This is a genomic window from Slackia sp. (assembly GCF_977041755.1).
On sequence record NZ_CDRRGL010000001.1, the window covers coordinates 1 to 57,671 of the forward strand.

Annotated in this window: 48 protein-coding genes (1 of these 48 running past the window's edge); 40 read left to right on the plus strand and 8 right to left on the minus strand. The window is 57.8% G+C overall.

The features are described 5' to 3' along the window. The 8 genes from ACWI8T_RS00005 to efp form a co-directional block, all read left to right on the plus strand. On the plus strand, window positions 1-1,178 hold a 1,178-nt coding region (locus ACWI8T_RS00005; protein ID WP_449137476.1), incomplete at its 5' end, for an alanine--tRNA ligase-related protein. Window positions 1,179-1,571: 393 nt separating this feature from the next. Further along, on the plus strand, window positions 1,572-1,982 hold the full coding sequence (gene ruvX, locus ACWI8T_RS00010) for a Holliday junction resolvase RuvX (RefSeq protein ID WP_123219837.1): 411 nt from the start codon (window positions 1,572-1,574) through the stop codon (window positions 1,980-1,982). Between the two features lie 43 nt (window positions 1,983-2,025). After that, window positions 2,026-3,204, plus strand: a complete 1,179-nt coding sequence (gene mltG, locus ACWI8T_RS00015) for an endolytic transglycosylase MltG (protein ID WP_449137477.1) — start codon at window positions 2,026-2,028, stop codon at window positions 3,202-3,204. Window positions 3,205-3,428: 224 nt separating this feature from the next. Next, entirely contained in the window at window positions 3,429-3,923 is a 495-nt protein-coding gene (locus ACWI8T_RS00020; protein WP_449137478.1) for a YqeG family HAD IIIA-type phosphatase, read from the plus strand. Window positions 3,924-4,065: 142 nt separating this feature from the next. Beyond that, entirely contained in the window at window positions 4,066-5,202 is a 1,137-nt protein-coding gene (gene aroC, locus ACWI8T_RS00025; RefSeq protein ID WP_449137479.1) for a chorismate synthase, read from the plus strand. A 5-nt stretch (window positions 5,203-5,207) separates the two neighbouring features. Next, entirely contained in the window at window positions 5,208-6,074 is an 867-nt protein-coding gene (locus tag ACWI8T_RS00030) for a shikimate kinase (RefSeq protein WP_449137480.1), read from the plus strand. A 25-nt stretch (window positions 6,075-6,099) separates the two neighbouring features. Continuing rightward, entirely contained in the window at window positions 6,100-7,230 is a 1,131-nt protein-coding gene (locus ACWI8T_RS00035) for a M24 family metallopeptidase (RefSeq protein ID WP_302853564.1), read from the plus strand. Window positions 7,231-7,258: 28 nt separating this feature from the next. Then, on the plus strand, window positions 7,259-7,822 hold the full coding sequence (gene efp / locus ACWI8T_RS00040; protein WP_114614796.1) for an elongation factor P: 564 nt from the start codon (window positions 7,259-7,261) through the stop codon (window positions 7,820-7,822). 242 nt (window positions 7,823-8,064) lie between these two features. On the opposite strand, the gene ACWI8T_RS00045 is transcribed toward efp, so the two are convergent. Continuing rightward, the gene (locus tag ACWI8T_RS00045; RefSeq protein WP_418860728.1) at window positions 8,065-9,378 is read right to left on the minus strand and encodes an SPFH domain-containing protein; all 1,314 of its coding nucleotides are present in this window, start codon (window positions 9,376-9,378) and stop codon (window positions 8,065-8,067) included. A gap of 211 nt (window positions 9,379-9,589) precedes the next feature. Here ACWI8T_RS00045 and ACWI8T_RS00050 point away from each other — a divergent pair, with 211 nt between their 5' ends. The 12 genes from ACWI8T_RS00050 (at window position 9,590) to ACWI8T_RS00105 (ending at window position 26,491) form a co-directional block, all read left to right on the plus strand. Next, complete coding sequence (locus ACWI8T_RS00050) at window positions 9,590-11,344, plus strand: hypothetical protein (RefSeq protein ID WP_449137481.1); 1,755 nt, start codon at window positions 9,590-9,592, stop codon at window positions 11,342-11,344. After that, window positions 11,344-12,825, plus strand: coding sequence for a sensor histidine kinase (locus tag ACWI8T_RS00055; protein WP_449137482.1), 1,482 nt, complete (start codon window positions 11,344-11,346; stop codon window positions 12,823-12,825). The genes ACWI8T_RS00050 and ACWI8T_RS00055 overlap by 1 nt, the downstream gene beginning before the upstream one ends. Continuing rightward, window positions 12,822-13,457, plus strand: coding sequence for a response regulator transcription factor (locus ACWI8T_RS00060; RefSeq protein ID WP_114614800.1), 636 nt, complete (start codon window positions 12,822-12,824; stop codon window positions 13,455-13,457). Before ACWI8T_RS00055 ends, ACWI8T_RS00060 begins: the two co-directional genes overlap by 4 nt. Window positions 13,458-13,692: 235 nt before the next feature. Further along, window positions 13,693-14,427: a DUF4428 domain-containing protein gene (locus tag ACWI8T_RS00065; protein ID WP_449137483.1), complete on the plus strand. Its 735-nt coding sequence runs from the start codon at window positions 13,693-13,695 to the stop codon at window positions 14,425-14,427. 37 nt (window positions 14,428-14,464) lie between these two features. Continuing rightward, window positions 14,465-14,875 carry a hypothetical protein gene (locus tag ACWI8T_RS00070; protein WP_303051096.1) on the plus strand — a complete coding sequence of 137 codons (411 nt, stop codon included), beginning with the start codon at window positions 14,465-14,467 and terminating at the stop codon, window positions 14,873-14,875. A 246-nt stretch (window positions 14,876-15,121) separates the two neighbouring features. After that, window positions 15,122-16,570, plus strand: a complete 1,449-nt coding sequence (locus tag ACWI8T_RS00075) for a hypothetical protein (protein WP_449137484.1) — start codon at window positions 15,122-15,124, stop codon at window positions 16,568-16,570. Window positions 16,571-17,440: 870 nt separating this feature from the next. Next, complete coding sequence (gene accB / locus ACWI8T_RS00080; protein ID WP_449137485.1) at window positions 17,441-19,327, plus strand: acetyl-CoA carboxylase biotin carboxyl carrier protein; 1,887 nt, start codon at window positions 17,441-17,443, stop codon at window positions 19,325-19,327. A gap of 3 nt (window positions 19,328-19,330) precedes the next feature. Then, complete coding sequence (gene accC / locus ACWI8T_RS00085; protein ID WP_294375873.1) at window positions 19,331-20,674, plus strand: acetyl-CoA carboxylase biotin carboxylase subunit; 1,344 nt, start codon at window positions 19,331-19,333, stop codon at window positions 20,672-20,674. Between the two features lie 400 nt (window positions 20,675-21,074). Then, complete coding sequence (locus ACWI8T_RS00090) at window positions 21,075-22,106, plus strand: 3-deoxy-7-phosphoheptulonate synthase (protein WP_123218628.1); 1,032 nt, start codon at window positions 21,075-21,077, stop codon at window positions 22,104-22,106. 70 nt (window positions 22,107-22,176) lie between these two features. Further along, window positions 22,177-22,770: a dephospho-CoA kinase gene (coaE, locus tag ACWI8T_RS00095; protein ID WP_449137486.1), complete on the plus strand. Its 594-nt coding sequence runs from the start codon at window positions 22,177-22,179 to the stop codon at window positions 22,768-22,770. Window positions 22,771-22,900: 130 nt separating this feature from the next. Beyond that, on the plus strand, window positions 22,901-25,060 hold the full coding sequence (gene uvrB / locus ACWI8T_RS00100) for an excinuclease ABC subunit UvrB (protein WP_329935023.1): 2,160 nt from the start codon (window positions 22,901-22,903) through the stop codon (window positions 25,058-25,060). Between the two features lie 207 nt (window positions 25,061-25,267). After that, window positions 25,268-26,491: an MFS transporter gene (locus ACWI8T_RS00105; protein ID WP_123218630.1), complete on the plus strand. Its 1,224-nt coding sequence runs from the start codon at window positions 25,268-25,270 to the stop codon at window positions 26,489-26,491. 277 nt (window positions 26,492-26,768) lie between these two features. Here the strand turns inward: ACWI8T_RS00105 and ACWI8T_RS00110 are convergent, their stop codons facing one another. Then, window positions 26,769-28,100: a coproporphyrinogen III oxidase family protein gene (locus ACWI8T_RS00110; protein ID WP_302853552.1), complete on the minus strand. Its 1,332-nt coding sequence runs from the start codon at window positions 28,098-28,100 to the stop codon at window positions 26,769-26,771. 819 nt (window positions 28,101-28,919) lie between these two features. Here ACWI8T_RS00110 and ACWI8T_RS00115 point away from each other — a divergent pair. The 4 genes from ACWI8T_RS00115 (at window position 28,920) to ACWI8T_RS00130 (ending at window position 33,651) form a co-directional block, all read left to right on the plus strand. Continuing rightward, window positions 28,920-29,639, plus strand: coding sequence for a response regulator transcription factor (locus tag ACWI8T_RS00115; protein WP_123218633.1), 720 nt, complete (start codon window positions 28,920-28,922; stop codon window positions 29,637-29,639). A 3-nt stretch (window positions 29,640-29,642) separates the two neighbouring features. Continuing rightward, on the plus strand, window positions 29,643-31,394 hold the full coding sequence (locus ACWI8T_RS00120) for a sensor histidine kinase (protein WP_449137487.1): 1,752 nt from the start codon (window positions 29,643-29,645) through the stop codon (window positions 31,392-31,394). 150 nt (window positions 31,395-31,544) lie between these two features. Next, entirely contained in the window at window positions 31,545-32,864 is a 1,320-nt protein-coding gene (locus ACWI8T_RS00125; RefSeq protein WP_449137488.1) for an MFS transporter, read from the plus strand. Between the two features lie 79 nt (window positions 32,865-32,943). Next, window positions 32,944-33,651, plus strand: coding sequence for a DUF554 domain-containing protein (locus ACWI8T_RS00130; RefSeq protein ID WP_123218636.1), 708 nt, complete (start codon window positions 32,944-32,946; stop codon window positions 33,649-33,651). 121 nt (window positions 33,652-33,772) lie between these two features. Here the strand turns inward: ACWI8T_RS00130 and ACWI8T_RS00135 are convergent, their stop codons facing one another. Next, window positions 33,773-35,281: a zinc-ribbon domain-containing protein gene (locus ACWI8T_RS00135; RefSeq protein ID WP_449137489.1), complete on the minus strand. Its 1,509-nt coding sequence runs from the start codon at window positions 35,279-35,281 to the stop codon at window positions 33,773-33,775. Window positions 35,282-35,472: 191 nt separating this feature from the next. Beyond that, complete coding sequence (locus ACWI8T_RS00140; RefSeq protein ID WP_449137490.1) at window positions 35,473-36,900, minus strand: response regulator transcription factor; 1,428 nt, start codon at window positions 36,898-36,900, stop codon at window positions 35,473-35,475. A 315-nt stretch (window positions 36,901-37,215) separates the two neighbouring features. Here ACWI8T_RS00140 and ACWI8T_RS00145 point away from each other — a divergent pair, with 315 nt between their 5' ends. The 3 genes from ACWI8T_RS00145 to ACWI8T_RS00155 all read left to right on the plus strand — a co-directional run bounded on the left by ACWI8T_RS00145 (window position 37,216) and on the right by ACWI8T_RS00155 (window position 40,191). Beyond that, on the plus strand, window positions 37,216-38,262 hold the full coding sequence (locus ACWI8T_RS00145; protein ID WP_449137491.1) for a hypothetical protein: 1,047 nt from the start codon (window positions 37,216-37,218) through the stop codon (window positions 38,260-38,262). A gap of 103 nt (window positions 38,263-38,365) precedes the next feature. After that, window positions 38,366-38,980, plus strand: coding sequence for an iron-sulfur cluster assembly scaffold protein (locus tag ACWI8T_RS00150; RefSeq protein WP_123218638.1), 615 nt, complete (start codon window positions 38,366-38,368; stop codon window positions 38,978-38,980). Window positions 38,981-38,985: 5 nt separating this feature from the next. Continuing rightward, complete coding sequence (locus ACWI8T_RS00155) at window positions 38,986-40,191, plus strand: cysteine desulfurase family protein (RefSeq protein ID WP_449137492.1); 1,206 nt, start codon at window positions 38,986-38,988, stop codon at window positions 40,189-40,191. 391 nt (window positions 40,192-40,582) lie between these two features. On the opposite strand, the gene ACWI8T_RS00160 is transcribed toward ACWI8T_RS00155, so the two are convergent. Then, window positions 40,583-42,700 (minus strand): aldehyde ferredoxin oxidoreductase, encoded by a 2,118-nt coding sequence (locus ACWI8T_RS00160; RefSeq protein ID WP_114614818.1) that lies wholly within the window; start codon window positions 42,698-42,700, stop codon window positions 40,583-40,585. A gap of 262 nt (window positions 42,701-42,962) precedes the next feature. Here ACWI8T_RS00160 and ACWI8T_RS00165 point away from each other — a divergent pair, with 262 nt between their 5' ends. The 13 genes from ACWI8T_RS00165 (at window position 42,963) to ACWI8T_RS00225 (ending at window position 55,659) form a co-directional block, all read left to right on the plus strand. Next, the gene (locus ACWI8T_RS00165) at window positions 42,963-43,679 is read left to right on the plus strand and encodes a 4Fe-4S binding protein (RefSeq protein ID WP_114614819.1); all 717 of its coding nucleotides are present in this window, start codon (window positions 42,963-42,965) and stop codon (window positions 43,677-43,679) included. Between the two features lie 39 nt (window positions 43,680-43,718). Continuing rightward, the gene (locus ACWI8T_RS00170; RefSeq protein WP_449137493.1) at window positions 43,719-45,881 is read left to right on the plus strand and encodes a molybdopterin-containing oxidoreductase family protein; all 2,163 of its coding nucleotides are present in this window, start codon (window positions 43,719-43,721) and stop codon (window positions 45,879-45,881) included. Window positions 45,882-45,884: 3 nt separating this feature from the next. After that, window positions 45,885-46,424, plus strand: coding sequence for a 4Fe-4S dicluster domain-containing protein (locus tag ACWI8T_RS00175; protein WP_123218641.1), 540 nt, complete (start codon window positions 45,885-45,887; stop codon window positions 46,422-46,424). Window positions 46,425-46,434: 10 nt separating this feature from the next. Further along, on the plus strand, window positions 46,435-47,316 hold the full coding sequence (gene nrfD, locus ACWI8T_RS00180) for an NrfD/PsrC family molybdoenzyme membrane anchor subunit (protein WP_302885947.1): 882 nt from the start codon (window positions 46,435-46,437) through the stop codon (window positions 47,314-47,316). Window positions 47,317-47,797: 481 nt separating this feature from the next. Next, window positions 47,798-48,367 (plus strand): manganese efflux pump MntP, encoded by a 570-nt coding sequence (locus ACWI8T_RS00185; RefSeq protein ID WP_302853539.1) that lies wholly within the window; start codon window positions 47,798-47,800, stop codon window positions 48,365-48,367. Window positions 48,368-48,628: 261 nt separating this feature from the next. Beyond that, entirely contained in the window at window positions 48,629-48,979 is a 351-nt protein-coding gene (locus ACWI8T_RS00190; protein ID WP_114614824.1) for an Asp23/Gls24 family envelope stress response protein, read from the plus strand. Window positions 48,980-48,999: 20 nt separating this feature from the next. Next, window positions 49,000-49,551, plus strand: coding sequence for a transcription antitermination factor NusB (gene nusB, locus ACWI8T_RS00195; RefSeq protein WP_287537656.1), 552 nt, complete (start codon window positions 49,000-49,002; stop codon window positions 49,549-49,551). Window positions 49,552-49,559: 8 nt separating this feature from the next. Beyond that, a complete protein-coding gene (locus tag ACWI8T_RS00200; protein WP_114614826.1) occupies window positions 49,560-49,778 on the plus strand; it encodes an exodeoxyribonuclease VII small subunit in 219 nt (72 codons plus the stop codon). 56 nt (window positions 49,779-49,834) lie between these two features. Then, entirely contained in the window at window positions 49,835-51,727 is a 1,893-nt protein-coding gene (gene dxs, locus ACWI8T_RS00205; protein WP_449137494.1) for a 1-deoxy-D-xylulose-5-phosphate synthase, read from the plus strand. Window positions 51,728-51,795: 68 nt separating this feature from the next. Next, a complete protein-coding gene (locus ACWI8T_RS00210) occupies window positions 51,796-52,512 on the plus strand; it encodes a TlyA family RNA methyltransferase (RefSeq protein ID WP_329933187.1) in 717 nt (238 codons plus the stop codon). 400 nt (window positions 52,513-52,912) lie between these two features. Next, window positions 52,913-54,358, plus strand: a complete 1,446-nt coding sequence (locus ACWI8T_RS00215; RefSeq protein WP_449137495.1) for a cytochrome ubiquinol oxidase subunit I — start codon at window positions 52,913-52,915, stop codon at window positions 54,356-54,358. 2 nt (window positions 54,359-54,360) lie between these two features. Then, on the plus strand, window positions 54,361-55,383 hold the full coding sequence (gene cydB / locus ACWI8T_RS00220; protein WP_329933191.1) for a cytochrome d ubiquinol oxidase subunit II: 1,023 nt from the start codon (window positions 54,361-54,363) through the stop codon (window positions 55,381-55,383). Window positions 55,384-55,392: 9 nt separating this feature from the next. Beyond that, a complete protein-coding gene (locus tag ACWI8T_RS00225; RefSeq protein WP_329933192.1) occupies window positions 55,393-55,659 on the plus strand; it encodes a hypothetical protein in 267 nt (88 codons plus the stop codon). Between the two features lie 169 nt (window positions 55,660-55,828). On the opposite strand, the gene ACWI8T_RS00230 is transcribed toward ACWI8T_RS00225, so the two are convergent. The 3 genes in view from ACWI8T_RS00230 to ACWI8T_RS00240 are tightly spaced (at most 12 nt apart) and all read right to left on the minus strand, a layout consistent with a single transcriptional unit that may run on beyond the window. After that, the gene (locus ACWI8T_RS00230; protein ID WP_329935829.1) at window positions 55,829-56,503 is read right to left on the minus strand and encodes an ABC-2 transporter permease; all 675 of its coding nucleotides are present in this window, start codon (window positions 56,501-56,503) and stop codon (window positions 55,829-55,831) included. Beyond that, window positions 56,500-57,381 (minus strand): ABC transporter ATP-binding protein, encoded by an 882-nt coding sequence (locus ACWI8T_RS00235; protein WP_329933195.1) that lies wholly within the window; start codon window positions 57,379-57,381, stop codon window positions 56,500-56,502. The genes ACWI8T_RS00230 and ACWI8T_RS00235 overlap by 4 nt, the downstream gene beginning before the upstream one ends. 12 nt (window positions 57,382-57,393) lie before the next feature. Continuing rightward, on the minus strand, window positions 57,394-57,671 hold the 3' portion of the coding sequence (locus tag ACWI8T_RS00240) for a GntR family transcriptional regulator (protein ID WP_281668860.1). The gene runs 103 nt beyond the window's last position; only the last 278 of its 381 coding nucleotides appear in the window; its start codon lies off the right edge, out of view; the stop codon is at window positions 57,394-57,396.

Here is a 57,671-nt window from a genome sequence, read left to right on the forward strand (position 1 = left end):
CTGCGGGCGATACCGCCGAAATTGTGCTAGGCCTGACTCCGTTCTATGCCGAAATGGGCGGCGAAGTGGGCGACACCGGCGTTATCGAGGGCGAAGGCTTCAAGGCTGAAGTCGTCGATACGAAGGCCCCCGAAAAGGGCCTTACCTGCCACAACGTGAAAGTCGTCGAAGGCGAGCTTCATGTGGGCGACACCGTTCGTGCAGTTGTCGACGAGCTTCGCCGCAAGCGCATTTCGCGCAACCATACCTGCACGCATTTGCTCCATGCAGCGCTGCGCCAGGTTCTGGGCGACCATGTGAAGCAGGCTGGCAGCTACGTCGGGCCCGATCGCCTGCGTTTCGACTTCACCCACTTCGAAGGCGTAACGCCCGAGCAGTTGGCCGAGGTCGAGCGCGTCGCAAACGAGCAAATCATGAACGCCGTTCCCATGAGCACGTATGAGACTTCGCTCGATGCTGCTCGCGAGTCGGGCGTCACGGCTCTATTTGGCGAGAAATACGGCGATACCGTGCGCGTCGTTGAGGCCGGCGAGTTCTCGCGCGAGCTGTGCGGCGGCTGCCACGTTGCCAACACCGCCGAGATTGGCTTCGTGAAAATCGTGTCTGAGAGCAGTGTCGGCGCAAATCTGCGTCGTATCGAGGCTGTGACGAGCTTCGATGCTTTGGCCTACATGAACAAGGTCGAGGAAGAGCTCAAGGAAACTGCAGCTGAGCTGCGCGTCCCCTTGTTCGACGTTTCCGAGCGTACGGCGGCGAACATCGCCACCATCAAAGATTTCGAGGCCAAGCGTAAGGCCAACAAGAAGATGGCGGCCGAGGGAAGCATCGCCGAGCATCTCGAGAATATGGTGAACGTGGGCTATCCGCTCATTGTCGCCCATATCGACGGCTTGGATGCCGGCGGTCTGCGCAACGCGTGGGATATTCTGCGCGGCCGCATGCCCGAGCCTGGCGCGTGCGTTATTGGTACTATCAATAACGGCAAGCCCGTGCTCATGGCTGCCGCGACCGATGAAGCCGTTGCCGCCGGCTTTAACGCCGGCAACGTGATCAAGGCTATCGCGGGCAACATCAAGGGCGGTGGCGGCGGCAAGCCGACCATGGCTCAGGCTGGCGGCAAAGATGCAGCCGGTATTGATGCCGCGCTCGACGCCGCGCGCGAGCTTCTTGCAAAATAGTTTGAAGAAAGCCCCGTTCGCGGGGCTTTTTCGTAAGTTGGTCACGCCTGCCCGCCTTCGCCCTCGGCCGCCGAAGCCTCACGCAGCCACGGCTCGCTACCGTTCGCTTCGCTCACTACGCGCTCGCCTGGCTTCGTTTAACTTTTTAAATAAAGGGCAAATTTGAACTCAGACGGCTGCGTGCGGCTTCGGCGGCCGAGGGCGAAGGCTGCTTGCGTTCTTGCGTATTTTCAGGACGTGCCTTGACGGCACTGCCCTCGCTATGGCGGGCGCGCTTCCGATAGATTCCGCACGAGCCGAACAGCACTTAATGTGCTGTTCGTGCGAGCCAGGACTTGACCGAAGCGGAAGCGCGCCCGTCATAGCGAGGGCGGCGGCAAAGAAAGGACATATATGCGTACATTGGCGCTTGATATCGGCGAGGTCCGCGTTGGTCTCGCGGTTTCCGACTCGGCGGGCAAAATCGCCACGCCCCTTAAGGTGCTCCCTGCCGATGTGGTGCTCAACCACGGCGCTGAATTCCGTCGCATTGTTGAGGATTGGGAAATCGAACAGCTGGTGAGCGGTCTTCCTATGACCATGGCCGGCGAAGAGGGGCCGCAGGCGGCATCGATTCGCGAGAAAGCGCAAAAAATCGCGAAGGCGTGCGGCTTGCCGTTGTTTTTTTGTGATGAACGCCTGAGTTCTCGCGAGGCAAAGCGTATTTTGCGAGAAGAAGGTTTGGATGAACGCGCCATGCGCGGTAAAGTAGACATGATTGCTGCCAGCTTGTTCTTGCAGGTCTGGCTTGATTCTCAGGTGTAAAGACGCGTCTCGCGCGTTGCGCGAGTTAAGGGAGAAAAACAGTATGCCCCGTAGACAGGTTACGTACTCGAACCACCCCAACCATCGTGCGCGTATGGTGCACGCTCAGGGCGAGCGCCAATTCCGCACCTACGATACGTCGCATATTCGTCCGCGCAAGAGCAAAGGCCCCGTCATTGTCGGCATTGTGCTCGCCATTGTTGTGGTGCTTGCTCTGGTATTCGGCGTTTCCGCCGCCTTGAAAAGTTGTTCAGGCGATAACGTCGATGGGTCTGCCGTCGTGGTTCAATCGACTGTTTCCGCAACCATTCCCGACGGCTCTTCCGCAAACGATACCGCTTCTATTCTGCAGAGCGCGGGCGTGGTTCCCGACTCCAAGGCGTTTTTGTCGCGCGCCAAAACGATGGGGCTTGATAGCAAATTCCAGGCTGGTACCTACACGTTTTCGAGCGGCATGACGCTCGACGACGTGGTGAAGGCGGTTGCTTCGGGCGATTTCGGCACTGTTGCAATGGCTATCCCCGAAGGCTATAAACTCTCTGATATTGCTGCGGCGGTCGATGCGGCCACGGGCGGCAGGGTGAGTGCCGATGAATTCACCAACGCCGCTTCCGATGCGAGCGTGTACGCTTCCGACTACGATTTCTTGGCCGATGCGGGCACGAATTCGCTCGAGGGTTTCCTGTTCCCGAAGACCTATTCGGTAAGCGAGACCGATACGGCTGACTCGCTTATTCGCGCCATGCTCAACCAGTTCCGTACCGAGACCGCGGGTTTGGATTGGTCGTATGCGCAAAGCCGCGGCCTTTCGATCTACGATGCGGTGAACCTTGCGTCAATCGTCGAGAAGGAATCGAGCGGTGACGAGCAGATTCGCGCGCAGGTTGCCGCCGTGTTCTACAATCGCCTGTCTTCGAGCAACAGCGAGACGAATGGGTATCTGCAATCGGACGCCACGACTGCTTACGAGGTCGGCCATGACCCGTCTGCCCAAGAGGTGCAGGCCGCAACGCCGTATTCCACGTATTCCAATCCCGGCTTGCCCCCGACGCCCATTTGCTCACCGAGCCTTGATTGTTTGCAGGCCGTGTGCGCTCCCGCAAGCGATTACGACGGTTATTACTACTTCATTTTCTGGAACGACGATTCCGGAAAGCTGCAGTATCAATTCAGCCGCACGTATGAAGAGCATCAGCAGGCAATCGCCGAGCATCTTCAGTAAACGAAGCTTCGCCCTCTATGGGCGTTGATTCGAGAAGCGGGCCGACATCGCGTTCGATGCCGGCCCTGATTGTCTTTTTGGGCGCAGCGTGGTGCATTTTGACGATTGGGCGTTTGACTCGCTGGGCGAGCCGGCTTCTGGCGCTCGCAGCGGCCTTTTCTGGTATGGTGAACGCAAAATATGCGCCCAGTTTTTCGCCACCTATTGATTGACGAGGGGATTCAATGCCGTTTACTCCTGATAGATTCTTTACGCGCGTGACGCAAATCGATATTGAGCGCGATATCGTGTCCTGTGGCGTGAAATGCGTGCTCATCGATTTGGACAACACGCTTCTGCCGCGCGATACCCATCAGGTTCCCGACGACATTCGCGCATGGCTCAAGGCGCTTTCGGCCGCGGGCGTTCGCGTGTGCATTCTCACCAACAATTGGCACCATGGCGCGCATGAGTGGGCGCAGCGTTTGGGGCTGCCCATTGTGTCGCACGCGATTAAGCCGCTGCCGTTTGCGTATGCTCTTGCGCTGCGTAAGATGGGCGCGCGTTGCCGCGAGACCTTGTGCATTGGCGATCAGCTCATAACCGATGTGTGGGGTGGGCATTTCATGCACATGCCGGTGTATATGGTCGAGCCGCTCGTTTCGGTTGATCTGAAGCACACGTTGCTTTTGCGCCATGTGGAAGCGCTGTTCATGAAGAATATGCACCCAGAGAAATAATGCATCGATGGCCGCCGCAAGGTGGCCATTTTTACCATATGCGCGATGTTTTCGCGCCAAATTCCGCTGCGCTAAAGTGTCTCTCTGTCACGTGCTAGAATCTTTTGCGAAAGATGAGATACGTTGCACGTTGGGAGCAACCATGAAGTACATGACCGCAGGGGAGTTGCGTGGCGCAAGCTTGGTTGCCATTGTTGACGACGTTCCGGCCGGCCTGCGCCTTCAGGCTGCTTCAATCCAAGCCGATTTGGACCGATGGTCGCACGGTTGCTCATGTGGCGAGCGACGTGAGGTCGATTGCGCCGCGATTCTTTCGGGCGTTTCAGCGGATGGCCGCACAACGGGTTCGCCTTTGTCGCTCGTTGTCGACAATGCGGCATATCGAGCGTCTCTTGAAGACGAAGCGCCTGGCCAAGCCGCCGTTCCACGTCCTGGTTCGGCTGATTTGGCGGGTCTTTTGGCGACCGATGCCAATGATTGCCGATCCATCGTCGAGGGCTCTTCGGCACGTTCGCAGGCTGCGCTTATCGCCGCATCGGCGGTGGCGCGTGAATTCTTGGCCGAATTCGGCGTTGAAATCCAATCCTACGTCACGCGTATTGGCGCGGCTGCCATGCGCGAGCAGCCAATCGATTTCGAGACCCTGCGCTATACCCCTCTTGAAATCGAGTCTTCTCCCGTCCGTTGTCCATCGGCGCAAGCTTCTCGAGCCATGGAAGAAGAAATCGCTGCGGCGTGCGCGGTGGGCGACACGCTTGGCGGCGAGGTCGCCGTGGCGATACACGGCGTTGCTCCCGCCTTGGGGTCGTATCGCGGCGGCGGCATGATGGCCCGCCTGTCGAAGGCGGCTTTTTCTGCTCGCGACGTGGTAAGCGTGTCGTTCGGCTCGGCGTGCGACATGATGCGCCGCCGCGGTTCTGCCGTATACGATTCGGCTGTGCTTGGCGCGCATGGCTTTGCTCATACCACGAACATGTTGGGAGGCATCGAAGGCGGTCTTACTACGGGAGCGTCTGTTGTCATGCGCGTGGGCGTGGCTCCGAGCGCTTCTCTTCGCGCGCCCCAAAAGAGCATCGATCTTGAGACGCTTTCCGATGCTGAAAGCTCTTCCGCCGCATACTCGCCTTGTTTGGTGGGCGGCGTTGCGGTGGCGATTGAAGCGGAAATCGCGTTTGCGTTGGCGAGTGCGTATCAAGAACGCTTTGGTGGAGTGGCGATGTCCGATATCCATTCGTCATACGATGCCTATATGCGTCGTTTGAGACTCGCGGCTCGGTGACGTTTGTGGGTACGCTAAAGAAAAATGTCTTCCTGGTGGGCTTCATGGGCGTGGGCAAAACCACGGTTGCCCGCCGCATGGCGCGCGACATGGGCGTGGCCTGTGTCGATGTGGACGCCTTCCTTGAGCGAAAACACGGCAAGTCGGCGGCGGAGCTGTTTGGCGAACTTGGCGAAGATGCGCTGCGTGAACTCGAGTACGAAGCCCTTGTCGAATGCGCGAATATGGGGCCTTCTCTTATCTCGTGTGGCGAAGGCATCGTTGCTTACGATAAGAGCCGAGAGCTTCTGAAGCGCCGCGGGTTCGCCGTGATGCTCGAATCGAGCGAGGCGACTTCTTTGGGGCGCATTCATAATCTGAGCACGCGCCCGCTGCTTGCGCACGATTGCGACATTGAGGGCCTTTGGGAGCAGCGCAAGCCTCTTTACGAGGAGGTTGCGCGCGCGAAGATTAATGTGCAGGGCCGTTCTACGGGCTCGGTTGCGGGCTTTGTAGCGAAGGTGCTCGCGCGTGCGGGCGTCTATACGCCCGATTCCGAAGATGCCGTCGCGAAGAAAATCGAGGCCGACTCCCTTAAGCGCCATAAAAAACATCGGCATTCGAAGAGCGGAAGGCCACGTTCGGCGGCGGAGCGCTCAAATGCTTCGCACAAGGGCCAAAAGGCTGCAAGAGCTTCCAGGGAAAACGTAGCCTCGTCAAAGAAACACGTTGCGCATGCGCCCGCGAGCGGGCAAGGCGCGGCAGAAAAGAAGCAGAATGGTTCTGGTGCGCCTAAGCACCGTCGCCGGCGAGGAAGCCGCGGGCGAGGCAAGATGCGCGCCTCGAACAATCGGCAAAATGACCAGCGCGGCGCGACGCCGCCCGCCAATTAAATCAAGAAAGGGAGAAAGCCCCAAAATGGCGAACTCAAGGCTTGAACGCATGCGCGAGAACATGTCGGCATGCGGCATCGACGATTTTTATTGCCGCGATATTTCCAATGTGCAATGGCTCACTGAATTTGAAGGCGTCTTTGACGACGAACCGGCTCATTTGGCGTTTGTGACGCCGAAGAAGGCCTTCGTGCATACCGATTCCCGCTATGCCGATGCATGCGATCGCGCATCGCGGCATACGCCGTGGATCGTTGACGCATGCGGCGGCGCCCATGCTGCCTGGGTTGCGAGGAAATTCGCGGCATTCCATGCGGTAGCGGGCACACCCGAGGGCGAAAACGTATGCGCCATGGGCATCGAGGACTCGATTGAGCTGCGCGAATTCCGCGAGCTCGAACGGGCATTTAGCGAGGCGAAGTGGAAGCCTCGCTTTGCCGAGACCGATGGTTTCGTGAAAAAGATGCGCGCAGTGAAAGATGAGCGCGAGCTTTCGGCCATGCGCGCCGCTCAGGCCATCACCGATGCGGCGTTCGAGCACATCGTTGAGTTTATGAGCGAAGGCATGACCGAGCTTGAGGTGAAGCGCGAGCTCGAGGAAACCATGCGCCGCCTCGGCGCTGAGGGCTTGGCGTTCGATTCTATCGTCGCGAGCGGCCCGAATGGCGCCGCCCCGCATAGCATTGCGGGCGAGCGCCGTTTGCAGGCGGGCGACATGGTGGTCATGGATTTCGGCGCGCGCAAGGGTGGCTATTGCTCCGATATGACACGTACCGTGTGCGTCGGCGAGGCCACGCCGCTCGCGCGCGAGGTGTTCGCTGCCGTGCGCGAAGCGAACGAAGCCGTGGAGGCCATGATTCGTCCAGGTCGTACGGGCGCGGCCATGCATCATTTGGCCGAAGACGTGCTCGCCCATAATGGCTTCGCGGGCAAGATGGGTCACGGCCTAGGCCATGGCGTGGGCATCGATATTCATGAGCTCCCCGTGCTTTCGCCGCGCAATGAAACTCCGCTCGAGGTTGGCAATGTCGTCACGGTCGAGCCTGGCGTGTATTTGCCTGGCGAAATTGGCTGTCGCTTGGAAGATTTTGGCGTCGTCACCGAAGACGGTTTTGAAGTCTTCACTAAATCGACGCATGAACTGGTTATAATCTGATAGTTTCATTAAAAAGGAAGGATTCTCGATGGCAACTGTTTCTACTGCCGACTTCAAGAACGGCATGTGCATCGTCTATAACGGCAAAATGTGCATCATTACCGAATTCCAGCATGTTAAGCCTGGCAAGGGCGGCGCGTTCGTTCGCATGAAGATGCGCGACATCAAAACCGGTCGCGTGCTTTCCGATACCGTCAACTCCGGTGTGAAGTTCGACACCGTTCGTCTTGAGCAGCGCGAAATGCAGTATCTCTACAACGACGGTTCCGATTTCTACTTCATGGATCCCGTGAGCTTCGACCAGATTTCCCTGCCCGCCGACCACGTGGGCGACACCGCTCAGTGGCTCAAGGAAAACGACACCGCCACGCTCGAGTACGCCGATGGCGAGCTGCTTGGCGTCGAGCCCAAGATGTTCGTTGAGCTCGAAGTCACCGAAACCGAGCCCGGCTTCAAGGGCGACACCGTTCAGGGTTCCACCAAGCCCGCGACGCTCGAGACGGGCGCCGAGGTGAAGGTCCCCATGTTCGTTGAGGTTGGCGACGTGCTGCAGATCGACACGCGCGACGGTCGTTTCATCAAGCGTATGTAATCGCGAAAGCGCCGTTCTAGCGAACGGCGTTTTTTCATGTGGGGCGTCCTGACGCTGCGCGGCAATCTAACGGCCAGTTTGGCCTTCGATTGTGGCTCGCGTACCGAGCAAAGCGCTCTTCTCAATTCGTATAAAGAAGGCTCGCAACCGTGCTAGTTGCGAGCCTTTTGTTTTGTCGTTCTTGCAGGTGACATCAAATAAAAACGGCCGCGACCCCGCATGGGTCGCAGCCGTTGGGTGCGCTACGGTCGCTTGGACCCGCAGTTTCCGCAGAAGTTGCCGGTGTTCTGCATGCCGCATGAGCATGTCCAGGGGCCGGTCGGCGCGGGCTTCGGCGAGCCGCAATTGCCGCAGAACTTGCCGGTGTTCTGAACGCCGCACGAACACGTCCACGTATCTCCTGCAGGCGCGGGGGCAGGAGCAGGAGTAGGAGCGGGGGCGGCGCCAACGCCCATCGCGGCGCCGGGCGTTTGCGCTTGAGGCTGGGCGAACCCGCCGCCAGGCGCGGTTGCATACTGGTTCTGCGGAGGCACATTGCCCGCGCCCATGCCATAGAGGCCCTGCGGGTTCATGCCGCCCACGGCGTTCGCCATGCCCATGCCCATGAAGCCCATCATGGCTCCGTTTTCGTTGCTCGCAGCCATGCGCATCGCGTCGGCCTGCGATGCTGCCAGGTTCGCGGCCGCCATGCTGGGATCGCGCATAACCGCGGCCTTCTGCAGCTCTTTGATCATCGCCTCGTCTTCGGGCGACGCGGCAATGGAATTCACGCCGAACGACGCGACCTGAATGCCGCGCAAATCGGTCCATTCCTGGGAAAGCACCTCGTTGAGGGCTTTCGCCACATCGGTGGTGTGCGCGGGCACCGCAGAATAGCGAACGCCCATAGCCGAAATTTTCGCGAATGCGGGCTGAAGCGCCGTGAGTAGCTCGCTTTTCAGCTGCGAGTCGATCTTGTCGCGCGTGTAAGGCTCCTCGACGTTGCCGCACACGTTCTTGTAGAACATGAGCGGGTCGACGATCTTGTACGAGTATTCGCCGTTGCAGCGAACCGAGATGTCGACGTCTAAGCCGATGTTGTTGTCGACGACGCGGAAGGGCACGGGCGAGGCGGTGCCATATTTGTTGCCCATGATTTCCTTCGTGTTGAAGAAGTATACGCGCTGGTCTTTGCCCGTGTCGCCGCCGAACGTGAAGCGGGTGCCCACGCGCTCAAACGACGCCATGAGCCTATCGCCGAGGCTCGCTTCGCCGAAGAACAGGCTGGGTTCGGTCGACTTGTCGAAAACGAACTCGCCCGCTTCTCCGCACGCTTCGACGATCGCGCCCTGCTCGACGATTATCATGAACTGGCCTTCATTGACCGCGATGATCGAACCGTCGGAAATGATGTTGCTTTCGCCTCGCGTGTTCGAGCTGCGGCCCTTGTCGCTCGTGCGCTTCTGGCCCTTCGCCACCAACGTGTTGGCGTCAAGCGCGTCGCAGTAGAAATACTCACGCCACGAATCGGCGAGCACGCCGCCTGCGGCGCCGATGCCGGCTTTCAACAAACCCATGGTTCTTCCTTTCTCGAGGTCGGGAAATCGAAGCGTTTTGCGCGGTTGCGTGTGCGATAGGGCACCCTGCGCGCTGCGTCTCGTTATGCCTGAAGAATCTCTCAAAACGCCGCGTCACGACATGCCCAGTCGGCCCAAATCGCGAGGGCAACATGAGCCAGTCGACCCAAAACGAAAAAGCGCGAGCGTTTATACTGGAGCTATGCTGCGCATGGCCAACATATCGAAGCGGAAGGTGCTCGTTATCGCGGGCGTAGTTGCGTGCGTTTTTGCGTGTGCGATTGTCGCGCTGCTCGAGTTCGATTCGCTTGGGCGGCCGACCCCGTCGGGCCCGTCGAAGGGACCATCGGCTACCGCCGGCTACATGATCGCGCTCGGCCCCCTTTCTGCGGCATGGGGCTTCTCGATGTATATTCGATGCTCCGATGCGAAAATCCGCCGCTGGCTCGTGGGCGTGGCGGCTCTTGTCGCATTCTGGATGCTTGTCGTGTTGCTGAAATACCCAATTCGCGGCGATTTGGCTACCGCCCTGCTGTGGTATTGCTACTACATTCCCATGACGGCGATCCCAACGTTGTGCGTGCTGTGCGCGATGCGCGCCGCCTCGCTCGATGAAGTGGCTTGGGTGCGTTGCGTGCGGCGCGTTATCGTGGCGATATCGGCGTTCGCCGTGTTCGCCGTGCTTACGAACAACGTGCACCATTTCATATTCGCCTTTGATTTCGCCGACCCCGATTGGGGTGGCAACTATCGCTACGCTTTTGGCTACTACGTGCTCGTGGCCTGGTATATCGTGCTGTTCGTAATATTTTTCGCCACGCTGCTCCTTTCTGCGCGCAGAAGCCTTCGCAGTATGCTTTTCCCTATTGGCGTTATCGTGGGCGTTGGTGTTGTTTACGGTGTAATGTTTACGCTCCGCCATGTTGCGACGCTGACGTCGAACGTCGCGCTTACCTATTGCATTTTGGCCATGGTGGCCATAGAACTCACGCTCGATTTGGGCTTCTTCCCGTCGTATGCGTGGTATACCCTGGCGTTTTCCAAGCTGCCCTTCGATTTGAAGGTGCTCGAGGCAAATGGCGATACGGTTTTCCAAACCGAAATGGCGCAGCCTATGCCCCAAGCTGCGGCGGACACCCTGAAAACGGCGGATAAGGGGCTCGGCGAGTCGTGGGCGTTTCGCACGACAGGGGCGCCGCATACGTTGTTCAAGGTTTACCCCGTGAGCGGCGGCCGTGCTGTTTTGGCCGAAGACGTCGCGGCGATCGATGAGCGCCGCGAGGCGCTTGCTGCAACGCAGGAGCGCTTGCGGCGCAGCAATGCCGTGCTTGAGCGCGAGGCCGAGGTGCAGCACGAGATGTGGCGATTGCGCAGCGAGCGCGAGCTGTTCGTCGAAATCGAGAAGTCCCTCGAAAGTAAAACGCGCCGTATCCAGATGCTGCTCGATAGCCTTCCCGACTCCAATGACCCAGATTCCATTGCGCGTCGCCGCGAAATGCTTGTTGAGGTCAAGCTGCTCGTCGCCTACTGCAAGCGTAAGGGTGCGCTCGTTCTTGCCGAGAAAAGCGACCCCGAATTCAATCGCGAGCGATTGCAGCTTGTGTTCAACGAAACGGCGGCCGATTTGCGCTCGATCGGCGTTGAATGCGCGGCGCTCGTGCAAACCAATACTCCTCTGCCGGCTTCGGTAGTAAGCGTGCTCTATGATTGCCTGTACGATTTCGCGACCGTCGCGAACGCGGCCAGCGATGCCGTACTCATGCTGTTCGTCCAGCAAGATGAGCGGCGCGTCCAGCTGCGCGCAATGCTCGACTCGAGCGATGCTGAAAGCGAGCGCATGGCTGCCACGTTTGACGAACTGCGTGCCAGCCTCGAAAAGCATAGGGTTGAATATTCCATCGAGACCGATTCTTCGTCGGCGTCGCTTGTCGCGTATGTCCCCCTTTCGACGAAAGGGGGCAAATAATGGGCGTTCTTTCGCATATGCCCCTCGTTGTGCTGCTCGCGCTCCTGTCGGTGTTTTTCCTTGCCGCTTTCACGCAAGCGGTGCATGCATTGTTTATCGCTACGCGGCGTGAAGTGTCGCCTGCCAGGGTGATTTTCGCCTACGAGATGCTGATCGACGTGCATCTCGTGCTCGCCTGCTGCACGGCGAATTCGGCTTCGCGAGGGTTCGTCGTTTTGCTGGCGCAGTTTCGTCCCTATGCGTTTCCGCTCGACGCGCTTTTGTGGGTGAACCTCGCGATAGCTGCGTTCGGCTTGGCTCTCGCGATTGCGAAGCGCAGGCCTGTTATGACGTTGGAAATCGTTCTTATCGCGTTGTGCACGCCGCCCATTATTTCCCTTTTGGGCGACAATTGCGTGTACCTCTTCATTCTCGACGCCGCGTTTTTCCTCTTCCGAACGAGCGCCGGCCTCGTGCTCGATATTCGCCATGTATCCGATTCGATCACGCAGCTTTCGCTCATCGGCGCGCTCGATAATTTGCCTGAAGGCTTGGTGTGGGCGAATGGAAATGGCCGCATCCAGTACATGAACGATGCCATGCGCGCCGATTTGGCTTCGCTCGGCTTCGCTACCGATCTTTCCGAGACGAGTGGTTTATGGGCCGACCTTGGCGATATGGCGCGCGAAAAGAGTGGCAAGGTGCTGCCCGAGGGCATTCGACTCGAGGTTTCGCCGGATAAAACATGCCTGTTTATGCGCGACAAGGTGAGCTTGCGTGGTGTGAGGTGCCGCCGTTTGGTCGCTGTCGACGTGACGGGTGAGGAGGCCTTGAACAGAGAGCTTGAAGAGGCGAATGGCCTGCTTCGAATGGCGAACGATGAGCTGCGCGAATCGCTTGCGCATGTGCAAAGCGTCGCTCAGGACGAGGCCATTGTTCGCATGAAAGCACGCGTGCACGATACCATTGGCCAGAGGCTCTCTATTCTGCATCGCTTCCTTGAGGCGGAAAATCCCACGCCTGAAGCGTTGGGCGAGGTAAAGCGCCTCGCTGGCAGCATTGTCGACGATTTGTCTGAACCGGAAACGCCCGATCGCGCATCGCAGCTCGATTCCATCGTGGGCGCCTTCGCGCTCATCGGCATTGAGGTATGCGTGAAGGGCTCGTTGCCGGAAGACGATGATGCCGCGAGCGTTTTCGTGAATATCGTGCGAGAGGCTGCCACTAACGCGGCGAAGCATGCTCAGGCAAAGCATGTGGACGTGAATATTTCCCGCATTGGCAATGTGACGTTGCTGCGCGTCGTGAACGACGGCATGCCCGCGCCGGCGAATTTGCGCATGGGTTGCGGCATTCCTGGCATGCGTCGCGCGGCGGAAGCCATCGGCGGCACGTTCGACGTTTCCTCAAATGATCCGTTCACTATCGAGGTTCACCTGGAGCGCCCCGAAAGCGCGCATGCGCCAAGCGTTCGCGCCGTCTACGAGAAGGAGTTGTCATGATCAGGCTCATGATTGTCGAGGACCAAGCCATGTTGCGCGATTCGCTCGCGTGCACCATAAATACGCAAAGCGATATGGAAGTGGTTGCTTCGCTGGGCGACGCCGCCGAAGCCCTGGAGGCCCTTGAACGCAGCGGCGCGACTTGCGCGCTGCTCGATGTGTGCACCGAAAACGACTCGAGCGGCATCGTCGCGGCGCGCAAGATCAAGGAAGCGCACCCCGAGGTGAAAGTCGTGATCATGACGGGCATGCCCGAAATCACGTTCGTTGAGCAGGCGCGCACGGCGGGCGTTGACAGCTTCGTCTATAAAAATGTAGGTACCACCGAGCTTTTGGGCATCATTCGCTCAACGGTCGAGGGGTATTCCACTTTTCCCTTGGCGCAGCAAAGCATTTTCTCCGACGCGGCGCAGCTCACCGATACCGAGCTTGCGATTTTGCGTTTGGTGTGCGAAACGAAGACGCGCAAGGAAATTGCCACTGAGTTGTATTTGAGCGAGGGAACCGTGAAGCGCCATATTTCCGAGATTCTCGCCAAAACCGGATACGACAACATCTTGCGCCTTGCGGTGCATGCCGTATCGACGGGCCTCATCGTTCCGAGCATGACGAAGGGCGCCAATGGGGAATAGCCGCCACGGCACTTGAGAAATACCTGTTCAACTGCATGTTCTTCGCGTTCGGTTCCGCAATGTGCCGAAGCGGGCGCGCGTCCATCGCATAATTGACCCAACCTTAGAGACAAACGTCCATGCCCCGCCGCCTTCCTTGGGCCGCGGGGCACTTCTTTCTGCGTGCGATGCGGGGCATCATGAAATCAGAAAGAACGACATTGAATCTGCCAACACGAGTGATGGGAGGCTTCCGATGGGACTTTTCGGAAAGATGTTCGAGAAGAAGAACTGCGACATCTGCGGCGGCGAGATTGGCCTTTTGGGCAACAAGAAGCTTGAAGACGGCAACCTTTGCAAGGAATGCGCGTCGAAGCTTTCGCCGCGGTTTTCTGATCGCCGCCGCTCTACGGTCGATCAGATTCGCGAGCAGCTCGACTGGCGCGAGGCCAACCAGCAGCGCGTTGCGCAGTTCAACCCTACGCGCACGCTTGGCAACGACATGAAGGTGATTCTCGACGAGGATGCCGGCCGCTTCATCGTGACGCGCAGCTCGCGCTGGCGCGAGGCGAACCCCGACGTGCTCGATTTTTCGCAGGTCACCGGCTGCGATACCGAGATTCGTGAGTCGCGTACCGAGCTGCATTGGAAAGATTCCGACGGCGAAGAGCACGATTACGATCCGCCGCGTTACGACGTCGATTACGACATGTATCTCACCATCCACGTGAATGTGCCGTATTACGACAGCATTACGTTCAAGGTGAACGGGTCGCGTATCGAGGAGCGCAATTCGGTCGAATATCGCGAGGCCGAGCGACAGGCGAACGAAATTCGAGCCGCGCTCACCGAGCTTCGCGAGACCACGCGCGAAGCCGCCGCTGCCGCTTCGGCTCCCAAGGTTGCACGCACGTGCCCCTTCTGCGGGGCCACCACCACGCCGGATGCTTCTGGGCGCTGCGAATACTGTGGCGGCGCCATGGGTGCATAAGCTACAAGGGGAGGAACCCAAGAAAGGAAGTGGAACAATGAAACGTACCACGAAAATCGCAATCGCAATTGCCGCCGTATTCGCGCTGTGCCTGGGCCTTGTTGGCTGCGGTGGCGGTGATGGCGCCGACTACACCAAGAACTTCACGGGCGATTGGAAACTTTCCGGCATGACCGAAAATGGCGAGGCGATGAGCGAAGACGACATCGCGTTCATGGAGAGCTTCGGTATGACGGTGACCCTCACGCTCAATGAAGACGGCACCGGTTCGCTCGTCATGTTCGACGAGGCTATGGACGTTTCTTGGGAGCCGAAGAGCGCGACTGAGCTCGATGTGACCATCGACGGCGATACCACGACCGGCAAGCTTGCTGACGACACCATCACGCTGGAAGCGGGCGGTGACGCTATGTCCTTCGTACGCGTCGAGGCTGATGCGGGCAAATAGCCGATTGTGCAACGCCAATTGAATATCGAATCGAAGGAGCTTGTGGCCGAATGGCCGCAAGCTCCTTTCGTTTTGCTTGGACTCATATTGCAGCTGGCTCGTTTTTCGGTAGGCGTAGATGCGCTGCTGCTTACGGGGCGACTTTGGGTCGAGTGGGTCGTGTCGGGGGCTTATTTTGGGCCAACGGGGAGTGATGGGGTGAGGCGTTTTGCGCGACCCTGTTTTCGAGGCGAGAAAGGAGTTCTCATGGCTGTCGAATCGGTGAACTACCAATGCCCCGCATGTGGTGGACCCCTGCATTTTTCTGAGTCGAAAGGCCTCATGGTCTGCGACTACTGTGAAAGTTCTTTTGAAGTTGCGCAAATTGAGGCGCACTATGCTGCCAAGCAGTCTAAGGCCGATGCGTCGGCGGTGGCCGCAGCCGAGCGTGCGGCTTCCGGCGAGATGAGCGCGTTTGAGGCCATGGGCGCAACCGACGGCGTAGCGGTGGCCTTGACCGAGGATGTGTTGAATGCCGCTGCCGCGACAAGCGGCCACGCAAGCGAGGGCGATGAGGTCATTGCGTCGTTTCTCTCGCGCGCCTCGTGGAACGAAGGCGAGCGCGACGGTTTGCGGTCGATGACATGCTCGTCGTGCGGCGCGGAGATTACGTGCGATGCAACGACTGCGGTTTCGGAATGCCCATATTGCGGCAACCCCGCGCTGGCCCCGGGCGCGTTCGTCGACATGGCACGCCCCGATGGTGTGGTGCCGTTCAAGCTCGACAAAGACGCTGCAGTTGCTGCGTTGAATGACTATTACAAGGGTAAAAGGTTCCTGCCAAAGAAATTTATCGCCGCGAACAAAGTCGAGCATATCCAGGGCGTATATGTGCCGTTCTGGCTTTACGATGGTTCGGTTGAAGGAAGCGGCACGTTTGAGTGCCGCAATGAGCGCACCTATCGCTCGGGTGATGAGGAAGTAACGCGTACGACGGTCTACGAGGCCTATCGTGCGGGTGATTTGGATTTCGAGCGAGTTCCCGTTGACGGTTCGGCGAAAATGCCCGACGGGCACATGGATGCGATCGAGCCGTACGATTTCGACGAGATGAAACCTTTCTCGGTCGCGTATTTGCCGGGCTATGTTGCCGAGCGCTATGACGAAGATTCGAAAGTGTGTTCCAACCGCGCCGAAGAACGTATGCGTCGTTCCTTCGAGCACGATTTGCGTGCAACGATTACGGGCTACGATTACGTCGATACGGGAATCGTGCGCTCCACGACGCAGATGACGGGTTGCATGCAGGCGCTTCTTCCGGTGTGGATGCTGCATACCACGTGGGAGGGCAATGACTACCTGTTCGCCATGAATGGACAAACAGGCCGATTCGTTGGCGATTTGCCCGTTGCAAAGTTCAAGGTTGCGGCGTGGTTCTTCGGTATTTTCGTTGCGCTTGCCGCCGTGCTGTTCGGCCTCGATATGGGCGTGTTCCAATTCGATGACACCCTGGCGAGCGTATTCGTGGATGGCGTGATTCCTGCAGTGGTTGCGGCGGTTGTGTGTATCGTTTTCTACAATCAAATGAAAACCGCCGAAGTGGCGAGCGATGCCCAGGCCTATCGATCGTTTGAGGGGTTGAATCTTACCGGCGAAAGCGAGCATTTCGTGCGTGAATACGAGACGCGCCGCCGCATCGAGAAGAACGACGATTAGCCAAACCCGGCAATTAGCGAAACTCAAGGTTTCAAGTCGAACATATGTCGCGGCGGCTTTCAGTCACCGCGACATATTGCCTGTTGGGCATTTTATTGGTTTGGCGTCGTAAAGGGCTTAGCGATTGGATTCGCTCGGGTTGCGGTTCGAGCTTCGCAAGCATGGCTGCGCCTAGTTTCAAGGTATTGCTCATCATCCAGCGTAAAAGAAAAGTGCAAATAGTGACAAAAGTTGTGAATTCGGGGGCTTCAAAGGGCCCTTTTTTTGGCGAAATAGGACGTTGTGAGTCCAACCGCCTTTCGTGGATTCCGTATCGACCATTCGTGACCTGGGGTTACTCGTTTGCACAGAAAAGCCTCCTCGGTTTTATGCCCCCGAATTCGCAACTTTTGTCACTTTTGGGCAAATTGTTTTACGCTGGCGGGCTTTAGCCCATGTTGCTTCGCACAGCCGTGAGGCGTTTCGTGTCCACAAGTTTCGGGCGCGCTTCTCGTTCGGGTCGGTCGGCCTGCCTTGGTTGCGTTCGCTCCGAACCGTCATTGAATTGCGGGGGATTGATAAGTGCTGCTGCTTGTTTGGGCAGATCTTTATGTTTCTTTCTTTTCTAAAGTGTAACGTGGCTGCTACCGTCTCGACAAAAGGCACTATCGCGCGATATAGTGCTTGAGCGCCTTAGTTCGACCGTATACCCGTTTGTCTAGAGAATTCGTTCGTCAGGCTCGGTATACTAGAGGCGTCATTCTGGGGGTTTCGGAATGTAAATATGTTTGTAAGCGGGCGTCGGGTCCGCGTGAGGCAGCGCGCATCCGACGGCCGCTTTCATGCTGCCGTGCATGTGCGCGGCCTTATAGGGAAAGTGAGAGGTGAAGCATGCCTGGTTTGCAATTGATGGATACCACCATTCGCGACGGCCAGCAGAGCTTGTGGGCTACCCGTATGTCGCTTGGCGACATGCTGCCCATCTTGCCGAAGATGGACAAAGTAGGGTATTGGGCCGTTGAGGCGTGGGGCGGTGCGACGTTCGACACGTGTCTGCGTTTTCTTGACGAGAACCCGTGGGAGCGTCTGCGTTCCATCAAGGCGCATATGCCCAACACCGATTTGGCCATGCTGTCGCGCGGCCAGAACCTGGTAGGTTACAAGCATTATTCCAAGGACATCGTGAACCGTTTCATCGCATGCGCGAAAAAAGACGGCATTCAGGTGTTCCGCGTGTTCGACGCTCTGAACGACATTCGCAACGTCGTCGACAACGCCGAGGCTATTAAGGCGTACGGCGGCTGGTTCGAGGGCGCTATCTCTTACACCGTATCGCCCGTGCATACGCTCGATGGCTTTTTGGAGTACGCCCAGAAACTGAAGGACTTGGGCGCCGACTCCATCGCCATCAAAGACATGGCGGGCTTGCTTACTCCGTATCGCACCGAGCGCCTGGTGAAGGCGTTCAACGCCGAAATTGGCCTGCCTGTGCACGTGCATACGCACTATGTTGGCGGCATGGCCCCCATGAATATCATCAAAGCGGCAGAAGCGGGCGCGGCCATTTGCGACACCGCGAGCGCGCCGCTTGCGTTCGGCAACTCCCACCCCGCGGTCGAGACGATCGTTGCTGCTCTGCAGGAAAGCCGTTACGACACGGGCTATGATTTGGAGCTGCTGTTCGAGATTGCCGAGTATTGGGAAGAAGTGCGCAAGCGCGGCCACTATAATCGCGGCGTCTCTTCGCTCACTCATATGAAGGTGTACTCCCACCAGATTCCTGGCGGCATGATGTCAAACCTCATGGGCCAGCTTGAGATTCAGAAGGCGACCGATCGCCTTGACGAAGTTATTCGCGAGATTCCGCGCGTGCGTGCCGAGGTCGGCTTCCCGCCGCTCGTGACGCCTATGAGCCAAATTGTTGGCACGCAGGCCGTGTTCAACGTGCTTACCGGCTCGCGCTGGAGCGTTGTTTCCAAGGAAATGAAAGATTACCTGTGCGGCTACTACGGCAAGGCGCCGGGCCCCATCGATCCTGCGATTTATCAGAAGGTTGTCGGCAATTCCGAAGTGCTGTCGCCCGATGTTTCGCCCGCGTCGCTGAACACCACGACGTTCGACGAGCTCGCCGAGGAAATCGGCGATTTGGCGAAGAGCGAAGAAGACGTGCTCATGTATGCCTTGTTCCCGAACGAGGCGCGCACGTTCCTCTCGAAGCACCGCGCAACCGAGAAAGTTGAATTCTTGCTGGAGAACGAATCCAGCCTTACCAAGGAGGACGATTACGTGGATATCAACCAGATTCGCGAACTGCTGAAAGTCGTTGAAGAGTCGGGCGTCGGCGAGATTTCCGTCGAGGAAGACGGCATGCGCATCAATGTCCGCATGCCTGGTTCCGTGCCCGCGGCCGCCGCTCCCGTTGCTGCGGCTCCCGCTGCCGCCGCTGCCCCGGTCGCCGCGCCCGCTGCGGCTCCTGCCGCCGCGCCCGCTGCTGCCGCGCATCCGGCCAATTGGGTATGCGTGAACGCCCCCATGGTCGGCACGTTCTATGCCGCCCCCCAGCCTGGTGCTCCGGCCTTTGTGAAGGTGGGCGACGAGGTTGCTGCGGGTGAGACGCTGTGCATCGTTGAAGCCATGAAGCTCATGAACGAGATTTCCGCTCCCGAGATGGGCACCATCCGCGAGATTTGCGTGGAAGATTCCGAGCCTGTCGAGTTCGGCACCCCGCTGTTCTGGATTGAGCCGCATGGCCAGGCCGTCACGGGCGAAGGGGCGTAAGGCATGTTCGATAAAATTCTTGTCGCCAACCGCGGCGAAGTGGCGTTGCGCATTATGCGCGCTGCTCGCGAGCTGGGAGTGAAAACGGTTGCGGTATATTCCACGGCCGACAAAGACACGCTGCCCGTTCGCTATGCCGACGAAGCCGTATGCATTGGTCCGGCTCCTGCTGGCAAGTCGTACTTGAATATGGCGAACATCATCGCCGCGGCAACTACCACGGGTTGCCAGGCTGTGCATCCGGGCTATGGCTTCTTGGCCGAGAATTCCGATTTCGCACGCGCATGCGCTGACAACGATTTGGTATTCATCGGCCCCGCCCCCGAGTGCATCGACCGAATGGGCGATAAGGCGGCTGCGCGTGAGACCATGATGATGTGCGGCGTGCCTACGGTTCCTGGTTCCGACGGTGTAGTCGAGAGCGTCGATGATGCGCGCGAGTTCGCTGAGCGAGTTGGCTACCCGGTGCTTATCAAGGCATCTGCTGGCGGCGGTGGCAAGGGCATGCGCGAAGTGCACGCGCCCGAAGAGCTCGCCGATGCGTTTATGGCGGCGAAGGCCGAAGCAAAGGCCGCGTTCGCAAACGATGACGTGTATATCGAGAAACTCGTATTGCGTCCTCGCCATGTTGAGATTCAGGTGCTTGCCGACGACTTCGGCCACCAAATCGCCCTGTGCGAGCGCGACTGCTCCATTCAGCGTCGCCACCAAAAGCTGCTCGAAGAGGCTCCGTCGCCCGCGCTTGACGAGACCTTGCGTCGCAATATGGCGGTGGCCGCCGTTAAAGCCGTTCGCGCAGTCGATTACCGCAATGCGGGCACCATCGAGTTCTTGCTCGACAACGACGGCAAGTTCTACTTCATGGAAATGAACACGCGCGTGCAGGTCGAGCATCCTGTGACCGAGCAAATCACGGGCGTCGACATTATCAAGGAGCAGCTGCGCATCGCGTCGGGCGAGCCTATGAGCTGCGCCGACGAGGCGCCGTTTGTGCCGAATGGCCACGCAATCGAATTCCGCATCAATGCGGAAGACCCGGAAAACGGCTTCCGTCCGTGTCCAGGCACTATTACGCGTTTCGATGTTCCGGGCGGTCCGGGCGTGCGCGTCGAAGCGTACGTTCAGGCGGGTTCGGTTATCTCGCCGTTCTACGATTCCATGGTGGCGAAGCTCATCGTATGGGGCCGCGATCGTGATGAAGCACTGGCCCGTGGTCGTCGTGCGCTTTCCGAGTTCAATATCGAAGGCATTGCGACCACGATTCCGTTCCATCAGGCGGTGCTGGAAAACGAAATCTTCCAGCGTGGCGAAGCCCATACCGACTTCATCGAGGTCACGGGGCTGTAATGAATCGCGCCGTTCTCTAGAGCGATTACCTGCGCAACGTCGGGAAGCCCCCATATGGGGGCTTCCGTTGTTTTGGGATGCATGGAACAAACGGGTCTATGGGGCTAAGTGGGCGATGGGCCAAACAAGCTTATGGGCCAAATAGAAGCATGGGGCAAACGACGCATGGAGCAAACCGGTCTATAGGCCGACCGGACGAACGTGCAATCGGATGTATGGGTCACGGCGCGTACCCTTGCGATATAACGCGGGAACGCATCTCTGGTATTTCGCTATGGGATTCAACTTCGATCCGGCGGAGCGCTCGATTTCCGCGGTTTTACGTTACCATGGGGAAACTCGTTTGCGCATTACTCATGGTCGCGTTTTGCGGCCTTTTTCATATGGAAAGGAATTCCTCATGGGAATGCACGTGAATTCGGCACTGCCCGATCCGGCGCAGATTAAAGAAGAACTGCCGCTCGCACCAGAACTGAAGGCTTTGAAGGCCAAGCGCGATGCTGAGATTCGCGACGTATTTACGGGCGTCTCGAACAAGTTTCTCGTGATTGTCGGCCCTTGCTCTGCCGATAACGAAGACGCTGTGTGCGAATACACGAGCCGCTTGGGCGAGCTTGCGCGCGAGGTTTCTGACAAGCTGCTGATTATTCCGCGCATTTACACCAATAAGCCGCGCACTACGGGAGAGGGCTACAAGGGCATGCTGCACCAGCCAAACCCCGAGGCCGCGCCCGATTTGTCTGCTGGCATTCAGGCGATTCGCCACATGCACATTCGCTCTATGGCCGAAAGCGGACTCACGGCGGCCGATGAGATGCTGTATCCGGAAAATCGCAGCTACCTCGATGATATTTTGAGTTACGAGGCTGTAGGCGCGCGTTCGGTTGAAAACCAGCAGCATCGCCTCACCGCAAGCGGCATGGATATTCCCGTCGGTATGAAAAACCCCACGTCGGGCGACCTCTCGGTGATGCTGAACTCCATTGTTGCGGCGCAGCATGGGCATAATTTCATCTATCGCACGCACGATGTGACCACTGATGGAAACCCTCTGGCGCATGCGATTCTGCGCGGCGGCGTTGACAAATACGGCACGACGCATCCGAATTATCATTACGAAGACTGCATTCGCTTGTGGAAGATGTACGGCGAGAAGGGGCTTGCTAATCCCGCCGTGGTGGTCGATGCGAACCATTCGAATTCGGGCAAGCAGCACAAAGAGCAAATTCGCATCGTGGGCGAGGTGCTGCACAATCGCAACTATAACGAAGATTTGCGCACGCTCATCAAGGGCGTGATGGTCGAAAGCTACCTGGTGGAGGGCCGCCAAGATATCACCGAGCACATGGAATACGGCAAATCGATCACCGATCCGTGCTTGGGATGGTACGATACGGTAAGCCTGATTTATCACATCGCTGAGAAGTGCTGATTTCGCCGTTCCGCCGAGCGGCGAATCGCAGACGTTTGCTTGACTTGGGATTTAATTATTGGAGGTGGCGATGAAAACCATCGCGCTTGTTGGCGGCATTGGGTCGGGGAAATCGACCATTGCCCATATGTTTGCCGAGTTGGGCGCGGGCATCATCAATCTGGATGATGTGGGCCATTTCGTGCTTACGACTCCTGGCGTAAAGTACGACATTGCGCGCACGTTCGGCGCGAATGTATTCGATGAGCGCGGCGAGGTGGTGCGCAGCCGCCTTGCCGCCGCCGCATTCGATATGCCCGAGCATACGGAATGGCTTAACGCCATCACGCATCCCGTCATTATGCAGGAGTGCCGTCGCCGCATCGGCGAGCTGGGCCAACTGCACGACATGGTGGTTGTGGAAGTTACTACGGGCGTCGAGGGCAAGCGCGATGTGCGCTGGGCCGACGCTCTGGTTGCCGTGGTGGCGCCCGCGTGCGTTCGCATGGAACGCGCTTGTGCGCGTGGCGACCAATCGACCGCCGATGTGAGCCGTCGTATCGCTTTGCAGAAAACCGACGCGCAGCTTGCGGCGATCGCCGATTTCACCATCGACAACGGCAGCGACCTTGAATCTGCTCAGGCAGAGGTCAAGCGCGTGTACGACGCCGTTATGGCGCAGTAAACTCGAATGATCACGGGGAAGGCGTCGATGCATGCGGCGCCTTTTTTATTTGCGGTGCGTTTACGAACAGCTGTTCGTTTTATGATAGCATAGATTGATGCAGGGTCGCATCGCGTGAAAGGGAGTTCGCATGAGCAGCCACTTGAGCAATATCGAAGGCGCCGCTATGGAGGGCAAATTGCCTGAAGTGCGTCTTGCGAATGCGCCGTTTCGCGTTGTGAGCCCCTACGATCCTTCAGGCGATCAGCCTCAGGCCATTCAAAAGCTCGCCGACGGAGTAGAGCGTGGCCTGCGCTACCAAAACCTTTTGGGCGTCACGGGTTCGGGCAAAACATTCACCATGGCGAAAGTCATCGAGGCAACTCAGAAGCCCACGCTCGTCATGGCGCCGAATAAAACGCTCGCGGCCCAGCTTGCGGCCGAGCTCAAGGAATTCTTTCCCGATAATGCAGTGGTCTATTTCGTTTCGTATTACGACTACTATCAGCCTGAAGCGTACGTGCCTTCGACCGACACCTTCATTGAGAAAGACGCATCGATCAATGAAGAGGTCGAGAAGCTGCGCCATGCTGCGACATCGAGCCTGCTATCTCGCCGCGATGTGATCGTGGTGGCGTCGGTCAGCTGCATTTACGGTATTGGCTCGCCGATGGACTATGCGGGCATGGCGGTGTTTCTTGATAAGGAAAAGCCCGCTGAGCGCGACGATGTGATTCACGAGCTTATTGATATCCAATATGATCGCAACGATTATGAACTCAAGCGTGGAACCTTCCGTGTGCGCGGCGACGCGCTTGATGTGTTTCCGCCGTACGCCGACAATCCGGTGCGCGTGGAATTCTGGGGCGATGAAATCGAGAGCATCCAGGAAATCGACAACGTGACAGGCGAGAAGCTCAACGAATTCGAGGCATTGCCCATTTGGCCTGCGTCGCATTACGTTACCGCGCGCCCGAAAATGGACCGAGCCATTCAAACCATTCAAGACGAGTTGCGCGATCGATTGGCGCAGTTCAAAGCCGAAGGCAAGCTGCTCGAGGCTCAGCGCTTGGAAATGCGCGTGAATTACGATTTGGAAATGCTCGAAACCATGGGTTTTTGCAGCGGCATCGAGAATTACTCGAGGCATCTTGATGGCCGTGCGCCGGGCGAGCCTGCGTATACGCTTCTCGACTATTTCCCGAAAGATTTCCTCTGCATCATCGATGAAAGCCACGTTACGGTGCCGCAAATTCGTGGCATGCACGAAGGCGACCGCAGTCGAAAAGTCACGCTCGCCGAGCATGGTTTCCGTTTGCCGAGCTGTCTCGACAACCGCCCTTTGCGCTTTGACGAATTCGAGCAACGCGTGCCCCAGTTCATTTACGTGTCGGCCACGCCGGGCGACTATGAGGAAAAGGTCAGCCAGCAGCAGGTCGAGCAAATTATTCGTCCTACGGGGTTGCTCGACCCCGATATCGATGTGCGGCCTATTGCGAGCCAAATCGACGACATTATCGACGAAGCCCGCGAGCGCGCTGGTGCCAACGAGCGCGTGCTCATTACCACGCTCACGAAGAAAATGGCGGAAGACCTCACCGATCATCTGCTCGATCAGGGGATTCGTGCTCGCTATATGCATTCCGACATCGCGACGCTCGAGCGCGTCGAGATTCTGCGCGATTTGCGCCGTGGCGAATTCGACGTGCTTGTGGGCATCAATCTGCTGCGCGAGGGCCTCGATTTGCCCGAAGTGTCGCTCGTGGCTATTCTTGACGCCGATAAAGAGGGCTTTCTGCGCAACTACCGCAGCCTTATTCAGACGATCGGCCGTGCTGCGCGAAACGATCATGGCCATGTGATTATGTATGCCGACAAAATCACCGATTCCATGGACAAAGCGATCTCTGAAACGCGTCGCCGCCGCGAGATTCAGATGGCCTATAACAAAGAGCACGGCATAACGCCGAAAACTATCAAGAAGGCTATCAACGATGTCATGGGCTTCATGAACGATGGCGACGGAAACCAGGTGGGCAGTGCCGAAGAGGTGAACCGACAGCTTGCCGAGCTTTCGCGCGGCGAAGTCATGCGTGTGATTTCAAGCATGGAAGACGATATGGCCGCCGCCGCCCAGGCGATGGATTTCGAGCGCGCCGCGCAACTTCGTGATGAGGTGGTGCGCTTGAAAGCTCAGATGCAAGGCGAATCGGAAAAAGACGTGCTCGCCGATTTGAAGAAGACGGCTCGCAAGGGGAGTGCGTTTGGCAATCGCAAGAATTCCGCCTACGGCAGCGCGCGCCGCAGCTAAGCTTCGTCGTTTTGAGGCTCAAGCGCCGCTCGCCGGAATGCTGCACGGCGCATAGAGGCGCGCGTCCCGCGTCATAGGTGGACGGGCGATTGTTTCCTGTGCGTTAATTCATCAAGCTGCATAAAAATGTGCAAATTTAGGCTTTATTTTTATGGCGCCCTCCCTTAATATACTGAAGGTTTATCAATAATCGGCAGAAAGGGAGCAATGAGCACTCATTCTAAAGGCAAGGCTTCTGAAATGAAGCACTATGCAGGCAAGGCCGTTTTCTCGGCTGCTGTGGGCCATGCGCTTGACGGCTTGGATCTTATGATTTTGAGCTTCGCGCTTTCCGGCATCATGGCGACGTTCGCCGTCGACAATACCACTGCAGGCATGCTTACCTCCATCACGTTGGCTGGCGCCTTCCTTGGTGGTTTGATTTTCGGAAAACTTGCTGACAAATATGGCCGAATTAAAGTCCTTACATATTCGGTCATTTTTTTTGGCGTGTTCACCCTGGGCTCGGCCTTCGCGCCTAACTTCGAGGTAATGGCCCTTTGCCGCTTCCTCGCTGGCTTGGGCATCGGCGCCGAGTTCGGCCTGGGCATGGCAATTGCCGCCGAGGTCTCGAGCCCCGAGAATCGCGCGAAAAGCACGAGCGCCGTTGGCTTGGGCTTCCAGGTTGGCGTGTTGTGCGCTTCGCTCTCTTCTGCGCCCATCATTGCGGCGTTTGGCTGGCGCGGCCTGTTCGTGGTCGGCTTTATTCCCGCCATTATCGCAATCATCATTCGTGCGTTCGTTCCCGAGCCGCCGATTTATGAGGAGCACAAGGCTTCTGGCAAGGCCCACGGCAAGCTGAGCGACCTGTTCGCCACGCCCGAGCGCGCTAAGTTCTCGATCATCATCATTATTCTGTGCACCGTTCAGAATGCTGGCTATTTCGGAATTATGACGTGGCTTCCCAAGTACCTGAACTCTGAGCTCGGCCTGAGCCTTACGTCTACGGGTCTGTGGACCGCCGTGACGGTTCTGGGCATGATGATCGGCATTTCTGCCTTCGGCTTTTTGGCCGACAAGGCTGGACGTCGTCCTGCGTTCTGGACGTTCCAGGTTGGCGCTGCTGCAATGATTATCATCTATAGCCAGCTCACCGATCCCACGGCGCTGCTCATCGGCGGCTTCTTTATGGGCATGTTCGCCAACGGCATGATTGGCGGCTACGGCACCCTGATCGCCGAGCTGTTCCCGACTGAGATGCGTGGTACCGCGCAAACCGCGCTGTACAACGCTGGCCGTTTCATCGGTGGCGCTTCCGCTCCGGTGGTTATTCCGATGATTGCTGCTGGCCATGGCTTCGGCTTCGCCATCGGCTGCGTTTCCTGCATCTATGTAGTCGCTTTCATCGCGATGTTCTTCATTCCCGAGAAGAAGGGCGCTACGCTCGAATAGCGACCGACATTTCGCTCTCATGCATTGTCCAGTGTACTGGTCGCGAGGTTTAATGCTACCGACCAATAGGTTTGACGCTCATCGGGCTTTGCACGGCGGTCTGTCTGCATGCGTGGCCAATACTGTTCATGAAAAAAGAGGTGCGGTTTAAACCGCACCTCTTTTTTTGGCCACGTTCGCTTGCATGAAGTGTCTTTGGTATTGCTCGTGCCGTGACGCAAAAAAAGCGGCCCTCAAGAGGGCCGCAGTATGCGTAATCGGGAGTGGGGAATCCGCTCTATGCGGTCACGGGCACGCCTTCGCCGAAAAGCAGCTCGTGTTCGAACCCAGTAAGAGCTGCGCGGGCCTGGTCTCGTAGGTTGTTCATGCCGCTGAGGAATTGGCGATACATCACGAGCGTAAGATAGCGCCCCATGGTTGAAGGCACGAGGCATTCCTCGTCGTCGACATCGAATGCTCCATTCGCGCGCATGAAGCCCATTTCAACGGGCAGCGCCGCGTCGACACTCTTGCCGAACATCTCTTTGAAGGCTCGCTTGTCGAAACGCAGCTGATAGAGCCCGAGCAAGAAACAATAGCGCATGTGGTCGTGCTCGCGCACGGGCATCTGACCCATGATCGACATATGGCCGCGCTCAATCGCCTCGTTGTACTCATGCAGGCTGAAAGTGTTCACGTAGAGTTTTCCGTTCAGGTATGAAATCGATCCCGAGCCAATGGCGGGGTATTCGTCGTAGCTTACCTGCAGCTCCTCTACGGGCAGCTCGTGGTCTTGCTCGCCCTTTTCATTCAAGCGGTTGAACGTCCATACGGTTTCGCGCTTGAACGCAGGGGTATCGCCGCCGCAAAGGCCTTCGTCGAGCATCTTGTAGAACTCGAACTCGCGATTGTAGTCCATGGTGCCGAGCGACTGCTCCATCTTGCGTGTTGTTGCGCTTGAAACATACAGCGGGCTGAACGTGGTCTGACGGCAGCCGCATTGCTTGATTTTCTCGATATCGTCAAGCAAAATCTCTTCGGTTTGAGAAGGGAAATTGAAAATCATGTCGACGTTGAGGGAGTCGAAACGCGATGCTGCGTTGCCGATACGTTCGAGAATCTCTTCGCCCGAACCATATTTCTTGCAGCGATCCATTTGCGTGAGCAGCTCGTTGTTGAAGCTTTGCACGCCCACCGAAAGGCGATTCACGCGGCCGCTCAGTGCCGAAAGCCAAGGGTCTACAAGGTGGTTTGGATTGGTTTCGCAAGCGACTTCTTTGATGTTGAAGTTCTCGCCTGCCATATCGATGGTACGGCAGAGCTCGTCGAGCAAAATAGTGGGCGTGCCGCCGCCGAAGTATAGGCTTTCGAAGTCGTAGCCCATATCTTTGAGCATCATCATTTCGCGACGAAGATTCTTGAAGTACGGTCGCGCGGTTGTCTCGCGGAAGGGGTAGCGGTTGAAGCTGCAGTAGGGGCACAGCACCTCGCAGAAAGGTACGTGCAGGTACAGCATGTATTTGCGTCCCGGTTCGGGGCCAGGCAGGAATTTCTCGGTCGTGGGGTCGATGATGAGATGGCTCTTCGTGATGTTTTTGACGATCCCCGTGAGCATGCGTTCGCTCAGCATGAAAGCGCTCCTTGCGTTTGATCGTGTTGCCGTAAGGCGGTTCGGTCTTGTTGGCGTATAGGCGTGCACGCATGCGCGAATCTATACGCGGCGAACACCACGTTGCCAAGCCTCCCCAGACTACCCCAAGGCAACGTACTGTTTTGCATTTGAGCATACTACCGTTTAGGTATGCAAAAGCAACCGTAAACCGAATTGTTGTTGAAAAGTTAACACGACCAACGTACGCGAACGAAATTTAATGGTTTGCAGATGGGGGATGATGTGGCTGTTCTTCCAGGAGGACTCTTGAATAGCTCTGCTGGTGGCGTGCGCTTGTTTGCTTCTCATTATGGGAATGCGCTTCAGGGAAGGATGAAGCTCGTTGGTTGGGTTCGTGCGTCGGCAAGCCTACGCTATGCGGGCGTTCTTGAATGCGATTGCCTCCACGAGGCGATATTGGCTCTTCAATGCCGAAAGGCCGCCAGCGGCGACCTTTCGGGAAGGGACTTCGGGGCCGGGAGGGAGGAAAGCCCCGAAGGATGCGCTCGTGGCCGGAAGGGTGAGATGCCCGAGCGCCGAGTTTTCAAGCTCACGGCCGGCTCCAAAGGGAAGGGAACGGGAATACCGGCCGTTTATCAATCGTGCTTTGCACGAGTCGAGCGGCTCTTGCGCGATGGAAGGGTGGATGCTTGCCGCTTCGACGGTTTCCATAATAAGGGTGGGGCGTGTTGAAAATCCCATAAGGGCACCTGATAAAAGGCTGAATAATTCTGAACAAAACCTTAAAATGGAGAGGAGCGCACGGGCGCTCTGCACCCTCATGATAGGATTTCGCCCATGGATATGAACCAAGCGAACATATTAGTATGCGACGATGAGGTTGAGGTCGCCGACCTTCTCAAGCATGTGCTCGAACGTGAGGGTTTTGCCGTCACGTGCTGCCATTCGGGCGATGCGGCCCTCACATTGCTTAATGCTCAGGTATTTGACCTGGCTATACTCGATATTATGATGCCCGGAATCGATGGCTTCGAAGTCTGCCGTCAAATTCGCGGCGGTGCGGCCGGCTCAAATACCGATATGCCCATTGTGTTTCTCTCGGCTAAAACCGAGGAATTCGATAAGGTGCTTGGCTTCACCTTGGGTGCCGATGATTATGTGACAAAGCCATTTAAGGCTCGCGAACTCGTGGCCCGCCTTAAAGCGCGCCTTCGTGGTCGCAGTGCGGCCCCCGCTCCCAGCGACGTGCTCTCGGTGAGCGGCATCGAGCTCGACGAAACAAACCATACGGCGGCCTTGCACGGCTGCGAGCTTTCTCTTACGCCGAAGGAATTCGATTGCCTGGCCGAGCTTTTGCGCGCAGGTGGGGCCCCTGTTTCGTCAAAGGCGCTGTTCGAAAACGTATGGGATGAGGAATACACGTCTTCGTCTCACAATGCAGTCATGGTCTATATTCGTCGCCTGCGTAAAAAGCTCGCCGAGGTCGACTCTTCCGAAGAGCTCATCGAGACCGTATGGGGCGTTGGTTATCGCATTCCCGAAAAACGCCGTGGTTAGCCCATGAAGCGTGATTCAGAAAACAAGACCCGTGCCGACAAGGCCAAACATGCGCGAGCCGCGCGCAAAAGGCACGAGTCGCCTAAAATGCATGTGACCGAACAAACGCGCATTCTCGTGAAGCGCATCGTTCGCAATACTTTCGCGGCCACGGTGGTGTATGCGGTTGTTTTCTTCTCGATTGCTATGGCGGTTAATATTATCGTTCTGCCTCAAGTGGGCGAGGCAGTAGCTAAGGTAACTTCTCCGTGGCAGTACGTGTCGGCCGATGTGGCGGGCGTGCAAAACGACGAGTGGTTCATACAGAAAGAAAACGAGCTTAAAGCCGACGTGGTGCGCAAATACTTGCACGAGCTCATCGACACCGCGGTTCCCGATGCGGGTTGGGGTTTGGCGCAGAGTGCGGCGAACGCCAAGAACGTGCAAACGGAAGGCGCCAATCCTGAAACTGTGTACACCATCTCGTCGCAACCGGCCGATGCCGGAGAATACGCGGCGTCCGTCTCTCAGGGCTTGGTTCAGGGCGATAGCCTGTCGTTTGTGGGCGCGCCTTATGCGTCCCAGGCGGCCAAGCAGGTTGTTATTTCCGCCGTTGATTCGCGCAACTTAGGCCAGGCCGCCAACGTCTACGACGCGTTGTGGTCGGCTACGAAAGATTGGGACAACAAGCCCGAGCAGGTCGATTCGCTCTACGACGAGGCCGCAACCGCGCTCGATTCCGACTTTTCCCAGGTGGTTGTGAGGTATGCCTACGATGCGGGCTCGGGTATCGAAACGGTGACATATGCGGGCGGACAGCAAATGCAGCGCGATTTGTCATCGTACAACAACATTCGCGCCCTGAAGTACCCCGTGGCGATTACGCTGTTTTTGTTGGGCATCCTCGTGATTATGGCGTTTGCCATTCGCAAGAGCCTGCGCTATTTCGACGACCTGTTCGTTTCGCTGCGCGTGGTGCTCGTTGACAAAGGCGCGTCGCTCAAGCTTCCGAGCGAGCTTTCTCTTGCCGAGGAATCAATTAACGACATCAAGCGCAAAAACGACGCTGAGCAGCGCGCCGCCGTTGCCGCTGAGCGTCGCAAGAATGAGCTCGTGGCCTATTTGGCGCACGATACCAAAACGCCGCTCACTTCCATCACGGGATATCTCACGTTGCTCGAGGAGGCGCCCGATATGCCCGTTGAGCAGCGTCAGCGATATGCACACGTGGCGCTGTCGAAAGCGTACAGGCTCGATGCCATGCTCGACGAGTTTTTCGAGATAACCCGCTACAACCTAGGCGCCATCTCCATTGAGCGCGAGCGCTTCGACTTGGCGTTGTTCTGCTATCAGGTTGCGGAAGATTTCTATCCTGAAGCGGAAGCGCGCGGAATCGATTTGAAGGTGAACGCCACCGAAGGCGATACAGTATTCGCCGATGCCACGAAAATGGCGCGCGTGCTTTCGAATGTGATTAAGAATGCGGTGGCGTATGCCGACCCCGATTCGACCATTTCGATTGACGCTCACGCCAAGTCCGATGGGGCGTTCAAGATCGAAGTCACGAACCAGGGACGCGAAATCAGCCCCGAGCATCTCAAACGCATTTTCGAAAAGTTTTATCGTGAAGACGACGCGCGTGCCACGCGCCAGGGCGGGGCGGGGCTCGGTTTGGCGATTGCGCGAGAGATCGTCGCGGCTCATAACGGCACCATCGATGCGACGAGCGAAAATGGCGTGACTCGCTTTGTAATCGATATTCCTGCGTCGAAGTAGGGAATCTCCTTCGTGGGGCTTTTGTAAACGCATGGGCAACGGTGCGAAGAATCCGCGAAAGACGTTGACTCTCCCATTATGGGATAGTTTAGGGTATCTCCTGCACAAAGATGAAGGCGCGCGGAGCGCGCCATAAAGGGAGTAACGAACATGTCTGAACAGCAGCTCGAAGTGAAGGAATTCGATCATCCACCCTTGCCGAAAAACTGGCTGAGGACGGTTGTCATTATTTGGCTCGGCCAGGCGGCGAGCATTCTTACCGCATATTCGTCTATTTATGCAGGCGTGTGGTTCGTGACCGAAACGACCGATTCGGCGCTCATGCTGGCCCTCGCTTCGCTGTGCTCCATGCTGCCGCAGGGCTTGCTCGCCCCGCTTGGCGGCGTGGTGGCCGACCGCTTCAATCGCAAGTACGTGCTCATTGCCGCCGATGCCTTCGTGGGAACCATGGCATTGATCATGGGCATGATTATTGCCATGGGCCATGTGTCGGTGCCGCTCGTGCTTATCATGGGCGCGCTGCGCAGCGTGGGCCAGGCGTTCCACATGCCTGCTATGGAATCCACGATGCCACTGCTCGTGCCGAAAAAGCACGTGGTGCGCGTGAATACCATGAATCAGAGCCTGTGGTCTATGGCGCTTGTGGTCGGCCCGGTTCTCGGCATTTTCTTGTATACCGTGGTGGGCTTCCAGATGGTCCTGTTCCTGAATGCTGCCGGCTGCGCCGTTGCGTGCTTGGCCCTCACGCTTGCGAAGATCCCCGATTTCCACGACGATTCCGACGAGGCGCGCCATCCTATCGCAAGCTTGAAGGCGGGCTTTGCGACGCTGAGCGCCGATAGGGGCCTGCTCATTTTGTGCGGCATCGTCATGGCGATTATGGCTATGTACACGGGCATCAACTCGCTCTTCCCGCTTATGACGTATGACCACTTCCACGGCGACGGCTATGCGGCCTCGCTCATCGAGGGCATATATGGCGCGTTCTCGCTTGTCGGCATCGCCATTCTGTTTATATGGGGCGGCGGCAAGCGCCTGTTGCGCGTGGTGGCCCTTTCGGGCACGTTCTCGGGCATCATTCTTATTGCCACGGGCCTTCTTTCGCCGAGTATGTTCTTCTGGTTCGCGGTGCTCACGGCAATCTCGGGCGTTGTTGAATCGATGTACAACGGCCCGCTTCTCGCCGTGGTGCAAAAGCGCGTTCCGCCCGAAAAGCTCGGTCGCGTTATGGGCTTGTTCAGCACGGTGACGGCGCTTTCTTCGCCTATCGGCTTGGGCCTCGCGGGCACCTGTGCAGAATTTACCGGCGTTGCCATGTGGTTCGTGATTTCGGGCGTGGTGGTTACGGCGGGCGGTTTGGCGATTGGCCTTTTGCCGTCGCTTCGCAAGCTCGACCGCGAAGTCGCCGCCACTTTTGATGAGGTGGATGTAAGAAAAACGAACCCGACGGTTGAAAATGCCGCCGAATAAGCGAAAATCCTCCTGATGAATTAATCGATGCGGCGTGTCTTCGCAGGCGCGTCGCATCGTTGTGTGAAAAGGGGCGTCTGTGGTTATTCTGGGTGCGTTGGTGAACGGCATTGCCACGGTTATCGGCGGCGTGCTTGGCTTGGTGTTCAAGCGTCGTGTATCGCAGAAGCTCGGTGATTTCCTTATGCAGGGCTTAGGCCTGTGCGTGATGCTCGTGGGCGTGCAGGGCATGGTGAAAGGGCAAAGCATCACCATTACCGTGCTCTCTATCGTTGTTGGCGGCATTCTGGGCTATTGGATCGACATCGATGCGGCGATTCACCGTTTTGGCGATTGGATTCAACGTAAACTCGATGCCGCATTCAAGGGTTCGACGGCACTTGGCAACTTTTCCGATGGATTTGTTGCCGCCACGCTGTTCATCTGCATTGGCGCCATGGCGATTCTTGGGTCGCTGCAAAGCGGCCTGCAGCTTGATCATTCCACGTTGTATGCCAAGGCCCTTATCGACATGGTCGTGGTCATGGTGATGGCCACGACGTTGGGCGTTGGCGTGCCGTTTTCAGGCGTGTGCGTGTTCGTGTATGAGGCGGCGTTGAGCTTGGCCGCCAGTGCGCTTGCGCCCCTTCTTACCGATGCCGTTATTGCCGAAATGGTGTGCGCGGGTAGCTTGTTGCTGCTCGCCATTGGCATGAACATGCTGAAAATCACCGATATCAAGGTGGCGAATTTTCTGCCCGCTGCATTTCTTCCCATTGCGCTGTGCGCGATTCCCGGCCTGATGTAGCCGAAGCGGTTCGCGCCCTTACACGCAGCCGAAGCGCTCTTGAATTCGATTCGCCCTTGGCTCTTTTGCGGAGCCTAAACATTTGACGCCGAGCCATCTTAAAGACGGCTCGGCGTTTTCTTTAGAAGCCGCTATTCCGTTTCATTTCGTCGGCTTGCGATTTCGTCATGCCCGTTTCGAGCACTTCGCCGCTCTTTTTGCCCGTGAGCACGAGCAGCCCATTCGCGTCATAGCTTTCGGTGCATTCGTCGTAATAGCCGAGCCCTTGACCTGTGGAGTCGCTCATAAACATGCGGAATTCACCCGTGAGCACATTGACGCTCATTACTCCGTTGCCTGAATTGAGCTCCTGCACGATGCTTGCGCAAAGCATGCCGGCCTTTGTAAGGTCGTCTGCGCCCTCCCATTTCTCGGCGCTGTAGAGACCCGAGAACGACACGAGCTGCTCTGCCAAATTGATAGGCGCGCAGCCGATGGTCGCTGTATGGGGCGAATATCCTCCCTCGGATGTGTCGTAATCGAAGCCCGTGTAAATCACATACCACATCATTTTTTCGTCATTGACGGTTTGATACCCGGCGAAGGCGTTCGTCGTGTATACGACGGTGTCTGTTTCGTTCGTCGTTTCGCCGTATTCGTGCAGGGTGGCTTCTGTTGTGAGTTCGTATGATCCCGACGATGCGCTCAAGCCGCATTGCTGGGCGAAGTCGTCGATGGTATTCGATGTAATCGGGCCAATAAGGGGCACGCCGGAAACGACGATGCTGTCGGGCGTGGTGGAAGCGGGCTGGTAGGTGCCAGCTTTCTTGTCGAGGCCGTGCACCAGGAACATCGCCCCATTGCCGTATTCGACCGAAACCGAGGAATAGTCGCTTGCGGAGCCGGCGGAGCTGTCGACGTAGGGCATGTCCCTCGTCGTGTCTTTCCAGTTCACGCTGTCGCTGTTGGTGGAATACGACGGAGCGGCATATCCCCAAGATGTTTCGGCAGTGGGCGTTTTGGTGCTTGCCCCATGAGTCGTGATGAATTGCTCGCCTTCGCTGCCCAGGGCAAGCACGCGCGAGACTTGCAGAATGTTCTCGGGCGCTTCGGTTACCTCGGGCGCCTCTGCGTTCGCGTCGCTTTCTTCGGGCTGGGCGGGCGCGTTTTGCTCGTCGCCGCCCTGAATGGCCTGCTCGGTTTGTGCCGGCTGCTGAGAGGGCGCGATGACGTCGACGTATACGCGGTAGGCGGCGTAGGCGGTTCCGGCGGCAAGCGCCAGCGCCAGGGCCACGAGCACCACGAGGGGAACGCGTCGGCGGCTGCGCTGAGTGGTTTGCTTGACGGCGCTCTTGAGCGTTTGGTTCGATGCCTTGCCAGCGGGGGCGTCGCTTGGGGCGCCAGGGTTCGTTGCGGCGTGAGTAGGTGAGACGTTGTCGGTTGAATTCGCGTTCGGGGTCGTTTCAGGCGCGTGGGCGTCGGTGGCCATGTCGGCGCTTGGGTTTGGCGGCAGGGGAGCCGTTTCCTCAAGATTGGCCTCGCATGTGGCGGCTTGTGCGCGGGCGGCGTTCGGGTGGGCGACGCGCGCTCCGCATGCAGTGCAGAATTTCGCGTCGTCTTGCAGTTGCGCGCCGCATTTCGTACAGAACATCGGTTACCCCTCATTTCTCGGTGCAATCTTCGTTGAACCTATCATATCGAAATCGCAACAACGAAATAGAGATGCTAACCGAGTAAAAATCGAAGCTTACATCGAGCGCTTGGTCCTCGCTTTTTGCGCGATTTCCCGCCCGATGTGAATCATGGTGAGGCATTCGCGCGCAGGTTTTTCTTCGGCGGAAGCTAATCGGTGTATCGCTCGATGTAGTCCAGAAGCGCCTGGCGGGAATGCAGGTCGGTTTTCGAATAAATACGCTTCACGTGCGTGTGCGCCGTGCCGGGTGCGATGCAGAGCTCTTCGGCGATTTTTGCTTGCGTAAGGCCCATGGCATAGAGCGTGAGCACTTCGGTTTCGCGGTCGGAAAGCAGGAATTGCTTCTGCATTTCCTGAGCGCTCGCACGTACGATTGCCTTGCGCATTTCGGTGCCGGGGGCAGCTTCGTCCTTAATGCCGAGCAGCCTCTGCACGCTTATCGCGGTTGCCTTTGTTGCGGCGGTTTCGTCTCGTTCGAGCATAAGGAATTGAAGGAAAATGAACTGGGCGGAAATAAGCAGCAATCCGCCGCACAGCGCCGTCGGCAGCGAGGTTGAGGGGAACTGAGCGTAAAGTGCGATGCTCGTCACGCGCACGAGCGAACGCGGAAAAATGAAAACACCCCAGCCGGCGATTGCGTAGTAGTACGTATCGCGGTGGCCGTAGCTGGAAAACGCGACGATCAGATAGAGAATGAAGCCAGTCATGGTGACGTTCATGGCGTTGCCGAATACGGCTCCAATATCGAGTCGCTCGGGAAAGAGCGCGAACAGCAAAAGGGCGATGGATCCCAGGCCTTGCATAACGACCCAGGTGCCAATGGTCATGGCGTTCTTTTTGCCTTTGATGGTGCCCCAGAGCAGGCCAATGAATACGCCGTCGATGAGAAGGGCGTACAGCAGCCGCGTGACGTGTGTGAATGGGATGGCGTCGCCGTCGGGGAAACCCTTTAAAAAGCCTATGGCGATGGACATAAGGAATGATCCTATGGCAATAATGCCGAGGAATCGTACGCTGTCGGCGTTCTTTTGAGCGAAATGGAAATAGCCGCGCGAGGTTGATTTGATATCAATTTCTGCGGGTAGCGGTTTGCGCCTTGCGGCGGCGATGGCGGCGTATTGCGCGAGTACTGCCATTGCAAAGATGAGGCAGTGAACCATGCGTGGAATGAACGAGAACACGTACAGAATCGTCTCGCTGGCGATCATGGCGCCGAGCACGATGATGATGGCCGTCGTGCATGACGCGCCGCGGCAACGGCGCAGCCAATAGAACATGCAAATCCATGCCGATGCGGTTACGAGGGTCGACGCTGCCATGCGTGCCACGGCGAAGCCTGGTGCATGCGCTTCGATGAGCGCGACTGCGGCGATTCCTATTGCTTCGAGTGCGATGCAAAGGTTTGTGCTGTGGAAGATGGCGCGTTTGGGGATGATTTTATCGGTAAGGCCAAGCGCGACCATAAGCAAGAGTAGAGGAACAAGCGAGATGAACGACGCCCCGTCGGTATAAATGCCCGCATCGGTCCCCATGTAGCTGCCGTATGCGCCCACAATCATGCCGGTTCGTGCCAGCATGAGTCCCATTGAGGTTGGCAGGAGTGCCAAAAGCAGCTCTCTCGTGATTTCCGTGCCGGCAATTCCTCTCTGTTGCTCGGCGGCGTTTGTCCCTTCGCCCTGATTCACAATACCCCCTTCTATCCCCTGTGCATCATGCGCGGTGCCCCCTTGCGCGTAACGGGGATTCAAACGAGGCAATTATAGCCCGAGCTTTGTACCCTATAAATGCCCTTAAAGAGGGTATAGCGGCATTTTACGTCTAGGCAATATTGATTTCGTTGAATTGTGTTTCATTTTGATGAAGCGAAAGCATGTACGTGAGGGGGATCACTCATGACTGATGCAAACGAGACGGCTTGGACGGCTGAAGGGGGAAAAGCTATACCGAATGCTGTTAACGAGAGCAGTGAGGGTACAGGTTTTCAGCCGGGCGATGGCGTTGTCGAAGAGGCGAGCGGGCCTCAGGAGGTGTCATCGCCGAATCGTACGCCTGAAGAAGAATTCTTGGCTCAAATGCTCGCTGCTACAGGGGCGACAAATCTGGAAGAAGCGGGACTTTACGACCCTGCCGAGGTCGCTGCGGAAGAGGAGCGCATCGAGGAAGAGATGTCTCCCGAAGAGCGCCAGGCCAAAGCCGAGCATGATGCTCTTGCCGCTGCATTCGATATGATTCGAGAACGTTCGAACGAAGGTAAGCTCACGACGCCCGGTACGTGGGCTGCGGCGGGCATTGTGCCCGATCATTTGATTCCTGTTGATTTTTCCGACTTGGCATTCGACGAAATTATTGCTGCACAGGCTGCGTCGGCCGCGGCTAAGAAGGTCGCCGAGGAGGCTGCGCAGGCTGCCGTAGCGGACGCGGATGCGGTAAGTGCCGATTCCAGCGTCGAAGACGTCGCGGCATCTGACTCTGAAGCGGATGAAGTCGCTGGTGAGAATGCTCCGTCTGTTGACGAGGGCGATTCCCTCGATTCTGAAATTGAGACCCCCGAATGGAAGCTTGATGACATCAAGGTGCTCGAGGGAAAGCAGACGTATCTGTACTCGAGCGACTACATGACCGACACATATGCGCACTGGGCATTTCTCGCTGAAGAGGGCGATGACGCTTTGACGCTTGTCGATAACGCGCGTGAAGAATCGCGCCTGTATCCGCGCCCCATGCTCGCGGCATCGCTTTCGAGCAAGCCATATTATTGGAATGCCGAGCAAATCGAGCAAGCTTGGCAAGCCGTGCAGGAGTCGGGCTCGTATCCCGACATTAAAACATGCGAGGCGAGCAACGGCGAGCGATATTTCTATTCGACCGATTATTTGTCCGATGCCCAGGCGAAAGCTTTGGCGGAGTGGTATTCGGTCGAACGATACATGAACGTGTAGGTGAAGTGCGTTTTCAATCAAACGTGAATTGACTTTAACGCGCAAACGAGGCGCGTAGGAGATATGAAACGAACGGCGCTCACGGCGCCGAAGAGGGGGAACAATGAAACCGGAAGATATGCTTGGTGGAGCGCCTGTTGGCAAACCTTATATTCGTACGAGGGACGTGTTCCAAACTGACAACGATAATGGCGTTGAGGGCTATTCCGATGAGGCCCTGGCGCTTGTGGCCGATACCGAGAAAACTGGTGTGCCCGAGGGCGTGAATGCCGTTGGCATGGCGGGTTCGGCCAAACACGGTACCATTGCCGTGCAGTTGTTTGCGCGCGTGAATCCCGAGACGCATGTCATTGAACAGGCGGGCTATCGCGCACATGGCTGTTTGGCCATGATTGCCTCCGCGTGCGCAGCGGTGTATTGGATGGAGGGCAAAACGGTGGAAGAAGCCGCCGCCATCTCTGCCGACCTTTTGGCAGAAGCGCGCGGCGTTGTTCCTCGCGACAAGTCGTATACGGCTCGCTATGCGGCGTGCGCCGTTCGTGGAGTATGCGGTGACTTCTTTATTCGCCAGGGCGTCACGTTTGAGGATATGCTCGCTCGACCGCATGCCTGCGACGACGCATCGCTCGATTGCGTGCTGTGCGAGAACTGCTCGCTGCGAAACTCCATGGTCGATTTGGAGGTCGCATCGCGTCTTCGCGCGGCAAAAGAGGCGTAACCATCATGGAGACGCAGGCGAAAATAACAAAAACCGAAAAACGGCGCGTGTATTTGGACAACGCCGCTACTACGTGCGTGTCCGATACGGCATTTGAGGCCATGAAGCCGTTTTTGCGCGGTTCGTTTGGCAATCCCTCTGCGCTCTATGCGGAGGCTCGCGAGGCCCGCGCTGCGGTTGAGCGGGCTCGCGAGGAAATCGCATCGCTCATTGGCGCCGCGCCGCATGAAGTCTATTTCACGTCGTGCGGTACTGAATCGGATAATTGGGCCATAAAAGGAAGCATGCGTGCGCAGGCGAAAGCGAAGGGCCGCAAAGGCCGTTTCGTGACTTCGACGTTCGAGCATCCTGCTGTGCTGAACAGTGCGCGGGCGCTTGCTGGCGAGGGATTCGATGTCGCGTATGCGAACGTGACCGATGGCGGTATGGTCGACGAGGCGTCGTTTGCTCAGGCGCTTGGCAACGGGGCTGATTTGGCCTCGATTATGCTTGCCAACAACGAAGTAGGCACAATTCAACCCATTGCCCGCCTGGGCGAAATCGCGCATGGCGCAGGCGCTCGGTTCCACTGCGATGCTGTGCAGGCATTTGCTCACATTCCTGTGAACGTGGACGATTTGGGCGTGGACTACTTGAGCGTTTCAGGCCATAAATTCCATGCCCCTAAAGGCGTCGGTTTCCTGTATGTTCGCGAAGGCGCGCCTCTGGAGCCTTTCATGAATGGCGGCCATCAAGAAGGCGCGATGCGTGGTGGCACCGAAAACGTTGCCGGCATCGTTGCCATGGCGGCCGCAGCGCGTGAGGCCTGCGAGAATATGGCGAGCGATGCTGCGCGCATAGCGGCGCTTCGTGACGAGTTGGAACAGCGCATTCTTGCTGAAATTGCCAATACCTGCGTAAATGGTACAGCTCCGCGTGTGCCGGGCACATTGAATGTGTCGTTTGCGGGCATCGATTCGGCTTCGCTTGTTGAGCTGCTTGACGAACGGGGCGTGTGCGCGGCGGGCGGAAGTGCCTGCTCTAGCCATGAAGGCGAGCCCTCGCACGTGCTTGTTGCGATGGGACTGCCGTCCGAACGTACCCAGAGCGCTCTGCGTTTCTCGCTCTCGAGTGAAACGACTCAAGACGATATTAACTATACGGTTGACGTACTGAAGGCCTGCAGTGAGCAATTGCAACCCTTCGCGTTGCTTGATCTTTCGAGCTTCTAGCTTGTTGAATTTGCTTGTCGGTAGACGCACGAGCCGTCTAGGTTGGCTGGGATTCCGTCAGAGCGTTCGGCGTGGGTAGAAAGCCCCCGCCCGCGTGGATGCGCCTGCGCCGCAGTTGATTTCTGGATAAGGCGCGAAAGGAGGCCGCGTCTGCGTGGAAATGCCAAAGTTTGCGTTTTCGTGTTGTCCGTGGGAGAGATTCCGTCCTCGGTTCTTCTTTCTCGATATCGGCAGGATCCATGCCTATAAACCTATAAGTCCGAGTCCATAGCAAGGTGCCTGGCATCCCTGCCAGTATGGTTGTCTGTATAAAAAGGAAGCCCGCACAATGGCGGGCTTCCAAAAGAAGGAGCGGGCGGTGAGGGGAGGTGGGCCGCCCGCAGGGTTATGCCTAGAGCAGACCCTTGGACTGAAGGTCTTCCTTCACGTCTGTCAGGTTGTAATTGTCGAGGCTGTCGGCGGTCGGTGCGCCGGTTTTCTCGTCCCAACCGAACTCCTTGTACACCATGGTAAGGGCGGTTTGGAAATCTTCCTTTTCCATCTTATCGGTGCCAGCGGTGAAGGGCTTGATGTCAGGATCTTTCGTGAAAGGCCACTCGGTGTAAACATCATGCACGCCGCGGAAGTCGTTCGTGCCCATGCCGCGCATCGTGTTGGCGCGCTGCAGGGTCATGATGGCTGCGCCGCGCTTGTAGAGCTCCTCGGTGGTGATGTCTTCGCCAGTTACTGCCTTCATGAACTTCGATTCGAGGTCGAGGTCGCCACGGTAGTCACGGGTCTTCGAGGGGCTCATGGTCATAGGCCACACCCAGTTGCACAGGGTGAGGGAGTCATGCAGCACGTCGGTGACAATGGACCACCAGCAGAACTTGGCCTTGTGCTCGTTCATCGGGGTGTAGTTCTTGTCCTCGTCGATGGCGTCTTCGCCGCCCCAGACTTCCTTCGCAATCTCGCGCTTTTTCTCGATGGGCAGGCCGCAGCCCTGGAAGTTAACGGCGGAGTGAATCATATCGTCGCGGTTGAACATCATGTTGTACACAGCGCCAACCTGGCCGAAGCACTCATGTGCATGGTGCACAGGCCAGCCGCGATAGTTGATCAGGCAGCTCGCGGTGGTGTCGAACCACTCCATGTCGTTCCAGCGCTTGCACCAAACGATAGGACCATGGCCCAGATAGCTCATTTCGTTATCGTTCTGAGCGATGTGGCGCAAAATTTTCACCATAATCGACGGGTCATCGTTCTTGAAAGCGTCCCAGTCGAACATATTGTATTCGTCCTCGGGCAGCACGCGCTTAAAGATGCCCTTGGCAACGCAGTGCGCGATGTCGCGGTAGAGCTGTGCGTAGTTGCACCACAGGCCCAAATCGTCCACGGTGGAGCCGATGGCCTGGTTCCAAATAACGCCAGACTCGCTGAAGTTCTTCACGCCGCCGGCGTTTTCGCCAAGAATGCCAATCATATACAGGTACGGGAAGTTCGGCACGCAGGTGTTGCCCGTGATTTCAAAACCGCCATGCTCGGCAGAGCCGGGAATACGCATGTCTGAATAGCAGTGAATCGGGCAGCTGTGGCAGCCGTTCATCTTAATGGTGTACTTCTCGGCGTCGGGACCGTCGTCCTTGTAAGACTTCATGCAGCGATAGCCAACGGTGTTGAGCTCGCCAGGCTTCGGCTCGCCCGTCTCGATGGCGCCGCCTTCTGCCTGAGCCCAGTACAGGCCCTTGCGCGCCGTCCAGCGGCTGCCCTTGTCGTAGTATTCCGCCCACTCCTGCTGGGTAGAAGGTACGACGTGGTTGTTGTTGGAGCCCACGATGTCGGAAATCATGTAGTCGGAAAGCTCGGCGACGGCCTTCGGGTCGGCCACGTTCACGCTGCCGTTGCCTTCGATAACGATAGCCTTGCACTTCTTGGAGCCCAAAATGGAACCAAGGCCAGCGCCTGCGGAGTGGTTGCGCGAATTAATGAGGCATGCATAGGGAAGGAGGTTCTCGCCAGCGGGGCCGATGGCTGCAACGCAGAACTTGTTGCCATCTTTGCGGCAGATGGCTTCGGTGGTTGCGCGGGTGCCCATGCCCCAAACGAAGGAAGCATCTTCGATGGTGATCTTGTCGTCGAGAATCTTAATGTAGACGGGCTTGTCGGAAGCGCCTTCAATAATCAGGCCATCCCAGCCAGCAAGCTTAAGCTTGGCGCCAATCATGCCGCCGCAGTGAGAATCGACAACCAAATGATCGGTGGTGTAGGTGGACAGATGCGAGAAGGTGGTACGGCCGGCCAGCGGAACGCCCGAAGCGGTGAGCGGGCCGACGGCCATGACGACCTTGCTCTCGGGGCTGAACGGATCTGTGCCCGCGGGAACTTCGTCATACATAATTTTGTTGGCCATGCCCATGCCGCCCAGGAAATACTTGTACGGGTCGGTGGACTGGGTGGTGATTTCTCCCGTGGTCAGGTTCACTCGGGCGATCTTGCCCTGCCAACCATAGGAGACATTTTCAGTTGCCATGTCTTTCTCCAAGTCTTTGCTGTGACATTGAAGCGTGCGTGCGAGGACATGTGTGCGATTGACCCCCTTTTAGTGGTCGAATGCAGTGTGCTCCAAGCCGTGCCCTGTTTGTACCCTGTTGCAGGGTATTGTTCCTTTACCTGGCTTTTTATCCCCCTTCAGGGGACAGGGCGCATGCGGTGGCATCCATTATGCAATTCGTGCGAAGCGTGCAAGGAATCGTGCGTCAATCGAAGAGAAGTGCAAAAAGGAGGAACTCTCGATGGACGAGAAGAAGGGGGAAGCGATCCTGCCTGAAGAGCCGCAGACCGAAACTGCAGCTGAGGAATCGCCCAAGGGCTTCACTCGCCGCCAGGTAGTCGCCGGAGGCATTGGCGTTGGTCTTGTTGGCCTTATCGCCGGTGGCGCATTGGCGAAATGGGGCGTCATCGAAGACACTATCGCGAGCGGTCGCATGGCCGTGAACGTTACACCGACTAAGCTTATTGTTACCGACCGTGCCCGTTGCTCGGGCTGCCAGCGTTGCGAAATGATGTGTTCGCTGCGCAACGACGGTCGCGTATGCCAGACCACCGCGCGTGTGCGTGTGTGGCCGAACTATAACTTCGGCGAGGGCTCGAACGGCCCCGACGGAATCTATCGCAACTGCCAGTTCACCGTTGAGCATTGCAAGCAGTGCAAAGACGCAGCTTGCATGAAGAACTGCCCGGTGCATGCCATCTATGCCGATCCCGAGACTGGCGCGCGCGTAGTCGATACCGATAAATGCATCGGTTGCGGATTGTGCCACGAGGCTTGCCCGTGGAATATGCCGCAAATTGACCCGGTTATTGGCAAATCCACGAAATGCATCGCATGCGGCCGTTGCGCCGTGCAGTGCCCCAACGGGGCTATCAAGTTCGTCGATTGGCAAGACATCGCCCAAGAGGCGATCGACAAGGGCATCGTTCGTACGTCGACCTTGTTCCCCGAGGCCTAACCTCGCGACCAATTTGACTTGCTTGAGAAAGGACACATCATGGATAGCATGATGACGAGGCGAGGATTCCTCGCCGCGGGTGCCAGCTGCGCGGCATTGGCTGCAATCGGCACCTCGACGGGTTGTTCTTCCTCGCAAACCGAGCCCCTAAGCTCAGATGCCTCGGTCACGTACACCAAAGCGACGCTGTGCGCTGGTTGTGCGAATAAATGCGGCATCGAAGCTTGGGTGCGCGGTGGAAAACTGTGGCGCTTTATGGGCGCCGAAGGCCATCCGCATTCTGGCGGGTATATGTGTGGCCGTGGCCAGGGCCTGCCTTCGCTCACGACTTCCGAAGATCGCGTGACCGAGCCCATGAAAGCCGACGGCAAAGGCGGCTTCACAAAGGTGAGCTGGGACGATGCTCTTTCCGACATCGCTAGCCACATTACGGGCGCAGGCAACAAGGTGGCGCTGTTCCAAGATGGCCGCGCAACCGATGCGTGGTATGCGAAGCGCTTCATGGCTTCTGTCGGTTCGCCGAACTACTATGACGATTCCGCGCTTACCAATGCCAACATCGATGCCGCGTATAAGACTCTTTTGGGTACGACGCCGGTGTTTGATACGGCCAACGCAGAATACATCGTGCTGCTCGATGCGAGCGGCGACGAGACGGTGCGCCCGGTCGAGGTCAAGGAATTCCAGAAAGTTCGCGAAAACGGTGGCTATGTGATGGCCGTTGACCCGCGCAACGCTGGCGCCGATATGCTCGCCGACGAGTGGGTCGCTGTGCGCCCTGGCTATGAGCTGGCATTCTTGTTGGGCATCATGGGCGACATCGTCAAGAAGGGCGATTTCGATGCGAGCTTCGTCGAACAATATGGCGAAGGCTTCGAAGAATTCCACGCTGCGATGCTTCAGTATTCGCCTGAATGGGCTGCCGAGAAGTGCGGCGTGTCGCTTGACACGATTTATTCCGCGGAGCGAGGCCTCGTGAAAGCTGCCCCGCATTGCCATGTCGATGTTCGCCCGGGCGCGCTGCTCGGCTGCGGCTACGCGACGAGCCTTGAGACCGTACGCTGCGCCGTGCTGCTCAACGCCATGCTCGGTGCCGTGAACCAGACGGGTGGCATGTTCCTGGCGAAGGTTCCTTCTGTGGACGAGGGCGTTTTCGAGAGCGCGCCGTTCACGAAGGTTTCCGCTTCCGGCGACGGCATTGCCAAGGCTGGAGAACTTGGCAATGCGAGCTGCCAGGATGCATTGGGCGCCGCTGCCAAGGGCGCTGCCGATGTGGCGCTGTTCGTTGAGTGCGACCCCGCGGCCGACTGGGCCGATTCCGCTAAGGTTGAAGAAAACCTGTCCGGCATTGGCTTCAAGGTCGTCATCGATTCGGTTCTCACCGAAACCGCGCAGAAGGCCGATTATGTGCTTCCCGCTGCGACTTACCTTGAGGTCGAAAGCGTTGTCGCTCCTGTCGCGGCCGAGTGGTCGGTTGCCGAAAAGCGCAACCAGGCCGTGGCTCCTGCGGGCGAGGCTCGCGCCGTCTACCAGATTTTCACCGATTTGGCGAAGGCGTGCGGCAAGGGCGACGATTTCGCCTTTGAACTCGATGATGTCAACAATGCCTTCTGCAAGGCCTATGGCATTACGCTCGACGGTTTGAACGATACCGCGTGCTGCGCAATCCCCGGCGCTTCGGTGCTCGCGGGCGATGCTCCCGCCATTGGCACCGATTCGGGCAAGATTCCGTTTGCAAGCGACGCGTTCGAGAAGGCGGGCTTGGCTCGCGTTCCTCAGTACGCTGATCCTACGGTTGCGCCGAATGACCATATGCCGCGTCTTATTACGGGCGCTCAGAGCATGCAGACGCGCACCTATACTGCCGACGCCGACAAAATTGCGGCGCTCGCGAAAGATTCCGGCGCAGAGCGTGCATGGCTCAACCCGCAGACGGCAGCCAACTTCGGCATCGCCGATGGCGATGAGGCTGAGTTTTCCACCTCCACGGGCAAGATTCGCATGAAGGTTCGCGTGACGAGCCTCATCAATCCTGAAGCGGTGTACGTGCCGCCTCACTATGGCATTGAATCGAAGGAAATGGCGCAGGCAGCCGGCTATGGCGCAAGCGTGTGGGACATCGTACCGCGCGCGAGCGACGCTGCGACCGGCGCGGGCATGGTATGCGAGGTGCCCGTCGAGATCAGGAAGGTCGGTGCATAAGCTATGGCCCGATACGGAATGGTGATCGACACGACCAAGTGCATCGGCTGCGGCGCCTGTCGCTTGGCGTGTCAGAATCAGAACGATTTGCTTTCGAGCATGCCGTTCGTGAAGTTTTCTGAAGTTGAGACGGGCGTATACCCGACGGCTTCTTTGCAAGTGGTCCCTTCGCAGTGCATGCATTGCGAAGATGCGCCGTGCCAGGCGGTTTGCCCCACCGGCGCGACGTATACCAACGAAGACGGCATCGTGTGCATCGATCACGGTCGCTGCATCGGCTGCAAATACTGCATGGCTGCGTGCCCTTACCAGGCGCGTGTGGTTGACGAGCGCACGGGCGCGGTCGACAAATGCCGTTTCTGCACCGTGAGCGCACTCAATGGCACCGAGATGTCGACGTGCGTGACCGCGTGCCCGGCAGGTGTGCGTGTGTTTGGCGATTTGGATGACCCCGATTCGGAAGTCTCCAAGGTTCTTGCCGCGACGCATGCGACCCCGCTTTTGGGCGATGCGACCAAGTCCAAGATTTTCTACGTAAGGTAGGTGGGCGAACATGTCATTTGAACCAGTTTGGGGCGCACCTATTGCGTGGTACCTCTTCCTTGCAGGCTTGGGCGGCGGCGCCTTCATCACTTCGGCGTTTTTGCGCTGGAAGCATCCCGAGGCGCATGGCATGCGCTTCGCCGGTCACGTCATTGCTCCGGTGGTCGTTATCATCGGCTTGTTCTTGCTGATGTTCGACGCTGAGGCTGGTTTGCACAACCCGCTGCGTTTCGCGTTGCTTCTGCATAACCCGTGCTCGGTTATGACCTGGGGTGTTGTGTTCCTGGCGGCATTTGTGATTATCGCACTTGTCACGCTTTTGCTTGACTGCTTGAAGAAGCAGGTGCCTGCGTGGCTTGAAATCGCGGGCTCGGTGTTTGCGGTATGCGTTGGCGCATACACGGGCGCTTTGCTCGGTGTATGCCAGACGTTCCCGCTGTGGAACAACGCTTTACTGCCGATTCTGTTCTTGGTTTCGGCGGTTTCCACGGGGATGTCTTCGGTGCTGCTTGTGGGCGGCCTGAAGTTCCCCAAGGAATTCGATAGCGTGGGAGTGCTGAAGAAGTTCCACTATTGCTTCCCGATTGTCGAGCTTGTGTTGGTGGCTTCGCTGTGCTTCATCACGAGCTACAACTCCGTTGCCGGTTTCGAGTCGGTGATGAGCCTCGTGTGCGGCAACTGGGCGGTTTTGTTCTGGCTTGGCTTCATCGTGGTTGGCCTGGTTGCGCCTACCGCGGTTGAGACGTGGCTTTTGTTCATCTCGAAGCCTGGCTTTGAGGAAACCCCCAAGGCGCACTACATTGGCGCTGCTGCTGATGCGGGCGTGCTTATCGGCGGTTTCCTGCTCCGCTTCCTTATCGTGGTTGCGGCGCTGCCGGTGGCTTTGGTGTAGTTGCTTCTCCGTTTTGACGAACGGTAAACGAAGTTTTCGCTATGTGCGAAAGGGACGCTCGCTTTGAAGGCGAGCGTCCCTTTTTTGTGCCTCTCGACCTGTTAAATGCTTGTAGCGTTTAACAGGTCGAGACGTTTCCCTTTCCTTTTCTTAGACCGACTCAATGCTTTGATATTTGTGGGCGATTGGATTGTTGAACGCTACAAGCATTAACGTGGGCATCTAACGGCCCCCAAAGGCTGTCCTCGAAGCTTAATGGCTCGGGCTTCGTGGGAGCGCGGCCAGCAACCGGCAAACGCTACGAGCATTTAACGGCTTTCGGGCAACGGGTGAAGTTTTCGCGCTTTGGGGCCGCTGGGTGGTAAAATCGCGCAATCATATGCTGCGGGCGGCAGGCGGGGTGGCCTGTACGCTGCAATCGGGCAGTTTCTCGCGAGCTTTTATCGCGAACCCGGGAGCCTATTCGAAAGAACAACTGAACATGAGCATTGTAGAGATCGTTCTTCTGGGCGTTGCGTTGTCCATGGACGCCTTCGCCGTAACCATCTCGAACGTCTTCTGCTATCCGAACGCCTCGCGCGCACGCTTGCTTGCGCTGCCGGTCGCGTTCGGCGTCTTCCAGGCGGGAATGCCGCTGCTTGGCTATTTCCTGGGCGGCGTCGTGGGTGACTTCATCGAAACGTACTCGGGCATCATCACGCTGGTGATTCTTGGCTTTATCGGCGGAAATATGATTAAAGAAGGCGCGTGCGCCCTGCGCGGCGGCGGTGATGGGGAAGAGGAAGTTTCAGAAGATGGCAACGCGCTGACGCTTAAAGTGATTTTGGTGCAGGCCGTAGCTACGAGCATCGATGCGTTCGCCGTGGGCGTGAGCCTGCGCGCAGTGAGCGTTGCCGTAGCGCCCGCGGTAAGCATTATCGGTGTTACGACGCTCCTCTGTTGCATTGTGGCGTTGGCCATCGGCAAGCGCTTCGGCCATTTGCTGGGCGATCGCGCGCAGATTGTCGGCGGCGTGGTGCTCGTTCTTATCGGCATCAAGGCGATGTTCTAGGGTTTCGCCGTGCTGGCGAACTACGGAAGTTGCCGGCGCTGCAAGTGGCCATGGCAGCGCATTTTGGATTCGGCCTTCGACTCGCGCACTGAAAGTGCGTGTCGCCTTGGTTTCGCCCGAGCCGCATTCGCCGGCCGCTTCCACTGATTTTGGTGCGAATGTGTCTCTGCCTGCGTTCTTACGGTCTTACCGTGAATGCGCACGAATTGGAGTACAATTCTAGGTTGCCTATATGAATCAATCGGCCGAAAGGATTGCGCCATGAGCGAAGAGCTGTATGTCGACGGACTGGGGCTGGCCCCCGGAGTCATGGAAACCATCGTCGCGATCGCGGCCAAAGAGGTTGAGGGCGTTGCCAGCGTTGGCTCGTCTACGTTCACGGGCTTGCGTTCCCGCTTCGCCGCAAAGCCGGCTGGCCAGGGTATTGATGTGAGCATGAACGAAGAGCAGGGCGTCGACGTAGCTGTGCATATCGACGTCTTCTACGGCAAGCCCATTCCGCAGGTTGCCGAAGCCGTTCGCCAAACCGTCGCCGATGCTGTGGCAACACAGGTCGGTTTCACTGTATCGTCGGTCGATGTGTATGTCGACGGCATCCGTTTCAATAACTAGTTAGCAAGGTTCCAATTCGCATGAGCAACGTATCTAAACGAATTCTCGCACGTCGCGCTGCGGTGCAGATTCTGTATCAAAGTGAAATCACTGGTGTGCCCGCCGACAAGCTGGTCGACGAAGGCTTGGTCCCCGAAGAGGCCAAGGCGAATGAATATGCGCGCGAATTGGTGTGCGGCGTTTCCGCGCATCGCGCCGAGCTCGACCGCGCGATTGGCGAAAGCTCGCAAAACTGGGCCATCGACCGCATGCCCGTGGTTGACCGCTCCGTTCTGCGCCTCGCTGTTTACGAGATGCGCTACGTTGACGACGTTCCGCAGTCTGTCGCCATCAACGAGGCCGTTGAGCTCGCCAAGGCATTCGGCGGCGAAGACGATTCCCATCGCTTCGTGAACGGCATTTTGGGTCGCCTGGCTCGTTTGTCTGAAAGCGAGCAGGGTGTTGCCGCGGAGGCTCCGACCGAGGAGGCCTCTGAAGGCGTTGCCGAGGCTGCGCCCGCCGAGATTCCCACGATGGGCATTCTTTCCGACTTTAAGCCCGCCGAAGCCGATTCGGCCGAAAACGTCGAGTAAGGCTCGCTATGGGCTTGGAATCGCTCGATCGCGAGGCGTTCACGCAGATTCGCGATCGTCTCGATGAAATCGCGACGCAGGTGCGCGGCGACGATATGCCGCTCGATGCGGCGCTCGATTTGTATGATGAGGCCGTGAAGCTGGGCATGAAGGCGACCGAACTGCTCGAAACGCTTGACGCCTCCGATAGCGATGCGCCTTCTTCGGAAGGCGCGATGCAGCGCTAGGCGCGCAAGGCATCCGCGAGGTGCCGAATTTGAATACGGAGATTGGGAGTTCCTTAATGGAGAGCCATCGCATTCTCGATATGATTTCGTCCCCCGCGGACTTGAAGCTCCTCACCAACGAGGAGCTTTCCATACTTGCATCTGAAATTCGTGAGCAAATTATTACGACCACGTCGAAAACGGGCGGCCATGTGGCGCCGAGCCTTGGCGTAGTCGAACTTATTCTGGCATGCCACAGCGTGCTCGATTGCCCTCATGACAAGCTGCTTTTCGATGTGGGCCACCAGTCGTATGCCCACAAGCTCGTTACGGGCCGCTTGGGCGAGTTCGACACTTTGCGCCAATTCGGCGGCATATCTGGCTTCCCGAAGGCGAGCGAAAGCGAATACGACGTGCACCCTTCCGGCCATGCGTCCGATTCGGTTTCGGTGGCGCTGGGCCTGGCTATGGCACGCGATCTGAATGGCGGCGATGAGAAAATCGTTACCATCATCGGCGATGCGTCGCTTTCGGGTGGCATGGCGTTTGAGGCCCTCAATCAGCTGGGCCAGTTGCAAACGCCCATGGTCATTATTCTGAACGACAACGAGATGTCCATCTCGCGCAACGTAGGTGCGCTCGCTCGTTATTTGGGCGAAAAGCGTGCGAGCCGCGAATACACGCGTACGCGCGATTCGGTGCAAAGCGTGCTCGAGGCAAGCGGTCCGCTTGGCCGCGGTCTGGTCGATTTGGGCCGCAACGCGAAAGATTCCTTCAAACAAATGGTCATTCCAGGTGAGATGCTCTTCGAAAAGCTCGGCATCACGTGCACGGCGCCCATTCCCGGTCACGATATCGCCGCGCTCAAGCGCGCGTTGCGCGTGTGCCTTAAGGCCGACGGTCCCACGCTTTTGCATGTGGTTACCAAGAAGGGCAAGGGTTATGAACCCGCCGAAGAAAACCCCAGCAAATTCCATGGCATTGGGCCATACGACATCGCGACGGGCGAAGTGAAGAAGGGCTCAAGCTCCGCCCCGAAGTACACGAGCGTATTCTCGAAGGCTATTGTCGCTGAAGCCGAGCGCGACCACGATATTGTCGCCATCACGGCTGCCATGAAAGATGGCACGGGCTTGGCCGCGTTCTCTGAGAAATTCCCGAAGCGATTTATTGATACGGGTATTGCCGAGGAACATGCCGTTGCGCTTGCGAGCGGCTTGGCGCTTGGCGGGAAAAAACCCGTCGTGTGCATTTACTCGACGTTCATGCAGCGTGCGTTTGACCAGCTCGTAATCAATAATGCCCTTGCGAATACCAATGTGGTGTTTTGCCTCGATCGCGCAGGGCTCGTGGGCGACGATGGCCCTACGCACCACGGCGTGTTCGATATCGTATATGGTCGCATGGTTCCTGGCGTTCGCATGATGGCTCCTTCCGACGAGGCCGAGCTCGTGCATATGCTCCATACGGCTTTGGCGCTCGAGGGCCCGGTCGTTCTTCGTTGGCCGCGCGGCGAAGCGCGGGGCGTCGAGCTTCCCGCTGTGCCCCAGGTACTTGAAGAGGGCAAATCTCGCACGACGCGTGAAGGCTCCGACGTGGCTATTCTCGCGTTCGGTCGCATGGTGCAGGAGGCGGAGGGCGCCGCCGATATCCTTGCTAAGGAAGGCGTTTCCGTGCGCGTTGTCGATATGCGTTGGATTAAGCCGTTTGACGAGGAGGCGGTTCGCAAGGCCGCGCTCGAATGCAAGCTCGTGTGCACGGCTGAAGAAGGCGCCATTGAAGGCGGCATTGGCGAAGGCATTCTGGAGGCTCTTGCCGCAAACCCGCCGGCGCAGGTGCCGCCCGTGCTCACGTTTGGCATTCCTGACGAATTCGTTGAGCAGGGCAAGGTGCCTCAGCTGCACCATATGCTCGGCATCGATTCGTGCGGCATGGCTGCTCGCATTCGCGAGAAATACGCGGAGCTGTAGGCGTGGCGAAGAAAACTGCGCAGCCGGGTGCGCCGCAACCTAAAAAACCGAAACAGAAGAAAATCCGCTTGGACGATTTGCTCATTGAGCGCGGCTATTTCGCCGATAGGGGTGAAGCGTTGCGCGCGGTTCTCGCGCATGAGGTGCGTGCGAATGACGTGTATCCTACAAGCGCTGCGGTATTGGTGAGCCCCGATGCCGATGTGTTTGTGCGCAATCGTCGCGCCTATGTGAGCCGTGGCGGGCACAAGCTCCAAGGGGCGCTTGATGCGTTCGCTCAAGATGTGCGTGGCGCACGCTGTATCGATATTGGTTCGTCGACGGGCGGTTTTACCGACTGTCTGCTTCAGGCGGGCGCCGCCGAAGTCGCGTGCGTCGACGTAAACTACGGACAGCTCGCGTGGAAGCTCCGCGAAGATGAGCGTGTGCGCGTGTTCGAGCGCACGAATATCAAAACGGCCGTTCCTGCCGAGCTTGGCGCGCCGTTCGATATCGTCGTGGCCGATTTGTCGTTCATTGGCTTGGCCGGATTGGCCGACGTATTCGCTGCATTGTGCGCGCCTGGCACGGTGTGCTTGCTGCTCGTGAAGCCCCAGTTCGAAAGCGCCCACGACGAAACCGACCGCGGCATCGTGCGCGATGAATCGGTTCGACTGCGCGTTGTGAAGGAAGTTTCCGATGCTTTCGCTGCAGTCGGCTTCTCAATTGAGGGCGCGGTGGAAAGCCCCATCAAGGGTGCTGAGGGCAACGTCGAATATCTTGTTAAGGCCGTCTATCAGGCATAGGTTGCATGTCGCGAGCCCGAGGCACGGTGTGCGCGCTGAAGTGAACGTCGCACGTGCCGTTGGGGTGCCGTTCGCGGCATTCGAGCGTGGATTCGCGCGCGGTCACGCCGCTCGGATGCCGCTGTTGTTTAGCTTCCGTCGTTGCCTCTTACGTACCGCTGCACCACTTGAGTGCGCCGTCTGGTGCCGCGCGATCGGGGTCAAGAGCGTCTCGCTCGAACTCGTCTTTTAAACAATCCATACAGAAGATGACCGCCATAAAAGGCGGTTTTCTTTTGTCGCTCTGTCCTCTCCGAAATTAACGATATAAATTCCTAATTAGTATTCCATTTTTCTTTTATTCGGTCTAATATGACACCTAGTTGGTAACATATAAGCAACGACACAAGGGGGTAAGGAAATGGACGCGTTGTTTGACGTGGCGCTGCTCTCGCGAATTCAGTTCGCGGTAACGGTGGCCTACCATTTCATATTCGTTCCGCTTTCGATAGGCTTGGGCCTTATCACGGCGATTTTTGCGACGAAGTATTATCGAAGCCGCGATGAAAAAGATGGCGCCGCCATGCATTTCTGGGTGCGCATCTTCACGGCGACGTTTGCCATTGGCGTTGCGACAGGTATCACCATGGAGTTCTCTTTTGGAACCAACTGGGCCGATTACTCGCGCTTCGTAGGCGATATTTTCGGTGCGCCGCTTGCCGCCGAGGCCCTGTTCGCCTTCTTTTTGGAATCGGTTTTCCTTGGTGTTCTTCTCTTTGGCGAAAAGAAGGTGTCGCCTAAGTTCTACATGGTGTCGGCATGGCTTGTGTGGGCAGGTTCGTGCTTGAGCGCGCTGTGGATTCTGATTGCCAATTCGTGGATGCAAACGCCGGCTGGCGCCGAGCTTGCGAGCGATGGTTCGAAGGCCGTTATCACCGATTTCCTTGCGGCGGCTTTCAATCCCTCGATTTTGCCGCGTTATACGCACGTGATTGTGGCGCTGCTCATTTTGGGCGCATTCGTGTCCATGGCGGTTGGAGCGTGGTATTTGCTGAAGGGCAAGCATTCCGATTTTGCGATGAAAACCGTGCGCATTGGCGCTGTGGTAGGCATCGTCGCATCGTGCGCGATGATTGTGACGGCCCATGCTTCGGCGGTGGAGGTTTCGGAAGAGCAGCCCACGAAACTGGCCATGATGGAAGGCATGTATAACGACGAGGTGCCGCCGCTGTACGCTTTTGGCTGGGTTGACGAAGAAAGCCAGCAGGTCATTACTCCGTTCGCGATTCCTGGCGGCACGAGCTTCTTGGCGACGGGCACGTGGGATACCGAATATGCCGGTCTCAATTCGCTCGCCGAAACCGAAAAGTATGGCGAGATGAACGTCGCCGACATGCCGGTGAATATGGTGTTCCAGTCGTATCACCTGATGGTTGCGATGTATGGCCTCATTATGCTCACCGCGATTCTTGCGATTGCGTTCTCGATGCGTGGTGGGCGCATTGCCACCATGCGTTGGCTGCAGAAGCTCCTCATCGTATCTCCTCTGTTCCCGTTTATCGCCATTCAGGTTGGTTGGATTACCGCCGAAGTCGGCCGACAGCCATGGGTCGTGTATCCGTCGACGTCAGGTCCCGATGGCGTGAGCCTTCTTACGAATAACGCCATATCGCAGGCGGTGTCGGCGCCCGAACTGCTGCTCACGCTGGCTTTGTTCGCGGTGGTGTATGCGTTCTTGTTCATTGGCTGGGTGCGCGTGATTTCGCACTTCATTAAGCGCGGCCCCGTCGATGCCGTTGCGGCTGTTGAGAGCGCCGCGGCGGCAGAGCCTGCTGCGAAGACCTGCGATGCAAAGGATGGTGAATAGCGATGAGTGCTCTCGCTGTACTGTGGTTTTTCTTGATATTCGTGCTTATCGCGGGTTATTTCGTGCTCGATGGGTTCGATTTGGGCGTAGGCGTGCTCTATCGTGCGCTTGCGAAAACCGACGCCGAACGCGCCCTTGTGCGTCGCAGCATCGGCCCTGTGTGGGATGGTAATGAGGTGTGGCTGCTCACAGCGGGCGGCGCGCTGTTTGCTGCGTTTCCCGCGGCGTACGCCACGACGTTTTCGGGGTTTTACCTGGCGGTCATGCTCGTGCTTTTTGGCCTGATCGTGCGTGCGGTGTCGCTTGAGTTTGGCGCGCACGACCCGAAATGGGGCCGCGCATGGGATGCGTGCTTTACAATCGGTTCGTTTTTGCCTGCCCTGCTGTTAGGTGTGGCGCTCGGCAACGTGATTGCCGGCGTGCCGCTTGCGGCGAACGGCGACTACGCGGGTGTGCCGCTGCTTGGCTTGCTTTCGCCGTTTACGCTCGTCGTTGGCGCGCTGGGATTTGCGATGTGCATGGCGGCGGGCGCTGCATGGGTGGCGCTGAAGACTGAACGCACGAGCGCGGTGCACGGGCGTGCGGAAAAGCAGCGTCGCGTGTGGCACGTCGTGGTCCTCGTGCTGTTCGTGGTGGCGACTGTGCTTGCATTTGCCGTGGTGAAACCTCAGTTCGCCCCGGGCATGCTGGTCGCGGGTGCGATTTTTGCCATCGCTTTCGTCGTGTGTATTGCGGCATCGATTGCTCAGGCGAAAAAGGGCAACGATCTGGCCGCCTTCGTTCTGCAATCAATCGCGGCGGTATGCTTGGTGGCGTTGGCTGCGGTGTCGTTGTTCCCGAATTTGGTTGTTGCGGCACCCGGCAGCGTGGGCGAACCCATTACGCTCATGAACGCCGCGTCGTCCGATACGTCGCTCGCATGGATGACGGGCATTGCCTGCATTGGCGTGCCGTTGGTGCTGGTGTATCACGTGATTGCCTATCGCGTGTTTAGCGGGCGCCTTGCTGAAGAGGATGTGGCTTAAATGAACGGCATGGCGAACAAGAAGGGTGCCTCTCAAAGACGCAGGAGTGTTGTTGAGGAGCGGGGGAGCTCTGCCAATGAGCAAGGGAACGCATCGGAAAAACGTCTCTACGAGAAATGGCTCTCGGTGCTTTGCGCGGGTATGGCAATCTTCGGCGTAGGTGTGATGCTCGTGGGTTATAAAGCCCCAACGGTTGGGCTGGTTGCGACAGTTGCGATGCTCGTAGGCGCATCGGCGCTTTTCGCAATGAAGGCGAAGCAGACCATGCGAGAGTAAGCGTGCCCCAGCGCCCTGCCGCTTCGCGCCTTGTGCGTTGCGGCGGGCAAAATCGCGACAATGCGGCGCCTATAAGGAAAGGCGAGTCGTTTTGGACGGCTCGCCTTTTTGCGTGAGGGGCTGAATGAAGTTGCCGGGTTGGGCTCGAGACTTGCTTTGACGCGGATAGTTAGAGGTCTTTTCGCTGGTAAATCGTCGTGCTTATGGCGCAGCTTAGAGCGAAAAGTGCGAGCGATACGACGGTCAGCGAAACGAACAGAAGGCTTAAGTGGGCATCGGCCCAGGTGTCGAGATTGTGCAGCAGCATGGGGTCGAACGTCTGCTTCAGAATCGCGAGGCAAATGCATAAAGAGAGAATGGCGAAGCACATGAGATAGCGTACGCCTTTCGTGGCGCCGAATTTGATGAGGAACGGCTCGCCAATGGCCACCATGATAACCACTGAGAAGGTCGCGAAAAGTGACCCTGCTGCTACCTCGGTCGTTGGCATTGCTTCGAAATCGTGGACGAACGAGGGCAAAATGGCATTGAGCGCGATGCCAAGCATCGTCGCGCACGCCGCGGCGATGAGGGACGCGATAAGAATCGAGCCATATCGCGCGGCAATAACATCGCGACGCGAGAAAGGCAGCGATGCGCGATAACGCTTCCACCCGTTTTGATCATCATACGAGGTGAGTGAAAACATGAGAATCATAGGAACCATGGCGCTCACGCAGGCGACCGCTGAAATGCAATTGCCTATGGCGAACGCCATAATGGCACAAACAGGTACGAGTATCACGGCGAATGCCGGCATGAAGGTACCAAAGATGACAAATTCCGATTTCAATGCCGCTTTCATTGCGCGATTCCTTTCAACGTAAAGCGCAGGTAGTCTTCGATTGAGGCGTGGTCGCAGGGGATTTCAGGAAATGCTTCGGCGAACTCGAAGCGGTTGGGCACGAGCACGTCGCAACTGAATTCGCGTCGCTCAACGAGCGCTTCTTCGACGCATTCGAGAATCGTGTGAGCCTGTTCTGCAGTGCAATGGGCGATGCCTGCCATGTCGGTAATTTCTTCGCGAGGCATATTGAAAATGATGCGGCCGTCATCGATGGCCACAACGCGATCGGCAATGCGGTCCAAATCGCTTGTGATATGGCTCGACAGCAACACGCCGTGGCCTTCCTGGGTGGCGAATTCGCGCAAGGTGGCGAGTACGTCGTCGCGAGCGATGGGGTCGAGCCCCGCGGTGGCTTCGTCGAGCACGAGCAAATTGGCCTTGTGCGAAAGCGCCACGGCAAGCTGCAGTTTCATGCCCATGCCGCGGGAGAGATCCTTCACTTTCGCCTTGCGAGAAAGCGAAAACCACTCGGCAAGGCGCCAGAACTGCGCTTTGTCCCAGGTGGGGAAGGCGGGCGCGAGGCAGCGCTCCATCTGTGCAATGGTGAATTCCGCTGGATAGGGGCAGGTGTCGAACACCACGCCGATGCGTGAGCGCACGTGGCGCTGTGTGCTGTCGGGCGCATTCGGGCCGAAGGGCTCGCCGAACAGGCGCACCTCGCCGGCATCAAGTTTCATGAGCCCCAACGCGGCTCGAATGGTTGTGGTTTTGCCCGCGCCGTTTGCGCCGACGAAACCGACGATCTCGCCTGGCGCTACGGCAAGGTTCACGTTGCACAGCGCGAAGCTGTCGCCAATCTGGCGCTGTGCATCTTTGATTTCCAAAAGGTTCGCCATGATGCCGCCTTTCTATTCACGCGTTTCGGGGGCTACGAGGTCAAGCGCCTTATGCAAATCGGCGCGGGTAACGCCGAGCGTTTCGGCGAGCGCCGCCGCTTGTGCGAGCAGTGCTTCCATGCGTCGCAGCTCTTCTTCGCGCAGAAGCCCCTGATTGCCTGCTGCGACGAAGCAGCCCTTGCCCTGGACGGTTTCGATGAAGCCCGCTTCCTCTAGATCGGAGTAGGCGCGCTTGGTGGTAATGACGCTCACGCCGAGCCCGTTTGCAAGGGCGCGAATCGATGGCAGCT

What these genes read in the sequence shown, in the direction of transcription:
- accC (WP_294375873.1), top strand. Translation starts at nt 19,331, where the DNA reads ATGTTCGATAAAATTCTTGTCGCCAACCGCGGCGAAGTGGCGTTGCGC.
- ACWI8T_RS00120 (WP_449137487.1), top strand. Translation starts at nt 29,643, where the DNA reads ATGAAGCGTGATTCAGAAAACAAGACCCGTGCCGACAAGGCCAAACAT.
- mltG (WP_449137477.1), top strand. Translation starts at nt 2,026, where the DNA reads ATGCCCCGTAGACAGGTTACGTACTCGAACCACCCCAACCATCGTGCG.
- ACWI8T_RS00070 (WP_303051096.1), top strand. Translation starts at nt 14,465, where the DNA reads ATGAAACGTACCACGAAAATCGCAATCGCAATTGCCGCCGTATTCGCG.
- ACWI8T_RS00165 (WP_114614819.1), top strand. Translation starts at nt 42,963, where the DNA reads ATGGACGAGAAGAAGGGGGAAGCGATCCTGCCTGAAGAGCCGCAGACC.
- dxs (WP_449137494.1), top strand. Translation starts at nt 49,835, where the DNA reads ATGGAGAGCCATCGCATTCTCGATATGATTTCGTCCCCCGCGGACTTG.
- nusB (WP_287537656.1), top strand. Translation starts at nt 49,000, where the DNA reads ATGAGCAACGTATCTAAACGAATTCTCGCACGTCGCGCTGCGGTGCAG.
- ACWI8T_RS00150 (WP_123218638.1), top strand. Translation starts at nt 38,366, where the DNA reads ATGAAACCGGAAGATATGCTTGGTGGAGCGCCTGTTGGCAAACCTTAT.
- ACWI8T_RS00045 (WP_418860728.1), bottom strand. Translation starts at nt 9,378, where the DNA reads ATGGGTTTGTTGAAAGCCGGCATCGGCGCCGCAGGCGGCGTGCTCGCC.
- ACWI8T_RS00115 (WP_123218633.1), top strand. Translation starts at nt 28,920, where the DNA reads ATGGATATGAACCAAGCGAACATATTAGTATGCGACGATGAGGTTGAG.
- coaE (WP_449137486.1), top strand. Translation starts at nt 22,177, where the DNA reads ATGAAAACCATCGCGCTTGTTGGCGGCATTGGGTCGGGGAAATCGACC.
- ACWI8T_RS00125 (WP_449137488.1), top strand. Translation starts at nt 31,545, where the DNA reads ATGTCTGAACAGCAGCTCGAAGTGAAGGAATTCGATCATCCACCCTTG.
- ACWI8T_RS00090 (WP_123218628.1), top strand. Translation starts at nt 21,075, where the DNA reads ATGGGAATGCACGTGAATTCGGCACTGCCCGATCCGGCGCAGATTAAA.
- accB (WP_449137485.1), top strand. Translation starts at nt 17,441, where the DNA reads ATGCCTGGTTTGCAATTGATGGATACCACCATTCGCGACGGCCAGCAG.
- ACWI8T_RS00215 (WP_449137495.1), top strand. Translation starts at nt 52,913, where the DNA reads ATGGACGCGTTGTTTGACGTGGCGCTGCTCTCGCGAATTCAGTTCGCG.
- ACWI8T_RS00190 (WP_114614824.1), top strand. Translation starts at nt 48,629, where the DNA reads ATGAGCGAAGAGCTGTATGTCGACGGACTGGGGCTGGCCCCCGGAGTC.
- ACWI8T_RS00105 (WP_123218630.1), top strand. Translation starts at nt 25,268, where the DNA reads ATGAGCACTCATTCTAAAGGCAAGGCTTCTGAAATGAAGCACTATGCA.
- ACWI8T_RS00110 (WP_302853552.1), bottom strand. Translation starts at nt 28,100, where the DNA reads ATGCTGAGCGAACGCATGCTCACGGGGATCGTCAAAAACATCACGAAG.
- ACWI8T_RS00055 (WP_449137482.1), top strand. Translation starts at nt 11,344, where the DNA reads ATGGGCGTTCTTTCGCATATGCCCCTCGTTGTGCTGCTCGCGCTCCTG.
- ACWI8T_RS00060 (WP_114614800.1), top strand. Translation starts at nt 12,822, where the DNA reads ATGATCAGGCTCATGATTGTCGAGGACCAAGCCATGTTGCGCGATTCG.
- ACWI8T_RS00225 (WP_329933192.1), top strand. Translation starts at nt 55,393, where the DNA reads ATGGCGAACAAGAAGGGTGCCTCTCAAAGACGCAGGAGTGTTGTTGAG.
- ACWI8T_RS00235 (WP_329933195.1), bottom strand. Translation starts at nt 57,381, where the DNA reads ATGGCGAACCTTTTGGAAATCAAAGATGCACAGCGCCAGATTGGCGAC.
- ACWI8T_RS00160 (WP_114614818.1), bottom strand. Translation starts at nt 42,700, where the DNA reads ATGGCAACTGAAAATGTCTCCTATGGTTGGCAGGGCAAGATCGCCCGA.
- ACWI8T_RS00170 (WP_449137493.1), top strand. Translation starts at nt 43,719, where the DNA reads ATGGATAGCATGATGACGAGGCGAGGATTCCTCGCCGCGGGTGCCAGC.
- ACWI8T_RS00175 (WP_123218641.1), top strand. Translation starts at nt 45,885, where the DNA reads ATGGCCCGATACGGAATGGTGATCGACACGACCAAGTGCATCGGCTGC.
- uvrB (WP_329935023.1), top strand. Translation starts at nt 22,901, where the DNA reads ATGAGCAGCCACTTGAGCAATATCGAAGGCGCCGCTATGGAGGGCAAA.
- ACWI8T_RS00230 (WP_329935829.1), bottom strand. Translation starts at nt 56,503, where the DNA reads ATGAAAGCGGCATTGAAATCGGAATTTGTCATCTTTGGTACCTTCATG.
- cydB (WP_329933191.1), top strand. Translation starts at nt 54,361, where the DNA reads ATGAGTGCTCTCGCTGTACTGTGGTTTTTCTTGATATTCGTGCTTATC.
- ACWI8T_RS00065 (WP_449137483.1), top strand. Translation starts at nt 13,693, where the DNA reads ATGGGACTTTTCGGAAAGATGTTCGAGAAGAAGAACTGCGACATCTGC.
- ACWI8T_RS00145 (WP_449137491.1), top strand. Translation starts at nt 37,216, where the DNA reads ATGACTGATGCAAACGAGACGGCTTGGACGGCTGAAGGGGGAAAAGCT.
- efp (WP_114614796.1), top strand. Translation starts at nt 7,259, where the DNA reads ATGGCAACTGTTTCTACTGCCGACTTCAAGAACGGCATGTGCATCGTC.
- ACWI8T_RS00200 (WP_114614826.1), top strand. Translation starts at nt 49,560, where the DNA reads ATGGGCTTGGAATCGCTCGATCGCGAGGCGTTCACGCAGATTCGCGAT.
- ACWI8T_RS00075 (WP_449137484.1), top strand. Translation starts at nt 15,122, where the DNA reads ATGGCTGTCGAATCGGTGAACTACCAATGCCCCGCATGTGGTGGACCC.
- ACWI8T_RS00185 (WP_302853539.1), top strand. Translation starts at nt 47,798, where the DNA reads ATGAGCATTGTAGAGATCGTTCTTCTGGGCGTTGCGTTGTCCATGGAC.
- ACWI8T_RS00155 (WP_449137492.1), top strand. Translation starts at nt 38,986, where the DNA reads ATGGAGACGCAGGCGAAAATAACAAAAACCGAAAAACGGCGCGTGTAT.
- ACWI8T_RS00020 (WP_449137478.1), top strand. Translation starts at nt 3,429, where the DNA reads ATGCCGTTTACTCCTGATAGATTCTTTACGCGCGTGACGCAAATCGAT.
- ACWI8T_RS00135 (WP_449137489.1), bottom strand. Translation starts at nt 35,281, where the DNA reads ATGTTCTGTACGAAATGCGGCGCGCAACTGCAAGACGACGCGAAATTC.
- aroC (WP_449137479.1), top strand. Translation starts at nt 4,066, where the DNA reads ATGAAGTACATGACCGCAGGGGAGTTGCGTGGCGCAAGCTTGGTTGCC.
- ACWI8T_RS00140 (WP_449137490.1), bottom strand. Translation starts at nt 36,900, where the DNA reads ATGCTGGCACGAACCGGCATGATTGTGGGCGCATACGGCAGCTACATG.
- ruvX (WP_123219837.1), top strand. Translation starts at nt 1,572, where the DNA reads ATGCGTACATTGGCGCTTGATATCGGCGAGGTCCGCGTTGGTCTCGCG.
- ACWI8T_RS00050 (WP_449137481.1), top strand. Translation starts at nt 9,590, where the DNA reads ATGGCCAACATATCGAAGCGGAAGGTGCTCGTTATCGCGGGCGTAGTT.
- ACWI8T_RS00035 (WP_302853564.1), top strand. Translation starts at nt 6,100, where the DNA reads ATGGCGAACTCAAGGCTTGAACGCATGCGCGAGAACATGTCGGCATGC.
- nrfD (WP_302885947.1), top strand. Translation starts at nt 46,435, where the DNA reads ATGTCATTTGAACCAGTTTGGGGCGCACCTATTGCGTGGTACCTCTTC.